The 55645-nt window shown below is 63.3% G+C and carries 56 protein-coding genes, 1 tRNA gene and 2 other RNA genes (2 of these 59 running past the window's edge); 32 read left to right on the top strand and 27 right to left on the bottom strand.

The genetic code is table 11. The features are described from left to right. Both A9D13_RS01055 and A9D13_RS01050 read left to right on the top strand, forming a co-directional pair. Positions 1-511: the final stretch of a M28 family peptidase gene (locus A9D13_RS01055; protein WP_066768859.1), read on the top strand. The gene continues 1118 nt to the left of window position 1, outside the view; only the last 511 of its 1629 coding nucleotides appear in the window; its start codon lies off the left edge, out of view; it ends in the stop codon at positions 509-511. A gap of 80 nt (positions 512-591) precedes the next feature. Further along, positions 592-2544 carry a transglycosylase domain-containing protein gene (locus A9D13_RS01050; RefSeq protein WP_066768858.1) on the top strand — a complete coding sequence of 651 codons (1953 nt, stop codon included), beginning with the start codon at positions 592-594 and terminating at the stop codon, positions 2542-2544. Between the two features lie 6 nt (positions 2545-2550). Here the strand turns inward: A9D13_RS01050 and A9D13_RS01045 are convergent, their stop codons facing one another. From A9D13_RS01045 to fmt, 3 genes are read right to left on the bottom strand one after another with little or no spacing between them, the layout of a single operon-like run. Next, the gene (locus A9D13_RS01045) at positions 2551-3663 is read right to left on the bottom strand and encodes a zinc-binding dehydrogenase (protein WP_066768856.1); all 1113 of its coding nucleotides are present in this window, start codon (positions 3661-3663) and stop codon (positions 2551-2553) included. A gap of 19 nt (positions 3664-3682) precedes the next feature. Continuing rightward, positions 3683-4438 (bottom strand): tRNA pseudouridine(38-40) synthase TruA, encoded by a 756-nt coding sequence (gene truA, locus A9D13_RS01040; protein ID WP_066768854.1) that lies wholly within the window; start codon positions 4436-4438, stop codon positions 3683-3685. Between the two features lie 10 nt (positions 4439-4448). Further along, on the bottom strand, positions 4449-5354 hold the full coding sequence (fmt, locus tag A9D13_RS01035) for a methionyl-tRNA formyltransferase (RefSeq protein ID WP_066768847.1): 906 nt from the start codon (positions 5352-5354) through the stop codon (positions 4449-4451). A gap of 48 nt (positions 5355-5402) precedes the next feature. Between fmt and recR the strand changes: the two genes are divergently transcribed. The 4 genes from recR to A9D13_RS01015 all read left to right on the top strand — a co-directional run bounded on the left by recR (position 5403) and on the right by A9D13_RS01015 (position 9265). Further along, a complete protein-coding gene (gene recR, locus A9D13_RS01030; RefSeq protein ID WP_066768844.1) occupies positions 5403-6023 on the top strand; it encodes a recombination mediator RecR in 621 nt (206 codons plus the stop codon). A 44-nt stretch (positions 6024-6067) separates the two neighbouring features. Continuing rightward, the gene (def, locus tag A9D13_RS01025; RefSeq protein ID WP_066768843.1) at positions 6068-6631 is read left to right on the top strand and encodes a peptide deformylase; all 564 of its coding nucleotides are present in this window, start codon (positions 6068-6070) and stop codon (positions 6629-6631) included. 198 nt (positions 6632-6829) lie between these two features. Further along, positions 6830-8398 (top strand): DNA recombination protein RmuC, encoded by a 1569-nt coding sequence (locus tag A9D13_RS01020; RefSeq protein ID WP_066768842.1) that lies wholly within the window; start codon positions 6830-6832, stop codon positions 8396-8398. A gap of 138 nt (positions 8399-8536) precedes the next feature. Continuing rightward, positions 8537-9265 (top strand): hypothetical protein, encoded by a 729-nt coding sequence (locus tag A9D13_RS01015; RefSeq protein ID WP_156521847.1) that lies wholly within the window; start codon positions 8537-8539, stop codon positions 9263-9265. Positions 9266-9320: 55 nt separating this feature from the next. Here the strand turns inward: A9D13_RS01015 and A9D13_RS01010 are convergent, their stop codons facing one another. The 7 genes from A9D13_RS01010 to A9D13_RS00980 all read right to left on the bottom strand — a co-directional run bounded on the left by A9D13_RS01010 (position 9321) and on the right by A9D13_RS00980 (position 14889). Then, entirely contained in the window at positions 9321-10118 is a 798-nt protein-coding gene (locus A9D13_RS01010; RefSeq protein ID WP_066769177.1) for a TrmH family RNA methyltransferase, read from the bottom strand. A gap of 50 nt (positions 10119-10168) precedes the next feature. Further along, on the bottom strand, positions 10169-10447 hold the full coding sequence (locus A9D13_RS01005) for an HPr family phosphocarrier protein (RefSeq protein WP_066768839.1): 279 nt from the start codon (positions 10445-10447) through the stop codon (positions 10169-10171). Continuing rightward, positions 10444-10848 (bottom strand): PTS sugar transporter subunit IIA, encoded by a 405-nt coding sequence (locus tag A9D13_RS01000; RefSeq protein WP_066768838.1) that lies wholly within the window; start codon positions 10846-10848, stop codon positions 10444-10446. The genes A9D13_RS01005 and A9D13_RS01000 overlap by 4 nt, the downstream gene beginning before the upstream one ends. Before the next feature lie 192 nt (positions 10849-11040). Further along, positions 11041-12048 carry an RNase adapter RapZ gene (gene rapZ, locus A9D13_RS00995; protein ID WP_066768837.1) on the bottom strand — a complete coding sequence of 336 codons (1008 nt, stop codon included), beginning with the start codon at positions 12046-12048 and terminating at the stop codon, positions 11041-11043. 51 nt (positions 12049-12099) lie between these two features. After that, positions 12100-12519: an HPr kinase/phosphorylase gene (locus A9D13_RS00990; protein WP_229665532.1), complete on the bottom strand. Its 420-nt coding sequence runs from the start codon at positions 12517-12519 to the stop codon at positions 12100-12102. A gap of 26 nt (positions 12520-12545) precedes the next feature. Then, entirely contained in the window at positions 12546-14210 is a 1665-nt protein-coding gene (locus A9D13_RS00985) for a HAMP domain-containing sensor histidine kinase (protein ID WP_082922009.1), read from the bottom strand. Beyond that, positions 14179-14889, bottom strand: coding sequence for a response regulator transcription factor (locus A9D13_RS00980; RefSeq protein ID WP_066768823.1), 711 nt, complete (start codon positions 14887-14889; stop codon positions 14179-14181). Before A9D13_RS00980 ends, A9D13_RS00985 begins: the two co-directional genes overlap by 32 nt. 443 nt (positions 14890-15332) lie before the next feature. Here A9D13_RS00980 and A9D13_RS00975 point away from each other — a divergent pair, with 443 nt between their 5' ends. The 3 genes from A9D13_RS00975 (at position 15333) to A9D13_RS00965 (ending at position 17710) form a co-directional block, all read left to right on the top strand. Beyond that, positions 15333-16916: a phosphoenolpyruvate carboxykinase gene (locus A9D13_RS00975; RefSeq protein WP_066768820.1), complete on the top strand. Its 1584-nt coding sequence runs from the start codon at positions 15333-15335 to the stop codon at positions 16914-16916. Positions 16917-17082: 166 nt separating this feature from the next. Then, positions 17083-17445 carry a hypothetical protein gene (locus tag A9D13_RS00970; protein ID WP_066769176.1) on the top strand — a complete coding sequence of 121 codons (363 nt, stop codon included), beginning with the start codon at positions 17083-17085 and terminating at the stop codon, positions 17443-17445. A 40-nt stretch (positions 17446-17485) separates the two neighbouring features. After that, positions 17486-17710, top strand: coding sequence for a hypothetical protein (locus tag A9D13_RS00965; protein ID WP_066768812.1), 225 nt, complete (start codon positions 17486-17488; stop codon positions 17708-17710). Here A9D13_RS00965 and A9D13_RS00960 read toward each other — a convergent pair. Further along, the gene (locus tag A9D13_RS00960) at positions 17707-18942 is read right to left on the bottom strand and encodes a dihydroorotase (RefSeq protein ID WP_066768810.1); all 1236 of its coding nucleotides are present in this window, start codon (positions 18940-18942) and stop codon (positions 17707-17709) included. The two genes, A9D13_RS00965 and A9D13_RS00960, sit on opposite strands and share 4 nt — an antisense overlap. Further along, a complete protein-coding gene (locus tag A9D13_RS00955; RefSeq protein ID WP_066768805.1) occupies positions 18939-19967 on the bottom strand; it encodes an aspartate carbamoyltransferase catalytic subunit in 1029 nt (342 codons plus the stop codon). Before A9D13_RS00955 ends, A9D13_RS00960 begins: the two co-directional genes overlap by 4 nt. A 163-nt stretch (positions 19968-20130) precedes the next feature. On the opposite strand from A9D13_RS00955, the gene sppA reads away from it, so the two are divergent. Beyond that, positions 20131-22008, top strand: a complete 1878-nt coding sequence (gene sppA, locus A9D13_RS00950) for a signal peptide peptidase SppA (protein WP_066768802.1) — start codon at positions 20131-20133, stop codon at positions 22006-22008. A 20-nt stretch (positions 22009-22028) separates the two neighbouring features. Here sppA and A9D13_RS00945 read toward each other — a convergent pair whose 3' ends face one another. After that, positions 22029-22274 (bottom strand): hypothetical protein, encoded by a 246-nt coding sequence (locus A9D13_RS00945; RefSeq protein WP_373288769.1) that lies wholly within the window; start codon positions 22272-22274, stop codon positions 22029-22031. Between the two features lie 112 nt (positions 22275-22386). On the opposite strand from A9D13_RS00945, the gene A9D13_RS00940 reads away from it, so the two are divergent. Continuing rightward, positions 22387-22471: transfer RNA gene (locus A9D13_RS00940), tRNA-Leu, on the top strand. A gap of 83 nt (positions 22472-22554) precedes the next feature. After that, complete coding sequence (tig, locus tag A9D13_RS00935) at positions 22555-24159, top strand: trigger factor (RefSeq protein WP_066768794.1); 1605 nt, start codon at positions 22555-22557, stop codon at positions 24157-24159. A gap of 65 nt (positions 24160-24224) precedes the next feature. Here tig and A9D13_RS00930 read toward each other — a convergent pair whose 3' ends face one another. Then, complete coding sequence (locus A9D13_RS00930; protein WP_066768791.1) at positions 24225-25790, bottom strand: amidase; 1566 nt, start codon at positions 25788-25790, stop codon at positions 24225-24227. Between the two features lie 326 nt (positions 25791-26116). Here A9D13_RS00930 and A9D13_RS00925 point away from each other — a divergent pair, with 326 nt between their 5' ends. From A9D13_RS00925 to A9D13_RS00910, 4 genes are all read left to right on the top strand, one after another. Beyond that, entirely contained in the window at positions 26117-27013 is an 897-nt protein-coding gene (locus A9D13_RS00925) for a dioxygenase family protein (protein ID WP_066768786.1), read from the top strand. A gap of 307 nt (positions 27014-27320) precedes the next feature. Next, positions 27321-27962 carry an ATP-dependent Clp endopeptidase proteolytic subunit ClpP gene (gene clpP, locus A9D13_RS00920; RefSeq protein WP_066768783.1) on the top strand — a complete coding sequence of 214 codons (642 nt, stop codon included), beginning with the start codon at positions 27321-27323 and terminating at the stop codon, positions 27960-27962. 240 nt (positions 27963-28202) lie between these two features. Next, on the top strand, positions 28203-29459 hold the full coding sequence (clpX, locus tag A9D13_RS00915; protein WP_066768781.1) for an ATP-dependent Clp protease ATP-binding subunit ClpX: 1257 nt from the start codon (positions 28203-28205) through the stop codon (positions 29457-29459). A 26-nt stretch (positions 29460-29485) separates the two neighbouring features. Continuing rightward, on the top strand, positions 29486-29830 hold the full coding sequence (locus A9D13_RS00910) for a low molecular weight protein tyrosine phosphatase family protein (RefSeq protein WP_066769171.1): 345 nt from the start codon (positions 29486-29488) through the stop codon (positions 29828-29830). Positions 29831-29833: 3 nt separating this feature from the next. Here the strand turns inward: A9D13_RS00910 and A9D13_RS00905 are convergent, their stop codons facing one another. Next, on the bottom strand, positions 29834-30757 hold the full coding sequence (locus A9D13_RS00905; RefSeq protein WP_066768779.1) for a cation diffusion facilitator family transporter: 924 nt from the start codon (positions 30755-30757) through the stop codon (positions 29834-29836). A gap of 309 nt (positions 30758-31066) precedes the next feature. Here A9D13_RS00905 and A9D13_RS00900 point away from each other — a divergent pair, with 309 nt between their 5' ends. Then, complete coding sequence (locus A9D13_RS00900) at positions 31067-33505, top strand: TonB-dependent receptor (RefSeq protein ID WP_066768776.1); 2439 nt, start codon at positions 31067-31069, stop codon at positions 33503-33505. 85 nt (positions 33506-33590) lie between these two features. Here the strand turns inward: A9D13_RS00900 and mtgA are convergent, their stop codons facing one another. The 3 genes from mtgA to A9D13_RS00885 all read right to left on the bottom strand — a co-directional run bounded on the left by mtgA (position 33591) and on the right by A9D13_RS00885 (position 36431). Beyond that, entirely contained in the window at positions 33591-34301 is a 711-nt protein-coding gene (gene mtgA / locus A9D13_RS00895) for a monofunctional biosynthetic peptidoglycan transglycosylase (protein WP_066768769.1), read from the bottom strand. A gap of 106 nt (positions 34302-34407) precedes the next feature. Next, on the bottom strand, positions 34408-35310 hold the full coding sequence (gene rpoH / locus A9D13_RS00890; protein WP_268235852.1) for an RNA polymerase sigma factor RpoH: 903 nt from the start codon (positions 35308-35310) through the stop codon (positions 34408-34410). A gap of 116 nt (positions 35311-35426) precedes the next feature. After that, the gene (locus A9D13_RS00885; RefSeq protein ID WP_066768764.1) at positions 35427-36431 is read right to left on the bottom strand and encodes an RluA family pseudouridine synthase; all 1005 of its coding nucleotides are present in this window, start codon (positions 36429-36431) and stop codon (positions 35427-35429) included. A gap of 14 nt (positions 36432-36445) precedes the next feature. Here A9D13_RS00885 and A9D13_RS00880 point away from each other — a divergent pair, with 14 nt between their 5' ends. The 5 genes from A9D13_RS00880 (at position 36446) to A9D13_RS00860 (ending at position 39686) form a co-directional block, all read left to right on the top strand. Then, positions 36446-36853: a M67 family metallopeptidase gene (locus A9D13_RS00880; RefSeq protein WP_229665533.1), complete on the top strand. Its 408-nt coding sequence runs from the start codon at positions 36446-36448 to the stop codon at positions 36851-36853. A gap of 77 nt (positions 36854-36930) precedes the next feature. After that, entirely contained in the window at positions 36931-37572 is a 642-nt protein-coding gene (locus A9D13_RS00875) for a histidine phosphotransferase family protein (protein WP_066769167.1), read from the top strand. Continuing rightward, entirely contained in the window at positions 37565-38305 is a 741-nt protein-coding gene (locus A9D13_RS00870; protein ID WP_082922007.1) for an N-acetylmuramoyl-L-alanine amidase, read from the top strand. Before A9D13_RS00875 ends, A9D13_RS00870 begins: the two co-directional genes overlap by 8 nt. A gap of 43 nt (positions 38306-38348) precedes the next feature. Then, positions 38349-38809: RNase P RNA component class A (gene rnpB, locus A9D13_RS00865), an RNA gene on the top strand. 130 nt (positions 38810-38939) lie between these two features. Further along, the gene (locus tag A9D13_RS00860; protein ID WP_216635473.1) at positions 38940-39686 is read left to right on the top strand and encodes a sulfite exporter TauE/SafE family protein; all 747 of its coding nucleotides are present in this window, start codon (positions 38940-38942) and stop codon (positions 39684-39686) included. A 27-nt stretch (positions 39687-39713) separates the two neighbouring features. Here the strand turns inward: A9D13_RS00860 and A9D13_RS00855 are convergent, their stop codons facing one another. From A9D13_RS00855 to A9D13_RS00825, 7 genes are all read right to left on the bottom strand, one after another. Next, a complete protein-coding gene (locus tag A9D13_RS00855) occupies positions 39714-41219 on the bottom strand; it encodes a succinyl-CoA:acetate CoA-transferase ScpC (protein ID WP_066768761.1) in 1506 nt (501 codons plus the stop codon). 117 nt (positions 41220-41336) lie between these two features. Then, positions 41337-41600, bottom strand: a complete 264-nt coding sequence (locus tag A9D13_RS00850; protein ID WP_172808063.1) for a hypothetical protein — start codon at positions 41598-41600, stop codon at positions 41337-41339. Between the two features lie 234 nt (positions 41601-41834). Beyond that, on the bottom strand, positions 41835-42389 hold the full coding sequence (locus tag A9D13_RS00845; protein WP_066768748.1) for an NUDIX hydrolase: 555 nt from the start codon (positions 42387-42389) through the stop codon (positions 41835-41837). A 23-nt stretch (positions 42390-42412) separates the two neighbouring features. Then, positions 42413-43096, bottom strand: a complete 684-nt coding sequence (locus tag A9D13_RS00840) for a TPM domain-containing protein (RefSeq protein WP_066768746.1) — start codon at positions 43094-43096, stop codon at positions 42413-42415. A 12-nt stretch (positions 43097-43108) separates the two neighbouring features. Then, positions 43109-43915, bottom strand: a complete 807-nt coding sequence (locus tag A9D13_RS00835) for a TPM domain-containing protein (protein ID WP_229665534.1) — start codon at positions 43913-43915, stop codon at positions 43109-43111. Continuing rightward, positions 43912-44505, bottom strand: coding sequence for a TPM domain-containing protein (locus A9D13_RS00830; RefSeq protein WP_066768741.1), 594 nt, complete (start codon positions 44503-44505; stop codon positions 43912-43914). Before A9D13_RS00830 ends, A9D13_RS00835 begins: the two co-directional genes overlap by 4 nt. 26 nt (positions 44506-44531) lie before the next feature. Then, complete coding sequence (locus tag A9D13_RS00825) at positions 44532-45131, bottom strand: LemA family protein (RefSeq protein WP_066768740.1); 600 nt, start codon at positions 45129-45131, stop codon at positions 44532-44534. A gap of 251 nt (positions 45132-45382) precedes the next feature. On the opposite strand from A9D13_RS00825, the gene mscL reads away from it, so the two are divergent. Then, the gene (gene mscL, locus A9D13_RS00820) at positions 45383-45862 is read left to right on the top strand and encodes a large conductance mechanosensitive channel protein MscL (protein WP_066768738.1); all 480 of its coding nucleotides are present in this window, start codon (positions 45383-45385) and stop codon (positions 45860-45862) included. 35 nt (positions 45863-45897) lie between these two features. Further along, positions 45898-46241, top strand: a transfer-messenger RNA (tmRNA) gene (gene ssrA / locus A9D13_RS00815). 119 nt (positions 46242-46360) lie between these two features. Here ssrA and A9D13_RS00810 read toward each other — a convergent pair. Then, positions 46361-46903, bottom strand: a complete 543-nt coding sequence (locus tag A9D13_RS00810; RefSeq protein ID WP_066768736.1) for a hypothetical protein — start codon at positions 46901-46903, stop codon at positions 46361-46363. A gap of 28 nt (positions 46904-46931) precedes the next feature. Beyond that, positions 46932-48350 (bottom strand): helix-turn-helix domain-containing protein, encoded by a 1419-nt coding sequence (locus tag A9D13_RS00805; protein WP_066768733.1) that lies wholly within the window; start codon positions 48348-48350, stop codon positions 46932-46934. A gap of 163 nt (positions 48351-48513) precedes the next feature. Between A9D13_RS00805 and A9D13_RS00800 the strand changes: the two genes are divergently transcribed. The 8 genes from A9D13_RS00800 to bioB form a co-directional block, all read left to right on the top strand. Beyond that, complete coding sequence (locus A9D13_RS00800) at positions 48514-50046, top strand: acyl-CoA carboxylase subunit beta (protein ID WP_066768729.1); 1533 nt, start codon at positions 48514-48516, stop codon at positions 50044-50046. An 88-nt stretch (positions 50047-50134) separates the two neighbouring features. Continuing rightward, positions 50135-50608: an OsmC family protein gene (locus A9D13_RS00795; protein ID WP_066768727.1), complete on the top strand. Its 474-nt coding sequence runs from the start codon at positions 50135-50137 to the stop codon at positions 50606-50608. 4 nt (positions 50609-50612) lie between these two features. Beyond that, positions 50613-51050, top strand: a complete 438-nt coding sequence (mce, locus tag A9D13_RS00790; RefSeq protein ID WP_066768726.1) for a methylmalonyl-CoA epimerase — start codon at positions 50613-50615, stop codon at positions 51048-51050. Continuing rightward, positions 51050-51838 carry an enoyl-CoA hydratase-related protein gene (locus tag A9D13_RS00785; protein WP_066768724.1) on the top strand — a complete coding sequence of 263 codons (789 nt, stop codon included), beginning with the start codon at positions 51050-51052 and terminating at the stop codon, positions 51836-51838. Before mce ends, A9D13_RS00785 begins: the two co-directional genes overlap by 1 nt. 21 nt (positions 51839-51859) lie before the next feature. Beyond that, positions 51860-54010, top strand: a complete 2151-nt coding sequence (gene scpA / locus A9D13_RS00780) for a methylmalonyl-CoA mutase (protein WP_066768722.1) — start codon at positions 51860-51862, stop codon at positions 54008-54010. Then, entirely contained in the window at positions 54007-54249 is a 243-nt protein-coding gene (locus A9D13_RS00775; RefSeq protein ID WP_066768720.1) for a hypothetical protein, read from the top strand. Before scpA ends, A9D13_RS00775 begins: the two co-directional genes overlap by 4 nt. Further along, positions 54246-55058: a heme-dependent oxidative N-demethylase subunit alpha family protein gene (locus A9D13_RS00770; protein WP_066768713.1), complete on the top strand. Its 813-nt coding sequence runs from the start codon at positions 54246-54248 to the stop codon at positions 55056-55058. Before A9D13_RS00775 ends, A9D13_RS00770 begins: the two co-directional genes overlap by 4 nt. Beyond that, on the top strand, positions 55055-55645 hold the 5' portion of the coding sequence (gene bioB / locus A9D13_RS00765; RefSeq protein WP_066768707.1) for a biotin synthase BioB. Its footprint extends 426 nt past the window's final position; the window shows 591 of its 1017 coding nt (coding positions 1-591); its start codon is at positions 55055-55057; its stop codon lies beyond the right edge, outside the window. The genes A9D13_RS00770 and bioB overlap by 4 nt, the downstream gene beginning before the upstream one ends.

Genomic DNA, 55645 nt, shown 5'->3' with positions numbered 1-55645 from the left:
CGCCGAGGAGAAGGGGCTGGTCGGGTCGAGCTATCTCGCGCATCACCTTGGCAAGCTGCCGGTGCCGGTCGCGGCAAATCTCAATCTCGACATGCCGATCGTCACCTATCCCTTTAGCGACGTGATCGCTTTCGGGGCGGAGCGGTCGAACCTGCAGGGCGCGGTCGAAAAGGCGGTCGGGGATGCCGGGCTGACCCTGAGCCCCGATCCGCAGCCCGAACAGGGGCTGTTCACCCGGTCGGATCAGTACAGCTTCGTCAAGCAGGGCGTGCCTGCGGTCTATCTGAAAACCGGCTTCGCCGGCGAAGGCGAGGAGGCGCAAAACCTGTTCCGCAAGGAGCATTACCACAAGGCTTCTGACGAAGCGGACGGGGTGGATTACGCCCAGCTCGACCGATTCGTCGCTCTCAACGCCGCAATGGCCCGCGCGATTGCCGATATGGCGGAAAGGCCCGCTTGGAACGCGGGCGATTTCTTCGGCACGACCTTTACCGCAAGTCCCGAGAAATAGGGCAGGTTTTCCGCCATGTTTTTATCCCCCACCCCCGTCCGCTCATCGAAGTGCAAGCTGATGGGTGCTAGGCGGCGGCCGTGACTACCGGCGATTTCGTTTCCAGAGCAAAAGACCTCCTCAATCGTTCGCGCGCACGGCGCGGGGCGGAGCCTGCCGATGCGCGCGGGTATGACGAGGAATGGTACCGCACCGCCGCCGATTTCGACCTCGACGGCGATGATGGCGGCTATCTCGATGGCGAGCATCCCGGCGTGCCGGGGATCGAACTGCCGGGAGAACGCGGCCCTTCACCTGCCTCGCGGGTGGCGGGCGGATGCCTCTGGCTGCTCGTGCTGCCATTCCGGCTCATCTATTCTTTCTTCAAGTGGCTGGCGATTGGCACGGGCGTGCTGCTCCTGATCACCATCCTCTGGCTCGCCGCGACCAAGCCGATTGAAAAGACGCTGGAGCCGCATGGCGATCCCTATGTCCTCGTCAGCCAGAACGGCGAGGCGATTGCGCGTGGCGGCGATGTGGTGCTCGCGCCGGTCGAGGCGGAGCTGCTGCCCGACCATGTGAAGAATGCCTTCATCGCGACCGAGGACCGGCGGTTCTATTCGCACTGGGGTATCGACCCCATCGGCATCGCGCGCGCATTCGTGTCGAACCTGTTCACCGGATCGCGGCAGGGCGGTTCGACCATCACCATGCAGCTGGCGAAGGTCACCTATTTCGACTTTGACCAGACGATGGGTCGCAAGCTGCTGGAAGTGCCGACCGCGCTCTGGCTGGAAACCTGGCTGACCAAGGACGAGATTCTCGAACGCTACCTTTCTAAGATCTACTTCGGCGACCGCTCATACGGCCTGCGCGCAGCGTCGCTGCGTTATTTCGACAAGGCGCCCGAGGCGCTGACCCCTGCCGAGGCGATGGTGCTGGCCGGCCTGCCCAAGGCGCCCAGCAATTACGCGCCCAGCTTCCACCCCGAGGCTGCGCTGAAGCGCGCGCGCGTGGTGAAGGGCGCAATGGTCGATGCAGGCTATCTGTCGCAGGCACAGGCCGACGCGATCCCCACCGCGACTTTCCATTTGCAGCGCGAACGCGAATTGCCGCGTTATGCCCATTTCACCAACTGGATCAGGAAAGAGGCGCGGGCGCAGGGTTACGACGCGGATGCGCGCATCATCCCGACCACCCTCGACGTGTCGATCCAGCGCGCGGCAGAGGCTGCGGTGAAGAGCGTGAATGTCGGCAATGCGCAGGTCGCGCTGGTCGCCATGCGGCCCGATGGCGCGGTGCTGGCGATGGTGGGGTCGAAGGATTACAACACCAACCAGTTCAATCATGCGCTGGCCGGGCGCCAGCCGGGCTCCACCTTCAAGATCTTCGTATGGCTGGCCGCGCTCGAAAACGGGATGACACCCGATACGCTGGTGTCGGACACGCCGATGCAGGCGGGGCCGCGCAATGCGGGTGAGAAATATCGCGGCGAGATCACGCTGCAGGAAGCGTTCGCCCATTCAAGCAATGTCGTCGCGACGCGGCTTTACGAAAAGGTGGGCGGCAGCGAGGTCGTCGATCTGGCGAACAAGTTCGGCATCGCGGCCCAGATGGACCCCAACGATACCTCTATCCCGCTGGGCACGGCGGATGTGTCGTTGCTGGAATTGACGGCGGCCTATGCGGGCGTGGCGCGGGGCGAATATCCGGTGGTGCCCTATGCGGTGGGCGATACGCGCGGCGCGCTGGTCGACCATTCGGGCAAGTACCGGATCGATCCCGCCATCCGCGCCGAGATGGAGCAGATGCTGCGCGCCACGGTGAACGAGGGCACGGGGCAGGCTGCGCGGCTTTCGATCCCCAACTTCGGCAAGACCGGGACGAGCCAGCAGAACCGCAACGCGGTATTCGTCGGCTGGGCGGGCGGCATCGTGTGCGGGGTGTGGGTCTATGCCGAAGCGGACGACACCGACCGCACCGGCCTGTCTGGCGGCAAGGCACCGGCGCAGATCTGGAAGTCTTTCATGCAGCGGGCCGTGCCCGGCGCGTGAACGACTCTAGTCGTTTGGCAATACAAGGAATTTCCGGCCCGTGGCTCGGCGGTTATATGCCAGCACCGCATCGCGGCTCAGCATGTCGTCCAGGGTGATGCGGTCGCTGTAATGGCTGGCGAAGGTCGAGGTAAGCTCGTCCATCACGCGGCCGCGCATCCGGGCCACCACGTCCTGCCCTGCCTTTTGCAGGAAGGGAAACAGCAGCCAGCCCGACACGTCCCACGAAAAACCATAACCGCGCGACAGATAGGTCGGCCCGGTATCCAGCGCGCCATAGATGAAGACCTTCTTCATCTCGCTCGACCCATAGCGGTTATAGGGCTGCCCGTCCGAGGCAGAGGCTTCCATCGCTGCCAGCATCGTATCGGCCATCTTGCCCCCGCCGATGGGATCGAATCCCAGCATGATCCCGGTTTCGTCGATGGCTGCTTTCAGCTTTGCGCGGAAATCATCGTCCGTCATGTCGATTACATGGGTCGCGCCGATCTCGCGCAGCAGTTCGGCCTGTTCATCGCTGCGCACGATATTGATGATGGGAATGCCATCTGACAGGCAGATGCGCAGCAGCATCTGGCCAAGGTTCGACGCGGCGGCGGCATGGATGATGCCCTTTGCGCCCTCCGCCTTCATCGTTTCCACGAAGCCCAGAGACGTCATCGGATTGACGAAGCTGGAGGCTGCCTGCTCTGCCGTGATGTCATCGTCCAATGGCATCGCCATGGCCGCATCGCAGGTGGCATAGGTGCCATAGGCGGTACCCGGAACACATGCGACGCGCTTGCCCATCAGCGCCTGTGCGGCCGGATCGTCTCCGGCGGCGACAACGGTGCCAGCCCCTTCGTTACCGGCGGGCATGGCCTTGCCGTGACGCGCAGCCATCGCATTGGTCACCTTTTCAGGCATTTGCGCCACGATGCGGCCTTGCGAATATTCGGCATTCTCGACATCGGCGGCGGCGAACAGCAGGCCAAGGTCGGACGGATTGATCGGCGCCGCTTCCATGCGCACCAGCACGGTACTGCCGGTCGGCGCGTCCCATGTCCTGTCGTCGAGAGAGAGGGTGAGCGTGCCATCCGCATCGAGCCTCGTCGTCAATTGCTGGCCGTCATGCGTCATGTCACTCTCCTGCTCTGCTTTAATCGGGGTAGATGGCTTCCATGAAATAGAGGCCCTGCGGCGGCGCGTTGAAGCCCAGCGCGGCGCGGCTTTTCGCTTCTAGCGCATCGGCCATGTCCTGCTCGCTCCAGCGACCCATGCCGACCAGCGCGAGGCAGCCGACCATGGACCGCACCTGATGATGCAGGAAGCTGCGCGCCGCGGCGTGGATGGCGATTTCGGGTCCCCATGGTCCCTCAACGCTCTCCACGTCCAAACGGTCCAGCGTTTTCACCGGGCTGGCCGCCTGGCAATGGGCGGAGCGGAAGGTGGTGAAATCATGCAGCCCCACCAGATGCTGCGCCGCGCGGTGCATGGCCTTCGGATCGAGATCTTGCGGCACCTGCCACGCGCGGTCCTTCATCAGCGTCAGCGGTGCGCGGCGGTTGACGATGCGATAAAGGTAGCGCCGCCCCGTGCAGGAAAAGCGGGCATGCCAGTCCTTGTCCACTTCCTCGATTGCAGTGACGGCGACAGGATCGGGGCGCAGCTTGGCATTCATCCCCTCCATCAGGCGGAAAGGGGCTATGTCCTTGGCCACCTCGATATGGGCGCGCATGGCGACGGCATGGACGCCGGTGTCGGTGCGTCCGGCGGCATGCATGCGGATATCTTCGCCGGTGATGGCGTGGGCGGCTTCCTCCACCGCCTGCTGCACCGATGGACCGTCGGCCTGACGCTGCAGCCCGAAAAACGCGCTGCCGTCATATTCGAGGGTGAGGGCGTATCTCGTCATTGGGGGCGCGTCACCGGATCTCGGTCCCTGCGGGAATAGGACGGCCACGCAGCATGGCCTCGGTCGCCATGGCAGGCTTGCCGGCGCGCTGCACTAGTGTCGGTCGCAAGGCGCTGTAACCACAGGCGATGGTGAGATCGTCGTCCAATGCCGTGCCTGCCACGCCTTCGCGGGCGATCACTTCGGCCTCCAGCACCCGGATACGCTCGCCCTCCAGTTCGAAGAAAGCACCAGGGCGCGGGGCAAAGGCGCGGACCTGCCTTTCAAGCAGCGCGGCATCGTGGGTGAAATCGAGGCGCGCCTCGGCCTTGTCGATCTTGGCGGCATGGGTCACGCCCAGATTGGGCTGCGGCCTGGCGGTGCGGCGGGGGAGGTCTTCCAGCACCTCGACCATCAGCTGCGCGCCCATCGCGGCCAGCTCATCGGTCAGCTCGCCTGCGTTCTTGCGCTGGATCGGCGTGGTGCGCGTCAGGATCATCGGGCCGGTGTCCAGCCCCTTTTCCATCTGCATGATCGTGACGCCTGTGGTCAAATCGCCCGCCAATATCGCCCGCTGGATCGGCGCCGCCCCGCGCCAGCGCGGCAGGATGGAGGCGTGGACATTGACGCAGCCATGTTCCGGCGCTTCCAGAATGGCGACCGGCAGCAGCAGGCCATAGGCCGCGACCACCGCGACATCGGCTTTCAGCGCCGCAAAGGCGTCCTTCTCCTCCTGCGGCTTCAGGCTGACGGGCGTGCGAACCTCGATCCCCTCAGCCTCGGCGGCGAGGTGAACGGGGGAGGGCTGCAGTTTCTTGCCCCGGCCCGCCCGGCGCGGCGGCTGGGAATAGGCGCACACGACCTCGTGCCCGGCGGCGATGATCGCCTCCATAACCGGCACGGCGAAATCGGGCGTTCCCATGAAGATGATGCGCATGTGTTTGATGGCTTCCTTAGGCTGGCGGCAGTCCCTATCTGTTGCCCCATGGCTTCACAAGATCGACAGCAAGGTTCGGGGAAAGAGATCGACGCGCTGGCGGGCGCATTGGCGCGGCTGCCGGGGCTGGGCCCACGTTCGGCGCGGCGCGCGGTGCTGTGGTTGGTGAAGCGGCGCGAAAGCGACCTGCCGCGCCTGCTGGAAGCATTGGCCACCGTGCAGGAGCGGCTGGTGGAGTGCGAGACCTGCGGCAATGTCGACACGATGAACCCCTGCCACATCTGTGCGGATCCGCGCCGTGACGAACGCTCGCTCTGCGTGGTGGAGGAAGTGTCGGATTTGTGGGCGCTGGACCGCTCGAAGCTGTTTCCGGGCCGCTATCACGTGCTGGGCGGCAGGCTATCGGCGCTGGATGGCGTGGGGCCGGAGGATCTCGCCATCGGTTCGCTGCTGGCGCGCATCGACAAGGGCGGCATCGACGAAATCGTGCTGGCCATGAACGCGACGCTGGAGGGGCAGACCACTGCCCATTACATCGCCGAAAGGCTGGAGGAGCGCCCGGTGCGCGTCACCCAGCTGGCGCATGGCCTGCCGGTCGGCGGAGAGCTGGATTACATGGACGAGGGCACCTTGGCGCAGGCGCTGCGGGCGCGCCGTCCGGTGGGATAAGCACCCATCTTGCCGGAATCGCGCATCGCCCTTAAATAGCCCCCATGGCTATCCGTGAAATCATTGAAGTTCCGAACCCGCTCCTCAAGCGCGTGTCCGATCCGGTCGAGAAGTTCGACGATGAGTTGAAAACGCTCGTCGATGACATGTTCGAGACCATGTATGACGCGCCGGGCATCGGCCTTGCCGCGATCCAGGTCGGCGTGCCGCTGCGCGTGCTGGTGATCGACCTCCAGCCCGAAGACGAGGACGCGGAGCCCGTGCCCTGCGATCACGACGGCCATCACCACCATCACCAGCCGACGAAGAAGGAGCCGCGGCTGTTCATCAACCCGGAAATCCTCGACCCGTCGGACGAGATGAAGGCCTATCAGGAAGGCTGCCTCTCCGTCCCCGACATTTTCGCCGAGGTCGACCGCCCCGCCACCTGCCGCGTGCGCTGGCAGGATCTTGAGGGCAAGACCCACGAAGAGGACATGGACGGGCTGATGGCGGTGTGCATCCAGCACGAGATGGATCACCTGAACGGCATCGTGTTCATCGACCATCTTTCCCGCCTCAAACGCAACATGGCACTGAAAAAGCTGCAAAAACTGCGCGCGGCGTAGTTTGTTTTAGGCCCTCAAACGCCGGGCGGGGCGCATCCGCGCCCCTTGGCTTCCTCGCAATAAGCTCGGGCGCGCGTTCGCGCTTGCGCGTCTTGCTGCGCGGCGCGTTTGGTGGTGCTTTCCGTGAAATTGGGGGACAAGGTCCGGAATGGATCGGGTGTGGCTTGAACGCGGCTGTGTTCAGGCTATGTTCCGAACATGGACATTCTCGCTCTCGTTTTCGTCATCGTCGCGCTGGTGGTCGGTCTCGGCCTCGGCTGGTTCCTTGGATCGCGGCCCACCGCCGAATGGCGTGCGCGCCATGCCGCCCGCGATGCAGAGGCGAAAGAGATCGACGAGAAGTTTCGCCGCGCCATTGGTGAACTTGCGACGATGAGCGAGCGGGCCGAGCAGGTGCCCTCGCTCAACACGCAGCTTGGCGATGCACGGGCAGAGGTGTCGCGGCTGGGTGCGGAGATCGCGGGCCTCAAGAGCGAGGCTGCCGAGCGGCTGAACACCGCCACCGCCCTGCGCGAGGAGATGGAGGCCATGCGCACCCGCCTGACCGCGGCGGAGGAAGCGCGCGGTGCCGCCTTGACCGAACTGGCCGGTTTGAAGAGCACGGCACACGAACGCGATGCCGCGCTCCAGCGCCGCTTTGATGACCAGAAGGCGCATCACGAGCGGGAGATGAAGCGGCTGGCCGAGGCCGAGGAAAAGCTGCAGGCCAAGTTCAACGAGATTGGCGAAAAGCTGCTGACCGGGGCGCAAAAGCGTTTCTTCGAAACCGCGCACACCAGTTTGGAAGGGCTCTCGAAGGAAAGCCTTGCCCAGCTCGACAAGAAGGTCGGCCCGATCGGCGAGACGCTCGAGCGCTATCGCAAGCGGGTCGAGGAACTGGAGCAGACGCGGGTCAAGGATTTCAACCAGCTCCACGGCATCATCGACAGCGTGCGCGCCGGGCAGGACCGCGTGATCGAGGGGGCGAACCGGATCAGCACCACGCTGCGCGGCGCGACCAAGGCGCGCGGCAACTGGGGTGAACTCCAGCTTGAAAACCTGCTCGAAAGCTGCGGCCTGTATGACAAGGCCGATTTCAAGCGCGAGGTCGCGGTCGAAGGCGGGGCGCTGCGCCCCGATGCGGTCATCAATATCCCCGGCGGGCGCAAGCTGGTCGTCGACGTAAAAAACGTCTTCAACACCTATGCCGCCGCGAATGAAGCCGGAAGCGAGGAAGAGCGCCGCGAATTGCTGCGTAGCCACGCGCGCGAACTGCGCACCCATATCGACCAGCTGTCGGCCAAGCGTTACCAGGATCATGTCGAGGGGTCGGCGGATTTCGTCGTGATGTTCGTGCCGGGCGAACACGTGCTCTATGCCGCGATGACCATGGATAGCGGCCTCTTGGATTACGCGCTGCAGCGCCGGATCGTGCTGTCGTCGCCGCTGAATTTCATGTCGATCGCGCTGACGGTGGCGACGATCTGGCGGCAGGCAGGCGCGCAGGCCGATGCTGCCGAAATCGCGAAGCTGGGCAAGGAACTATACGACCGTCTGGCGGTGGTCGCGGGCCATATTTCCAGCCTGCGCCGGGCGCTCAGCTCCACGAATCAGCATTTCGATGCGATGGTCGGATCGTTCGACACCAATCTGCGCCGCACGGGTGAGCGGTTCGAGTCCCTCGCGGTCGACACCAGCGCCAAACAGCTGACCGAGTCGCCTCCGCTTAGCCATACGCCGCGCGCGCTGGTGAACTTCCCGGACGAAGGCGAGACGGCGGCGAACTGACGCAGGTCATCGCGACCCAGCCACTGAATAGCCGACATTCATGTCCGTATGGCGTTGTAACTTGTCTCGCGCGGGCATTACTGCAATGCAGCATTTCCAACCCCCCGATGTTCCACCTTGCTGGGAAATGCCTTCACCATGAAATTGCAGACTGTCGGGCTGTGCGCCCTTACGCTCGCCCTTGCCGCCTGCGGTAGCTCCGCCGAGGAAACCAACCCGACCGACGAAACCGCTGCCGCCCCCGCGCCTGTCGAGGAAGAGCCTTCGCTCGCCGATCTCGCCACCAGTGCCGAGGGGCCCTATGCTCCCGAAGACCAGTGCACGGGTCTCTATGGCTTTGACAGCTTCCGCGGCCAGCTGCGCCGCACCGTGACCTTCCGCGATGCGAAGGGTCTTGCCGCGCTTGCCGATCCTGCCATCAAGCTGGATTTCGGCGGAACCTCCGGCGTCGAGGCGCTGACCAGCAAGGTCGAGGCCGATCCCGAACTGTGGGATGACATGGCCGACGTGCTGGCTCTGGGCTGCGCCAGCGAGAGCGAGACCAGCGCAACCATGCCCGCATTCTTCGCGACCATGCCCAAGGATGTCGATGGCACCAGCGCCTATCTCGTCACCGCCAATGACGCGCCGGTCTATACCGACGCGGAAGGGACGACGCCCGGCGATGCGACGATCAGCTGGGATCTCGTCAAGCTGGTCGGTGACGCGCCCGCAGAGGGCGCTGAATTGGCCGAAGTTGCGACGCTCGACGGCAAGACGACCGGCTATATGAAGCTGTCGCAGCTCCGTAGCGCGATCGATTATCGCATCCTCGCCAACCGCGGCGACGATGGCTGGAAGATCACCGCTTTCGTCGCGGGCGATTGATCGGGCCGGACAGAGTTCAGGGACGCGCCGGGGGCCAGTGCCTCCGGCGCGTTTTTCATGGGCGCAGGGCTGCCAGCGCCTCATAGGCGAGCACTGCTCCTGCCACTGCCGCATTCAGACTGTCGGCGCGGCCCAACATCGGGATCGTGACGCGCAGGTCGCACGCCATCTCATATTCCTCTGGCAAGCCGCGCGATTCATTGCCGACCATCAGGAAGCAGGGCGCGGCATAGGGCGCACCGCGATAATCCACCGCGTCACGCAGCGATGCCGCGACCAGCTGGCCCTCTCCGCCGTGCAGCCAGCTTGCAAACTCGTCCCACCGCGCCTGCGCCAGTGGCACGGTGAAGATCGCCCCCATGCTGGCGCGCACGGCTTCGACCGAAAACGGATCGGCGCAATCGTCGATCAGCACCAGCCCACCTGCGCCGACGGCATCGGCCGTGCGCAGCATCGTGCCCAGATTCCCCGGATCGCGCAGCGCCTGCGCCACGAGGAAAATCGGGCTGGCCGAGCGTTCAAGCCGTTCGACCGACGTGTCGAATTCGCCGAACACGCCGCATACCGCCTGGGGATTGTCCTTGCCCGAGATCTTGGAAAGCGCGGCCTCGCTCATCTCGATGACGTCACCGCCCTCGGCCTCGACCGCAGCGATCAGCGCATCGAGCAGCGGGTGATGGTCGCGCCCCTCCGCCATCGCCAGCATTTGCGGCACGCGCCCGCTTTCGCGCGCATCGGTCAACAGGCGCAGGCCTTCGGCCAGAAATACGCCCTCGCGGCGGCGGTGCTTCTTCTCGCGCAGAGAGCGCAGATATTTGACGGTGGGGTTGGATAGCCCGGTTACGGTTCGCATGGGCTTCGCGATGGCCAGCACGGGGGTGTGCTGTCAATGAAAACCGGCGATCAATCCTCGCCGAAACGATCCTCGACCAGCTTGACGAGCGTGGCGAGAGCGGCTTCCGCCTCCGGCCCGCTGGTCCTGATCTCGATCTCGTCGCCCTTGGCAGCGCCCAGCATCATCAGGCCGAGGATAGAGCCGCCCGCAGCCTCGTTCCCGTCCTTGGCCACGCGCACCACGGTGCCTTCGGGCAGGGCGGCGACGGCGCCGACGAATTTCGCGCTCGCGCGCGCGTGCAGGCCGCGGCGATTGGTGATGGGGACTTTTTGCCCGGCCTCGCTCAAGCGTCCTGCCCCAGGAATTCCGAAGCAACGGTGATATAGTTGCGCCCCGCTTCGCGCGCGGCGGCGACGGCATCGGTCACGCTCATGTCGACGCGTGCGCCTGCCAGCCGGATCAGCATGGGCAGGTTGATCCCGGCGATCACCTCGACCTCTCCTGTCTTGAGCAGCGAGATGGCGAGGTTCGATGGAGTTCCGCCAAACAGATCGGTCAGCACGATCACGCCGCTGCCGTCGTTCACCTTTGCAATCGCGTCGCTGATTTCGGTGCGACGCGCTTCCATGTCGTCATTCGGGCCGATGCAGACGGGTACGACCCGTTCCTGCTCGCCGACCACATGCTCCATCGCGCTGACGAATTCAGCTGCGAGATCGCCGTGGGTCACGAGGATGAGGCCAATCATGTCAGTCCCTTAAAAACCGATTGGGTTTCCTGCCAGCCGTGCCGATGCACGTGCCGCACTGAAACCGTTTCGCGGCGCCCGTAGCGCGCCAAGCCAACCACATCTATGGCCTCACCCATGTTTACCCAGCCTTTCCGGCTGTAAATCGAAACCCTTGCCGCCCTCTGCGGCCAGCGGGTGAAAACGCATTTCTCACCGCGCATTCACCCGAGCCCCGCCTTCGACCAGATCGCTTGCATGGCTGTCAAGGTTGCGATGCAGCAATCCGGGATTGTGTCCCGCTTTGCGCAACTCTGTCGCAAGGGCTTCGGCGCTGAAGACGGAACGGTGTTTCCCGCCGGTACAGCCGAATGCGATATGCAGATAGCTCTTCCCTTGCGCTTCGTACAAAGGGAGCAGGCCCATCACCAGATCGCGAATGCGGGCAAAATTTTCCTGCCATGCCGCGTCTTTCGCGATGTGGTCGGCAACCGGCTGGTCACGGCCCGTTAGCGGTCGCAGCGAATCGACCCAGTGCGGATTGTCGAGAAAGCGCATGTCGAAGACGAGATCGGCCATCGGCGGCATGCCTCGCGAAAAGCCGAAGCTGGACACGGTGACGGTCATCCCCTGCGGTGCGCTGGGCGCGAACAGTTCGCGGATGGTGCGGCCAAGGTCGTTCGTCGAATAATGGGTGGTTTCGACGACGATATCGGCCCAGCGGCGCAGCGGCGCGACCAGTTCGCGTTCGGCTGCGATACCCGCGGCGGCGGGCCAGTCGCCCGCCATCGGATGGCGGCGGCGGGTCTCGTTATAGCGGCGCTCCAGCTCTTCGGCGCCGCAATCGAGGAAGAGCGTGGTGAAATCGATCTCCCCGGTCTCGGCGAGGGCGCGCACTTCTGAAATTACCGAATAGGGATCGAAGCCGCGCGTGCGGGAATCGAACCCGATGGCGAGCGGCTCCGACCCGTCGCTTCCTTGCAGGGACTGGCTGGAATGGCCCGGCCCCGGCGCGGTGGAGACGAGGCGCGGCAAGAGGCGCACCGGGAAATTGTCGACTGGCTCCCACCCCAGATCCTCCAGCGCACGCAGCGCCGTGGTCTTGCCCGCGCCCAGCATGCCGGTGACCAGCAGAACCTTGCTGGGCCGGTGGCTCGCTTGGCCGTCCTCGGCTTCGCTGCCGGGCGCCACGGGGAGGGAATCGGGGGATTCGCTATCCATCAATTGCAGCTATCCCCGATTGCGCGCGGCAGGGGAAGCCCGCACGGTGTTTCATGCACCCCGGCTTTCGCTCGCCCCATGCATCCGCAGCGCCCATTCCACACGCAGGGCGAGGACCGGGCTGTCTGGCCACATGGTAAGGGTGGGCACCGGAATATCGGCGATTTTGCGCACGGCAGGGCCTTCCACATGGCGCGGGGCATCGCGGGTCAGTTCGATGGAAAGGGCGATGGGGGCGGGGACTGCGTCGATATGGACGATGCCGACATTACGGATCTCGATCATGCCCGCGGTATTGGGGTGGGGCCAGGCAAAGGGCGCTCCGTCACGGGCCGCGACCATCACCCCGTCATCGCCGACCAGCTGCGCGCCCCTGTCGATCAGCGCCAGCGCCAGGCTGGTCTTGCCAACGCCCGGCTCACCCGTGATCAGCACGCCGCGCCCGTTCACCGCGACGACCGTGGCCTGCATGGCTTTCGCTTCGCATGGCGCGCCGCTCATCCGGCGGAGCCCGCGTCATGCGCGGGCAAGCGGATGGCGAAGACCGCGCCGCTTTCCCCGTCATCGCGTCCGCGCGCGAACAGCGTGCCGCCATGACCGACGATGATGCCGCGCGCGATGGCAAGGCCAAGGCCCGAATGCTTGCCAAAGCTTTCGGGTTCGGGGCGATGCGAATGGAACCGCTCGAAGATCGCTTCGCGCTCTTCCTCGGCGATGCCGGGGCCATCGTCGGTGACGGTCAGTTCGACCTGATCGCCCAGATCGTCGAAATCGATCGCGACGCAGCCGCCATGGGGCGAGAAACTGGCGGCATTGTCGATCAGGTTTTCGAGCACGCGTTCCAATTGCGCGGCGTCACCCATCACCGTGGTCGCCCGGGTCGGGGCGCTCTTGATCTCGAAACTCAGCTCGCGCTCCTCGCCGATGCGGGTGGCGGCAGTGCGTCCGCCCAGCACGTTCTGGGCGAGGGTCAGGAGATCGACCGGCTCGAACCGCGTGCGTGAGAGTTCGGCGTCCAATCGGCTCGCCTCCGCGATCTCGGTAATCAGGCGGTCGATGCGGCGCACATCGGCCTGCGCGATCTCGGCCAGCTGGCGGCGCAGGTCCGGGTCGTCGACATTTTCCAGCGTGTCCAACGCGCTGCGCAGGGAAGCGAGCGGGTTCTTCAGTTCATGGCTGACATCGGCAGAAAACGCTTCGCCCGCGTCGATCCGGTCGCGCAGCGCCTGCGTCATGTCGGAGAGCGAGCGGGCGAGATTGCCGATCTCGTCCTGCCGTTCGGGCAGGCGGGGGATCACCACCTCACGCTCTCGCCCGGCGGACACGCGCTGCGCCGCGCGCGACAATGTGCGCAGGGGCTGGACGATGGTGCGGGCAAGGAACAGCGACAGCTGCATCGAAAACAGCATCGCCAGCGTGAGCAGAATCAGCAACGTCTGGCGCGCGGTGCGGATGGATGTGGTGATATCGACCGCATTGCGCATCGTCAGCAATGTCTCCCCCTGCGGGCCATAGGGGGCAGCGGCGGTGATGACCGGCGTGCGGTCGGGGGCATGGCGCAGCATCACCGTGCCCGCGCGGGCCTGCTCGGCCACGAATACCTCGGGCCATTGCGACTTGTCGGTCTTGTCCTTGCCATTGGCAGGATCGGCGGCGGGGTCGTATGGCGGCACCGGCGGCGCGCCGACAAGGAAATCGACGGCCCGGTCGGTAGCGCGAGCGACCGATTGCACCCAGTCCTGCTGTTCAGGATCGGCAAAGACAAAGGCCGGTTCGCCCACCACGAAGCTGTCAGTCTGCAGCGCCCCTTGCGAATCGAATGTGCGCAATCGCAGTCGCTGCTGGTCGCCGATGCGGGCGAGCAGGGCGGGGTGCTCGCTGGCGGGGGCCTCCGCCAAGGCGTTGGCAATGATCTCGACCTCGCTGCGGGCAAGGCGCGAACGTTCGATGATCAGCTGCTTGCGATAGGTGTCGAGCACGAACAGACCGCCCAGCACCAGCAGCACGATCAGCGTGTTGACGGCAAGGATGCGGGTGGTGAGCGAAAATCGCCGGGTCCAGAACAGCGGATCGGGCGCACCTTCTGCGCGCGAAGGTTTCGCCTCCGCGCTGTCGGGCGTGCCTGCCGGCTCAGTCGCCTGCAAAGCTGTAGCCCGCGCCATACAGCGTGGAGATGCCCGAGAACGTGCCATCGACCTGCCGGAACTTGCGGCGCAGGCGCTTGATGTGGCTGTCGATGGTGCGATCGTCGACAAACACATCGTCCTGATAGGCCGCGTCCATCAGCTGGTTGCGGGTCTTCACCACGCCGGGCCGCTGGGCCAGTGCCTCCAGGATCAGGAATTCGGTCACGGTCAGCGATACCGGCAGCCCGTCCCATGTCACGCGGTGGCGTTCGGGTTCCATCTGCAGACGCCCGCGCGTGATGATCTCTGCCGGTGGCTGCGTCGTTTCGCCCGACAGGCGGCTCCTGACCATGTCCTCACGCCGCAGCAATGCGCGGATGCGGGCGATGAGGAGGCGCTGAGAAAACGGCTTCGCTATATAGTCGTCCGCTCCCATGGAAAGGCCCAGCGCCTCGTCCTGCTCGTCGGTCTTCGACGTCAGGAAAATGACGGGCAGCGAGGATTTTTCGCGCAGGCGGCGCAGCAATTCCAATCCGTCCATGCGCGGCATCTTGATGTCGCATACGGCAAGGTCTGGCGGGTTCTCGATCAGCGCCTCCAGCGCGGCGCTGCCATCGGAATAGACGCGGGTATCGAAACCTTCGGCCTGAAGGGCGATCGACAGCCCTGTCAGGATATTGCGGTCATCGTCGACGAGGGCGATCACATGCGCCATTGAAATTCCAAGCCTTCCTGTCTGCATCATCTATCGAGATGACGCGCTGGCGTGTTCCCGGTTCCGGCCTCGGTTCTGGTCCGGCCCGATGATGCGACATCATGCCTCATCCGCCTTGCCTGCAGTATCGTCTAGCGAACTGTTGCGCGGCAGCCAAACCCCTACCAAGCCTAAAGTCGCCGATAACTCATAGGGAGCAGTAAATTGCGCAGCTTCCCCAATATTGGTGCAATGCAGCTATTCGAGCCAGACCCTCGCGGAAGATTTGACCGACTCTTCACGCTGGCATATGGCGAAATTGAAAAAAGAAATTCGATGGGGGGACGGTCTGAAATGCTGCATCTCCCTGTCGCGACGTAATTTTATTACGTTTTAAGAAGCCATGCTTGCGCCGCATGGTTGCCCCGTCTGGAGAGGGGCTCTGATAGGAGACCGACGTGTCGATGAATGTTTCCCTTGATTCACAGGGCATTGAAACCAATGCCCGGATCTATTCCAATCTTGGCCGGTCGCAGCTGGTGGAACACGCGCTGAGGAATGGCGAAGGCAAGCTGGCAGCCGATGGCCCGCTGGTCGTCGACACGGGCCGCTTCACCGGTCGCAGCGTCAAGGACAAGTTCGTCGTCAAGGACGCGATGACCGCTGACACGATCAACTGGGGAAAGATCAACCAGCCGATGAGCGAAGAGCATTTCGCCAATCTCAAGGCTGACTTCATGGAAGCGCTTAAAGGTCAGGACGAGCTTTACGTCGCCGACCTGTTCGGCGGTTCGCAGCCCGAATATCGCGTCAACGTGCGCGTCATCAACCAGATGGCCTGGCACAATCTGTTCATACGCACCCTGCTGGTCCGCCCGACCGCGGAAGAGCTGGCGGATTTCGTGCCCGAATACACTATCATCAACCTGCCCAGCTTCAAGGCCGATCCGGCCCGTCACGGCAGCGTTTCGGATACGATGATCGCGGTCAGCTTCACCGAAAAGCTGATCCTGATCGCCAACACCGAATATTCGGGCGAGATGAAGAAGGGCGTGTTCGGCCTTTTGAACTACCTGCTTCCCGAACAGGGCGTTATGCCGATGCATTGCTCCGCCAATGTCGGCGCAGACGGCAAGACCGCGATCTTCTTTGGCCTGTCGGGCACCGGCAAGACGACGCTTTCGGCCGATGCCAGCCGCACGCTGATCGGCGACGATGAACATGGCTGGTCGGACGACGCGGTCTTCAACTTCGAAGGCGGCTGCTATGCGAAGATGATCGACCTCTCCGAAGAGGGTGAGCCGGAAATCTACGCCACGACCAAGATGTTCGGCACGATCCTCGAAAATGTCGCCATGGACGAAGAGACGCGCCAGATCGACTTCACCGACACGTCGAAGACCGAGAACACGCGCGGCGCCTATCCGATCGAGTTCATTCCCAACACGTCGGAAAAGAACCTCGGCCCGGTCCCGTCGAACGTCATCATGCTGACCGCCGACGCATTCGGCGTGCTGCCCCCGATCGCGCGGCTCACGCCCGATCAGGCGATGTATTACTTCCTGTCGGGCTATACCGCGAAGGTTGCCGGCACCGAAATCGGCGTGACCGAGCCGGAAGCCACCTTCTCGACCTGCTTTGGCGCGCCCTTCATGCCGCGTCACCCAAGCGTTTATGGCAATCTTCTGAAGGAACGCATCGCACAGGGCGGCGCGCAGTGCTGGCTGGTCAACACCGGCTGGACCGGCGGGAAGTACGGCACTGGCAGCCGCATGCCGATCAAGGTGACCCGCGCGCTGCTCAACGCCGCGCTCGACGGTTCGCTCAATGATGTCGAATTCCGCAAGGACCCGAACTTCGGCTTTGAAGTTCCGGTCGCGGTTCCGGGCGTCGAAAGCACGATCCTCGACCCGCGCGCGACTTGGGCGGACAAGGACGAATATGACGCGACCGCGCACAAGCTCGTGCAGCTGTTCGTCGACAATTTCGGCCAGTTCGAAAACCATGTCGACGAAGGGGTGCGTCAGGCAGCTCCGACTGCGGCCTGATCGGGCCTAGTCACTTGCTGAAATGACATGGGCACCCCGGGCCGGATCGGCTCGGGGTGCCTTTTGTCCGGTTCATCCCGTCTACAAACTGTCATTGTCATTTGCGATGATGGGGCGGGGCGGTGCACTCTGCCGCGCACTGATCAACCGCACAGGGGACCGCATCTTGGCTTTATTCGATTCTCTTCTCGGCCAGTTGGCCAGCGACTCGCCCGATGTCGACAATCTGGCGCGCAAGGTCGGGTTGGACCCGGCCATGACCGAAAAAGCGATTGCCGCTCTGGGGCAGGCGCATCAGCAGCCCGGCGACACGGTGGAGCTCGCATCGGCCAAGACCGGGCTCGACACCAACATGCTCTCGACCATCGTGCAGCAGATCGGCGGAGAGGGCAGCCTCGCCCATTTCGCGCAAATGTTGCAGGATAATCCGCAGGCTGCGGGCCTGCTTGAAATGCTCGACTTCGACAAGGACGGCAATCCGCTCGACGATATCGCGGGCATGGCGTCGAAGTTCTTCGGCAAGTCATAAGGCGCTTTGCCTCGGCCAGCGCGCACGCTATGCGCGGGGCATGGGTGATCTTGCTTTATCGCTGATGGTGCTTTGCGCCGCCGCCATGCTGGGCGGCGCGTTTTTCGCGTTTCGGCGCGGGGATGCAAAGCGTGCGGTGCTGATGCTGGTGCTCGCCATCGTGATCGCGGCCAATGTCGCGATCTGGACGATACCCGGCCCTGACGGCACCGCGACGCTGGCCGATGTGCCGGGCGACGATCTCACCGCCCAGCCCGAAGGCTAGTCCTCGATCTCCATCCCGCCCTTGAACAGGGCGATGGCGCGGCCCTGCACGGGCTGCTTGTCGAACGGGGTGTTGCCCGCCTGCGCCGCCATGCGGTCGGAATCGACGATCCACGGGCGGTCGGCGTCGATGACGGCGATGTCCGCCTCGTATCCCTCGACCAGTCGTCCCGCTTCCACGCCCAGGATCCTTGCCGGGTTCACGCAGAGCAATTGCGCCATGCGCGCCATGTCGATCACCCCATCGCGCACGAGCGACAGGGTCAGCGGCAGCAGCGTTTCGGCCCCCGCCATGCCGGGCGCGGCATCGGCGAAGGGCAGGCGCTTGTCTTCCGGCCCGCGCGGATCGTGACCCGATGCGACCACGTCGATGGTGCCATCGGCCAGCGCCTCGCGCACCGCCTTGCGGTCGTCCTCGCTGCGCAGCGGAGGCGACAGGCGGGTGAAGGTGAGGAAGCCCGCGGTCGCCACGTCGGACAGCATGAAATGGGCCGGCGTCACGCCGCAGGTCACATTGACCCCGCGTGCCTTCGCCTTGCGGACGAGATCCAGCCCGCCCTTGGTTGTGACCTGCCGGATATGCAGATGCGCCCCGGCAATTTCGGCCAAGGTAAGATCGCGCATGATGGCCAGCGTTTCCGCTTCGGACGGGGCGCTGGGCAGGCCCTGCCGGGTCGCGATCTCGCCCTGCGTGGCGACAGCGTCGCCGGCCAGACCCGCATCTTCGGCGTGGGAGATGAAGGGCAGGCCCAGCATGGCCGCATATTGCAGCACGCGGAACATGGTGCCCGAATCCGCGATCCACTGGCGGCCCGAAGACACGGCGCGCGCGCCTGCTTCCTGCATCAGGGCGAGTTCGGGCAGTTCCTCGCCCTTCAGCCCGCGCGTGGCGGCGGCGATGGGGTGGACCCAGAAATCGGGCTTGCCATAGCTGGCGGCGAACCGGACGCGGGCCGGGTAATCCAGCGGCGGCGGCTGGTCGGGCATCAGCGCGGCACGGGTGATGCCGCCGAAATGAAAAGCGGGCTTGTCGATCTCGAACACGCCAAGGTCGATGATGCCGGGCATGACGATCTTGCCCTTGGCGTCCAGCGTGCGGTCGCCGTCCTGCGCGGAGAGGTCACCGACCGCGACGATACGGTCGCGTTCGCAGCGGATCGCGCCGGGGGCGGGCGGCCCGTCGCCCGACAGGATCTGGCCGCCGGTGATGGTGAGTGGCTGGCGCGGCATCATAGCGGCGCCCCCCATCCTTCGACCCCGCGCACGCGGCGCGTCAGCACGTCGAGGCAGGCCATGCGCAGGGCGACGCCCATCTCTACCTGGCGGGTGATTGCGGATCGCTCCAGCATGTCGGCGACCGAGCTGTCGATCTCAACCCCCCGGTTCATGGGCCCGGGATGCATGACCAGTGCATGGGGCGCGGCCAGTTTCAGCCGCTCTGGGGTCAACCCGAACAAATGGCGATATTCGCGGGCCGAGGGGATGAAGGGGCCGCTCATGCGCTCCATCTGGATGCGGAGCATCATGACCACGTCGACCCCGTCGATCGCCTGATTGAAATCGGTAAAGGGCGTGACGCGCATGCGTTCGATGTCATATGGCATCAGCGCGGGCGGTGCGCAGACGCGCACCTCTGCCCCCAGCGCGGTCAGCAGCAATATGTTCGAACGCGCCACGCGGCTGTGGCGAATATCGCCGCAGATCACGATCTTCAGCCCGACGAATTCTTCCTTCGCCACCGGGCATGCGCCGCTGCGCAGCCAGTCGCGCAGGGTCAGCGCATCGAGCAGCGCCTGTGTCGGATGTTCGTGCTGCCCGTCGCCCGCGTTCAGCACGGGGCAGGCGACCTTGTCCGCGATCAGCTGAGTCGCGCCCGACGATGCATGACGGATCACGATGGCATCGGCGCGCATGGCGTTGAGCGTCGTTGCCGTGTCGATCAGCGTCTCGCCCTTTTTCACGCTGCTGGTCGCGGCGTGCATATTGACGACGTCCGCGCCCAGCCGCTTGCCCGCGATTTCGAACGACAGCAGCGTACGGGTCGAGTTTTCGAAGAAGGCATTGATGATCGTGAGGCCCGCCAGCGCGTCATTGTGCTTGAGCGGACTGCGGTTCAATTTCACCCATTGCTCGGCCTCATCCAGAAGATAGAGGATCTGCCACGGAGCCAGCGGCGCGATGCCGATAAGGTCCTTGTGCGGGAACGCTTCGCCGCCAGCGGGATAGCTGCGGGAAGAAGAGGTGGGCGTTGCTGTCATTGCTGAAGACAGGCCTGTAATTGCACCGCGCGCCCACGGCAAGACCGCGAAGGCCCCGAAATGGCCACAGGCACGAAGTTTCGCATTTGCAGCGCGTGCCTCTCGGGCCTAACCTCTTGGCAATGCAAGGGTGCTATCGGACGCGCCCACGAAAGGAATTTGAATGGCGTTCGCGCGCAAGGTCTGGAAACTGCTCGTCGCGATAAAGGACGGGCTGGTTCTGCTGTTCATGCTGATCTTCTTTGGCGCACTTTACGCCGTGCTCAGCTATCGGCCCCTGCCGGCGACAGTGAACGAAGGGGCGCTGCTGGTAAAGCTGGACGGCGTTGTGGTCGAAGAGCCCGCGCCGGTCGATCCGCTCGCCCTGTTCTTTTCCAGCCGCGCGCCAATACGCGAACATCGCTTGCGCGACGTGGTGCGCGCGATCGAGGGCGCGGCGACAGACGACCGCATCGACGCGGTCGTCATCGACATGGGCTATTTCCTCGGCGCGGGCCAATCCACGATCTCCCGCATTGGCGAGGCGATGGACAAGGTGCGCGCCGCAAAGAAACCGGTGCTGACCCATGCGCTGTTCTATGCCGACGACGGCGTGCAGCTTGCCAGCCACGCCAGCGAGATATGGGTCGACCCCATGGGCGGCGCGATCGCGGCGGGGCCGGGGGGCAGCCAGCTTTATTACAAGGGGCTGATCGACCGGCTGGCGGTCAGTGCGCATGTTTATCGCGTCGGCACCTACAAGAACGCGGTCGAACCCTATCTGCTCAGCGAACCGTCGCCCGCCTCGCGTGAGGCGACGCAGGCGCTCTATTCCGCGCTTTGGGAAAATTGGCGCGACGAGGTGGCCAAGGCGCGGCCCAAGGCGAAAGTCGATGCGCTGATCGGCGATGCCGCAGGCATGGTGCGCGCCAACGGCGGCATGGCCGAAGCGGCACTGGCGTCTGGCCTTGTCGACCATATCGGCACGCGCGAACAATTCGCCGACCACGTGGCCGAAATCGTGGGTGAGGAGGACACCGACGATGGCCTGCCGTTCTATGCCAATACCGAATATGAAAGCTGGCTTGAAGCAGAGCCAATGAAACACGAGGGCGATGCTGTCGGTGTCATCACCGTTTCGGGCGCGATCACCGATGGAGAATCGGGCAGCGGTTCGGCAGGCGCCGACACGATCGCCAACGTGCTGGACAAGGCGCTGAACGATGATCTGGCCGCGCTGGTCGTGCGGGTCGATTCGCCCGGCGGCACGGTGACGGGCGCAGACCGCATCCGGCAGGCGATCCTGCGGCATAAGGAGCGGGGTATCCCGATCATCGTGTCGATGGGCGATCTGGCGGCCAGTGGCGGTTACTGGATCTCGACCACGGGCGACACGATCTTTGCCGAACCCGATACGATCACCGGATCGATCGGCATTTTCCTCGTTCTTCCCAGTTTCGAGGGCACGCTGCAAAAGGTCGGCGTCAATGCCGCGGGATATCAGACGACGCCGCTATCGGGGCAGCCCGACATATTGGGCGGGGTTTCGCCCGAAATGGACGCGCTGCTGCAGGCGCAGGTTGATACGGGATATGAACGCTTCACGAAGCTCGTCTCCGAAAGCCGCGACATCCCGCTGTCGAAAATGGAGACCATTGCCGAGGGCCGGGTCTGGGATGGCGGCACCGCGCGTCAGCTGGGGTTGGTCGACCGGTTCGGTAATCTCGACGACGCCATCGCCTTTGCCGCGAAGCAGGCGGGGCTGGCCGATGGCGACTGGCATGCCGAATATCTGGAGCCCGAACCCGATCCGCTGACCGAATTCTTCAACAGCTGGGCGCATTCGGATGCAGAGCCCGACGCGGGTGAGGCGGACATGCTGGGCCTGATCGCGGCGCGGCGCGATGCGACCGCGGGACGCATGGCGAGCGATCTCGATCGCCTGCTGGGCCGCCCGCGGATCGAGGCTCGCTGCCTCGAATGTCCGGTGCCGATGAACGCGCGCGCTCCGAAAGGGAGCGAATCGCTATGGCAGACGGTCGCCGCGCGTCTCTTTGATTAAGCGCGGCGTGCCCTGCCTGATCAGATAGAAGGCGCTTCCGGGATGCCGGGGTCGGGCTGGTCGAAATCGGGGGCCGGTTCCTCGATCTCACCGGGGCCGCCGGGCTCTCCCGGTCGTTCGGGCGGACTTTCCAGAGGCTCTGGCGTGGCCGGAGTCTCCGGGGGAGAGCCGGGTTCGATGATGTCGGGCCCCGGTATGTTCGGGTCGATGTTCGGGTTGGTCGCCATAATGGTGAAACATAGCACAAACATATTCGATCCGCGCATGTTTTGGCGCTAACCTCAAGCTTTGCGCCCCAATGCGCTTGCTCTTTCACCGATGCTTCGATAGAGGCCCGCGAGCCTTTGAATCCCGCCCGCCATGTCGGCGCGGGGCGACGCGGGCGTGGCGGAACTGGTAGACGCGCCAGATTTAGGTTCTGGTATCGCAAGATGTGGGGGTTCGAGTCCCTTCGCCCGCACCAGGCCCAGCCCACGCGCCACCCGCGGCCCCGTGCAGCCTGGCGACGCAACCCATAACACGTCAGCGACGCCTGAAAGAGATATCATGCAGATTTCAGAGACCAAGAACGACGGGCTTGCCCGCGCTTACACCGTCACCATCCCCGCGGCCGAGATTTCGGGCGCCGTGGACGCCGAGATCAAGAAGATCGCTCCGCAGGTGCGCATGCCCGGCTTCCGCCCCGGCAAGGTTCCGGCCAATCTCGTCAAGAAGATGCACGGCGAGGCGATCCACGCCGACGTGCTGAACAAGACCGTCCGCGAAAGCGTCGACAAGGTGATGGCCGAAAACAAGCTGCGTCCCGCGATGCAGCCCGCCGTCTCGCTGGGCGAGGATTATGAAGAAGGCAAGGACGCCGAAGTTTCGATCGAGCTGGAAATCCTGCCCGAGATCGAAACGCCGAGCATCGATGGCCTGAAGCTCGAAAAGCTGGTCGTTCCGGTCGAGGACAGCGCCGTCGACGAGGCGGTCGAGAATTTCGCTTCGCAGCAGAAGAGCTTTGAAGACGCCAAGAAGACGCACAAGGCCGCCGAAGGCGACCAGCTGATCATCGACTTCGTCGGCAAGCTTGACGGGGAAGAGTTCGAAGGCGGCAAGGCCGAGGACGCGCCGCTGGAAATCGGCTCGGGCCGTTTCATCCCCGGTTTCGAGGAGCAGCTGACCGGCGTGAAGACGGGCGATGAAAAGACCATCACCGTGACCTTCCCCGAAGACTATCCGGCCGAGCATCTCGCCGGCAAGGAAGCCACTTTCGATGTGACCGTGAAGGCCGTGAAGGTCGCCGCCGAAACCAAGATCGACGACGAGTTCGCCAAGTCGCTCGGCCTCGAAGGTCTCGACAAGCTCAAGGAACTGCTGAAGGGCCAGCTCCAGCAGGAAACCGAGGGCCTGACCCGCACGCAGATGAAGCGTCAGCTTCTTGACCAGCTTGCCGCAGGGCACGATTTCGCTGTCCCCGGCCAGATGGTCGAGGCCGAGTTCGGCCAGATCTGGCAGCAGCTCCAGCAGGAAGCCGTTCGCGAGGAAGATCCCGAAGCGGCGCTGAAGGAAATCGAGGACGAGAAGGACGATTACCGCAAGATCGCCGAGCGCCGCGTGCGTCTTGGCCTGCTGCTTTCGGAAATCGGCCAGGCCAATGGCGTGGAAGTCAGCAGCCAGGAAATGAACATGCTCCTGCAGCAGGCAGCGCAGCAGTATCGCCCCGAAGACCGCCAGCGCTTCGTCGAATATGTCCAGTCCGAGCCGATGGCCGCCGCCCAGTTGCGCGCCCCGCTCTATGAGGACAAGGTCGTCGACTTCCTGTTCGACAAGGCCGAGGTTACCGAGCGTGAAGTGACCAAGGAAGAGCTGCAGGCCGCCATCGAAGCCGAGGAAGGCGAAGAGGCGAAGCCGGCTGCGAAGAAGGCTCCGGCCAAGAAGCCCGCTGCGAAGAAGGCCCCGGCCAAGAAGGCTGCGGACAAGGCTGACGAAGCCGAAGGCGAAGAAAAGCCTGCGGCCAAGAAGGCTCCGGCGAAGAAGCCTGCTGCCAAGAAGGCCCCGGCCAAGAAGGCAGAAGGCGAGACCGCCGAGAAGAAGCCTGCTGCGAAGAAGGCTCCTGCCAAGAAGCCTGCCGCCAAGAAGGCACCGGCCAAGAAGGCCGACGCCGAATAAGGCTTCGCTCCAAGCGAATTCAGGGCCGCGGGGGACTATCCTTCCCCGCGGCCCTTTTCGTTGGTTTACAGTTTCGGCGTGGGGACCGTGGCGGTGCGGACCGCTTCGAATGCGGCACCGGCGCGCAGCACGGCGGCATCGTCCCAGCGGTCGCCAAGGATCGAAAGCCCGACCGGCAGGCCCTTTACGCCGCCCATGGGGACGGACAGATGCGGCGTGCCCGAAACGGCGGCCAGAGTGCCGGTGCCGATCGAGCCTTTGAAATTATCGCCAAGGATCGGATCGGTCAGCCACGCAGGACCCGTCGTCGGCGCGATCAGGAAGCGCACGTCATTGTCGGTCAGCAGCTTCTTCAGCCCCTTGTCATAGGCGAGGCGCAGCGATGTTTCGCGCGACTGGGCTAGCATGGCATCGTCGGTCATGGTCTCTGCCATCTCGAAGATCGACTGGTCGAACACGGCCATTTCCTCATCCGCATGCGCCTTGTTGAAGGCGATCGCATCGGCAAGGCTGCGGATCGGAATATCGGCAGGCGATCCGGCGAGATAGGCGCCAAGGTCAGCGCGCAATTCGTGTAGCAGCACCATGAACTCGGCCCCGCCCAGCGCTTCGGGTTCCTCGTAATCGATCTCAACGATTTCGGCGCCTGCCGCTTTCATGTCAGCGACGGCCTGTTCGAACAGGGCGGTCACGTCACGGTTGTCGCCAATCTGGTTTTTCATGACACCGATCCGCACGCCCTGAAGGCTGGCGTCCGGAAGCCCGGCGGTGAAATCGGTGATATGCGCATTGGCCTCTGCCGTGGCGGGATCGGCCGGATCGCTGCCCGCGATGGCGTTCAGCAGCAGCGCCGCATCGGCGACGCTGCGCGCCATGGGGCCAGCGGTATCCTGCGAATGGCTGATCGGCACGACATGGGTGCGGCTGACAAGGCCCACCGTGGGCTTGAAACCGACCACGCCATTGACGCTGGCGGGGCAGGTGATCGATCCGTCGGTCTCGGTCCCGATGGCGGCCCAGGACAGGCTGGCGGCCACGGCCGCGCCGCTTCCCGATGAAGAGCCGCAGGCATTGCGGCCCGTCAAATGCGGGTTTTTCGTAAATCCGCCCACGCCGCTCCACCCGCTGACCGAATAGAAGCTGCGGATATTGGCCCATTCGGACAGGTTGGTCTTGCCCAGCACCACGCCGCCCGCCGCGCGCAGATTGGCGATCAGCGGCGCGTCGCGGCCCGTGGCGTTACCGGCCAGCGCGATGCTGCCGGCGGTGGTGGGCAGTTCGCTGGTCTCGACATTATCCTTCACCAGCACGGTGCGTCCGGCGAGCGGCAGGCCTGCATCGCGGGCGGCCTTTGCCTGCGCCACGGCATCGGGATTGGTGGCGATTACGGCGTTCAGCGTCGGTCCGGCATCGTCATAGGCTGCGATCCGGCCGAGATAGGCGGCAGCGCATGACGGACCTCCAGCGCAGCCATCGGTGCTGGCCAGTGCCTCTGGTGCAGGCGGTGTGGATGCCAACGGCGTGGATGTCATCGGCGGCTGGGCCGTGGCGCAGGCGGAAAGTGCCGCAGCTAGGGGGAGGGTGAGGGCGGCGTGGCGCGGGCGGCGGCGCGCGGTCGTTCTGATGTCCATGGCGGCGCAGATTGGCGAGCGTTCAGACGCTGTGCAAGCGCGAAGACGTCATGCTGCAAGTTGCGGGTGATTCGCATGTAGGGCGGTGAAAATCGCTCATGGCCCGACCGAACAGCACCGGCAAAAATCGTCGCAACTGCGTCACCGGCGTAACGTGAAGGGCCCGGCTGTAACCTTGCAATCGCAGTTTGTCGCATCGTGTCGCATCTGCGGGGCTGCTTATTGCCAAGGGGCGGTGCGGTGATTCAACACCGTCTCACGCAGCGGGCCGCCGGCTCCAATTGTTGCAAATTCTGGCACTACCCAAGCTTAAAGGGACAATCGCAATGAGCGCACATCACGGTAGCGGCCTTGCCGAAGACCTTGAACGGATCGAGCGCATCCGCCTTGGCCGCAGGCGCGCGCTGGGCCTGATCGGCGCAGGCGGCGGCGCGCTGGTGCTGGCAGGCTGCGGCGGGGGCGAGACCTCGTCTTCTTCCAGCAGCTCGGTCACGGTAGGCACGGGCTCCTCCTCCTCGTCATCGTCGTCGAGCGGGTCGAGCAGCTCGTCCTCTTCGTCATCGGGCAGCACCTGCACCGCCTATGCGACCGAAACGCGCGGCCCCTATCCCGGCGACGGCACCAACCAGTCGAGCGGCGAAACATCCAACGTGCTGACCGAAAGCGGCATCGTGCGTTCGGACATTCGTTCGAGCTTCCTCAGCTCGACCACGACGGCAGCGGGGATCGCGGTCACCTTCACCATCACGCTGGCTGACGTGAATGACAGCTGCAACGCGCTGGAAGGCTATGCCATTTATCTTTGGCACTGCGACGCGGACGGCAATTACTCGCTCTACAGCGAACCAGGCGAGAGCTATTTGCGCGGCGTGCAGGTGACCGACGAGAACGGGCAGGTCACTTTCACCACGATCTTCCCGGGCTGCTATGACGGGCGCTATCCGCACATGCATTTCGAGGTCTACTCCTCGATCGACAAGGCCACCAACGGGTCATACGCGCTGCTCGTTTCGCAGTTCGCGATGGAAGCCGATGCCTGCGACGATGTCTATGCGACCAGCACCTATTCGACCAGCAAGAGCAATTTCGCCAAGATCACCACGGCCAGCGACAATGTCTTTGGCGACAATAGCGACGCCCAGATCGAGGCGATGACCGTGCTGTTCGATGGCAATACCACCGACGGCTATACCGCGACGGCCACCGTCGGCATCGCGACCTGAGAATACCGAGACGGTCGGCATCGCGGGCGGAGCGAAGCCACACTCACGTACGGTCGTGATGCCGGCCCAACACATAAGCCCCCGTCAGAGGGGCTCCCTGCCCCCCGGTATCTACCGAATGAGGGCGGCGCCCCGGCGGTCAGTCCCCCGCCGGGGCGCTTGGCGTCAGCCGTGCAGGCCTGCGCGCTGGCGATTTTTGTCCCGCTGCGCGCCGCTTATCCCCGGTGTCCACGCTTGCGTGATTAACGGGGTTGAACATGCGCCGGGTAGGCCCGACATAGGCCTTTCCAGTCATTCAGAGGATTTCATGAACCAGATCGGGAACATGCGGGTCGACCCCGAAACCGGCGCACTCGTGCCCGTCGTCGTCGAGCAGACCAGCCGCGGCGAACGCAGCTTCGACATCTTCTCGCGCCTGCTGCGCGAGCGTATCGTCTTCGTCACCGGACAGGTCGAGGACAACATGGCCTCGCTCATCGTGGCGCAGCTGCTTTTCCTTGAATCGGAAGACAGCACCAAGGACATCTCGATGTACATCAACTCGCCGGGCGGTGTCGTCACGGCGGGCATGGCGATCCATGACACCATGCAGTACATCAAGCCGCGCGTTTCGACCGTGTGCATCGGTCAGGCCGCATCCATGGGCAGCTTCCTGCTGGCCGCGGGCGAACCGGGCATGCGCATCGCGCTTCCCAATGCGCGCATCATGATCCACCAGCCTTCGGGCGGTGCACAGGGCATGGCCTCGGACATCGAGATCCAGGCCCGCGAGATCCTGCGCATCCGCCGCCGCATGAACGACCTGTACGTGAAGTACACCGGCAAGGCGCTCGACGATATCGAGAAGGCGATGGACCGCGACACCTTCCTCGAAGCCGAGGAAGCCAGGGAATTCGGCCTTGTCGACAAGGTCTTCGCCACGCGCGCCGATACGGCGGCCGAGGGCTGATTATCGGGAAGAAGGAGGGGACGGGATCGCCCGTTCCCTCTGCCCGAATGATCCGCATGGGCTATGGCGCAATGCGGATCGCACGGTCATGATCCGTGAAGCATAGGCTTTAAGCCAACATACAGGGCGTGTCATTTATGCACTGTATGAACGAAACCCGTGCCCGATACGGTTGATTCTCGATAATCGACGCGTAAATTCAAGAATGGCCCGAATCTTCGGGCGCTTTATGAGACAGATATGACCAAAGTGAGCGGATCGGACAGCAAGAGCACCCTTTACTGCAGCTTCTGCGGGAAGTCGCAGCACGAGGTGCGCAAGCTGATTGCCGGACCCACCGTCTTCATTTGCGACGAATGTGTCGAACTGTGCAACGACATCATCCGCGAAGAGACGAAGGCCGGCATCGCAGGCAAGAAGGACGCAGGGGTTCCCCCGCCGATCGAGATCTTCGAGACTCTCAACGATTACGTGATCGGCCAGGACCGGGCGAAGCGCGTGCTTTCTGTCGCCGTCCACAACCATTACAAGCGCCTGCGCCACTCGGGCAAATCGACCGATGTGGAACTGGCGAAGTCGAACATCCTGCTGGTGGGGCCCACCGGTTCGGGCAAGACGCTGCTGGCCCAGACGCTGGCGCGCACTTTCGACGTGCCCTTCACCATGGCCGACGCCACCACGCTGACCGAAGCGGGCTACGTGGGCGAGGACGTGGAGAACATCATCCTCAAGCTGCTGCAGGCCTCCGACTATAATGTCGAAAAGGCGCAGCATGGCATCGTCTACATCGACGAGATCGACAAGATCACGCGCAAGGCCGAAAATCCCTCGATCACCCGCGACGTTTCGGGTGAGGGCGTGCAGCAGGCGCTGCTAAAGCTGATGGAAGGCACCACCGCTTCCGTCCCGCCGCAGGGTGGGCGCAAGCATCCGCAGCAGGAATTCCTGCAGGTCGACACGACGAACATCCTGTTCATTTGTGGCGGTGCGTTTGCGGGTCTTGAAAAGCTGATTTCGGATCGCCTGCAAAAGCGTTCGATCGGTTTCGGCGCGCATGTCGCCGACCCGGAAAAGCGCCAAATCGGCGAGCTGCTGTCCAAGGCAGAGCCGGAAGATCTGTTGAAGTTCGGCCTGATCCCCGAATTTGTCGGCCGTCTGCCCGTCATCGCGACGCTGGAAGACCTCGACGTCGAGGCGCTGGTCAAGATCCTCAAGGAGCCCAAGAACGCGCTGGTCAAGCAGTACCAGAAGCTGTTCGAGCTCGAGGACGTGCAGCTGACCTTCACCGACGAGGCGCTGGAAGCGGTCGCTGGCAAGGCGATCAAGCGCAAGACCGGCGCGCGCGGCCTGCGTTCGATTGTTGAGGCGATCCTGCTCGACACCATGTTCGACCTGCCGACGCTGGAAGGCGTGACCGAGGTCGTGGTGGACAAGGAAGTGGTCGAGGGCCGCAAGGAACCGATCCAGGTCCACAAGGGCAAGGAAGCCGCGGCCTGATCCGCGCTTACGGCAAGGAAAACATGATGGCGGGGACGAGCGATCGTCCCCGCCATTTTCTTTTCGTCTGCGGGCGCAACCGCTGGCGCAGCCCCACGGCGGAGGCGATCTTCGCGGGACGGGGCGGATTGCTGACGATGTCGGCGGGGCTGTCACCTGATGCAGAGGTGCCGATCGACGCCGATCTTGTAAGCTGGGCTGACCGCATTTTCGTGATGGAACGAAGCCAGCTGCGAAAGTTGAAGCGTCAATTCGGCGCGCTGCTTGCCGAACGGCGCGTCGTCAGCCTCGACATCCCCGACCGCTACCGCTTCATGGAACCGGCACTGGTCGATCAGCTAGAGCGCAAGATGCGGCCTTTCCTGCGCTAGCGACTAAACCGTCGCCGCATCTTCCAGCGCGCAACCGTTTTCCGCCGCCATCTCCACCTGAAATGTCGCGTGGTGAATGCTGAAATCATGGTCGAGCCGGTGGGCGAGGCCGTGGAGGAATGCATCGCCCGGATGCCCGCCGGGCATCACCAGATGCGCGGTCAGCGCGGTTTCGGTCGTGCTCATTGGCCAGATATGCAGGTCATGAACCGCCGCCACGCCCTCGGCGCTTTCCAGCGTCGCGCGCACTTTTGCCACGTCGATCCCGTCGGGCACGGCCAGCAGGCCCATCTTCACCGAATCCTTCAAAAGCCCCCATGTGCCGACCGCAATGATCGCGACGATGACCAGCCCGGCGACGGGGTCGATCCAGTTCAGTCCCGTCAGCGCGATCAGCAGCCCGGCGACCACCACGCCCGCCGAAACCGCGGCATCGGCAGCCATGTGCAGATAGGCCCCGCGGATGTTGAGATCGTCATCCTTGCCGCGCATGAACAATAGCGCGGTCGCGGTATTGATGATGATGCCGATCCCGGCCACGATCATCACCGCGCCCGGCTCCACGGGCGCGGGGTCGAACAGGCGGCGCAAAGTCTCGATCGCGATCGCACCCAGCGCCACCAGCAGCAGCGCGGCATTGGCCATGGCGGCGAGGATCGAGCTGGATTTCAGCCCATAGGTGAATTTTTCCGAAGGCGGCCTGCGCGCGGCCGCACTCGCCCCCCAGGCAATGAGCAGGGAGAGCACGTCCGACAGATTGTGCCCGGCATCGGCGACAAGCGCCATGGAGCCGAACACGAAGCCTGCGCCTGCCTCGACCACGACGAACCCGGTATTGAGCACGACACCGATGGCAAAGGCGCGGTCGAAACTGGCCGGAGCGTGATTATGCCCGTGCCCATGATCGTGTGAATGTCCGTGACCCATGGGCGCGACTCTAGCGGCTTTGCAGCATGAAGAAAGGGGCTGCGCACGTGCGTTGCAAAAATGCCGCAATGGCGAAAAAAGGGGCATCTTTGCGGCATGTGCGAACGGTCGCGAATGATCGCAAATTTTCACGCAATGTAAGGAAAACTGCGGAGTCGCGCCATTTGTATCAGTGTGTCGCAGGTGAATCCGGTTTCGATTGTCACTTGCTCGTCACAAATGACGTCTTATGGCGCATTGCAACAAGGCCGTGATTTACAGGGGCGGCCTTGGGGATCGTCGAAATCAATTTTCAGGGACAAATCACCCATGAAGAAATTCCTTCTGTGCAGCTCTGCGATCGCCGCGATCGCGCTGCCGGCAACTGCCCACGCGCAGTCGACTGGCTCGCTTGACTTTGAAGACAGCGAAATCGTTGTCACCGGGACCGTCGCATCCGACGTCGCTGGCGTCGAAATTCCCGACAGCCCGAAGGCCAAGGTCGAGATCAGCTCGGAAATCATCCAGCGCCAGATTCCCGGCCAGACCATCAACGACACGCTGAACCTGGTTCCGGGCGTCAGCTTCACCAACAACGACCCGTTCGGTTCGTTGGGCGGCAGCTTCACTGTCCGTGGCTTTGGCGCAGACCGTATTTCGCAGACGCTCGACGGCATTCCGCTGAACGACTCGGGTGGCTATGCACTCTATACCAACCAGATGCTCGACCCCGAGATCATCGAGGCGGCGACCGTCAGCCTCGGTTCTACCGACGTCGACAGCCCGACCGCTTCGGCAGCCGGCGGCACGATCAACATCCGTTCGAAGATGCCCGATAATGATTTCGGCGTCACCACCGTCCTGACCTATGGCGACATCATTGCACGCGGCAATGACGTCAGCCGCATGATGTATCGCGGCTTTATCAAGGTCGAGACCGGCGAAATCACCCCGGGTGGCCTTAAGGCCTATTTCACGGCTTCGACCACGCAGAATGATTCGACCTTCTCGAACTACGGCGGCGTGAAGAAGCAGCAGTACAACGGTAAGATCTACCAGCCGCTGGGCGACAATGGCGACTTCATCGCGGTTGCAGGCCACTACAACCAGAACCGCAACAACTTCAACGGTTCGCCGGCGCGCTATTCCGATCCCGACACCTACGGCATCCAGGACCCGGCCGATCGTTTCTACGATCTGTACGATGGCACTCCCTGCAGCACCGACGAGCCTGAAGCGGGCGTCGCCGATAGCCCCAACAGCTGCGGTTCGCCGTTCGAGCGTCGTTTCAACCCGTCGAACACCGGCAACATCCGTGCAAATGCACGTTTCACGCTGAGCGACAAGCTCGTCCTGACCGTCGACCCGAGCTACCAGTACGTGAAGGCCAATGGCGGCGGCACCTCGTCGGGCGGTTATGAATATGCCGATCCGACGACTGGCCTGCTAGGCCAGATCGATGGCAGCTATTACGCCGGTGTCGATCTCAATGGCGATGGTGACACGCTTGATCGCGTTCGCATCCTGACCCCGAGCCAGACGCAGACCGACCGTTTCGTGGTCATCGCGAACCTTGCTTACGAGCTGAACGACTTCAATCGTTTCCGTCTGTCGTACACGTTCGACCACGCCGACCACCGCCAGACCGGCCAGGCTGGCCTGCTGCAGCGGAACGGTGTTCCCTATGACGTGTTCCCGGTCAACGATCCGATCGTCGCGGCCAACGGGCTGGTCCTGAACAAGCGTGACCGCAAGTCGGTTGCGATGCTGAACCAGGTAGCTGGTGAATATCGCGGCGAGTTCGGTGACCTGACAGTCCTTGTCGGTGCGCGCATGCCGTTCTTCGAGCGCAAGCTCGACCAGCGCTGCTACAACCTTGGCCCGGACGACGGCTACGGCGATTGCATCGCTGCGGCTGACGCGGCGATCTATGAAGCTGCATATCCCGACAGCGCGCTTCCGGAAAAGCGTACCCGCAAGTACGACAAGTTCCTGCCGAGCGCTGGCCTGACTTATAACTTCACGCCTGAAGCCAGCGTCTTCGTCAGCTATGCCAAGAACCTCTCGGTTCCGGGCACTGACACGCTCTACGGTTCGCTCTATTACGACGAAACCGATCCGCGTGCGAACCCGACGCCGGAAACCTCGGATGCATTCGATGTCGGCCTTCGCTTCCAGTCGAACAAAATTCAGGCGCAGATCGCTGGTTGGTACTCCAAGTACAACAACCGCCTGATCTCGGTCTATTATGCAGAGTGTGACTGCTCGGTAAGCTACAACCTCGGCACCGTCGACAAGTACGGTATCGATGGCTCGATCGCCTACAAGCCCATCGATGCGCTGACTGTCTATGCCTTCGGTTCGTGGCAGAAGTCGGAAATCAAGGATGACGTTGTCACCTCGACCGAGACTTATGCGACCGCTGGCAAGCGCGAAGCAGGTGCTCCGAAGTATATGATCGGTGGCCGTATCCAGGGCGATCTGGGTCCGGTGCAACTGGGCGCGCAGGCAAAGCGTACCGGTATGCGTTACCTGAACGACATCAACACCGTGACCCTGCCGGGTTATACCACGGTCGATGCAGACATCCGCGTGAACCTGGGCTATTTCGAGGAAAATCTCGACAAGGCCTACCTGCAGTTCAACGTCACCAACATCTTCGACGAGGTTTACATCGGTTCCGCTTCGGGCGGTCTGACCACCCCGTCGAGCTATGTGAACATCGGCGCTCCGCGCGCGTTCACGGCGTCGCTGATCTGGGGCTTCTGATAGCTTCAGACCTACAGACAGACAAAAAGGGCGGCGGCATCCGAAAGGGTGCCGCCGCCTTTTTTACGTTCCGTGATTGCCACCGTTACTCATAAACGCAGGCATCCAGCCCGTCGCGGCCCACGACCCCGATCCGGGCAGAGATCGTATTGCCATGACGGCGCAGCCAGCCCGACGGGTTCACCACGGACCGTTTCTTCGGCAAGGGAAGGGCAGCTGCCATGCGCGCAGCCTCGATGCGGGAAAGATTATCGGCGGAATGCTTGAAATAGCGCTGCGCCCCGGCCTCGGCGCCATAGGTGCCGATCCCGGTTTCCGCGACATTGAGATAGACCTCCATGATCCGCCGCTTGCCCCAGATCTGTTCGATCAGCACGGTGAACCAGGCCTCCATCCCCTTTCGGAAATAGCCGCCGTTCTGCCACAGGAAGACATTCTTCGCGGTCTGCTGGCTGATCGTCGACCCGCCGCGGATACGCCCGCCTTGCGCGTTCTGGACCATTGCCTTGGCGATGGCGGTGCGGTCGAAACCGTCATGTTCGCAGAACTTTGAATCCTCGGACGCGATCACCGCACGCACCAGATTGCGGTCGATATTGTCCAGCGGCTCCCAATCCTTCGTGATACCCTTGTCGTCGGCCAGCATGGTGATGGTCACCGGCACCGGCACCACGGCGTAGATCGCGACCCAGCCGATTGAGACGACAAGGAAGATGAGCAGCGCCTTCAGCGCCCAGATGGTGAGGCGTCGGGGGAGGGGACGTTTCGCGCCTGCGCGGGTCTTTCGTTTGGCCATGTCCGTGATTTAGGTACGAACCGACCCCTTCGGCAAGCGGCTCACGAAAAAGGGCGGCAGACCTAAAGCCTGCCGCCCTTATCATTTTCCGTGACCTGTCGGGCGCTTACGCCATTGCCGGGCTCATCCGGTCCTCGACAATGCGGTTCATCGCCTTCTGGATCTTCTCGAACGCGCGCACCTCGATCTGGCGGATGCGTTCGCGGCTGACGTCGTAAACCTGCGAAAGCTCTTCCAGCGTCTGCGGGTCGTCGGTCAGGCGGCGTTCGGTCAGGATGTGCTTTTCGCGGTCGTTCAGCACGTCCATCGCCTCGACCAGCATGTCGTGGCGAACCTGCTTTTCTTCGGCGTCGGCCACCGTTTCGTCCTGCAGCGGGCGATCATCGGTCAGCCAATCCTGCCACTGGCCCGAACCTTCCTCGTCCGAACGCATGGAAACGTTCAGCGAAGCATCGCCGCCCATCATCATGCGGCGGTTCATGTTGATGACTTCCTGCTCGGGCACGCCCAGATCGGTCGCGATCTTGGTCACGTCCTCGACGCTGAGGTCGGTGTCTTCATAGGCCTCGAGCTGCTTCTTCATCCGGCGCAGGTTGAAGAACAGCTTCTTCTGCGCGGCGGTCGTGCCCATCTTTACCAGGCTCCACGAACGCAGGATGAATTCCTGGATCGAAGCCTTGATCCACCACATCGCATAGGTGGCGAGGCGGAAGCCGCGATCGGGCTCGAACTTCTTCACGCCCTGCATCAGGCCGACATTGCCTTCGGAGATGAGATCGGAAACCGGCAGGCCATAGCCGCGGTAACCCATGGCGATTTTCGCCACGAGTCGCAGGTGGCTCGTCACCATCTGGGCGGCTGCCTCGGGATCGTCATGCTCGGCATAGCGCTTGGCGAGCATATATTCCTGCTCAGCCGTAAGCACCGGGAATTTCTTGATTTCCGACAAATAGCGATTGAGGCTCTGCTCACCGCCGAGGGCCGGAACTGTGGGTCTTGCGTTGGTCACGTCTCTTGAACCTTTCTGTCTGTCGGCCCATGTAAGCAGACCCCTGCTGGGCATCTGCCGCTTAAGGCCACAATGGTCTTATAGGCGGATATTTCCCGTTTTGTCCTTTGATTCTCTCAATCAGAACGAGAGAGTGTTTCGATCAGTTCCAGCATGTCATGCGGAATATCGCTGGAAAAATGCACCCGGTCGCCAGTCACGGGATGAATGAAGCCCAGCACGGCGGCGTGAAGCGCCTGACGCTGAAAGGATAATCGGCCAAGGATCGGCCTGAATCGGGAATCGGATCGCCCATATATCGGATCCCCTAATAGCGCATGGCCGATTGACGACATGTGAACGCGGATCTGGTGGGTTCTGCCTGTTTCCAGCGTGCATTCGATCAACGCCGCGCCTTTCAGATCCTGCAGCGTGCGATAATGGGTGACGGCGTGCTTGCCGCGCGTTTCATCATCGCCCAGCACCGCCATTTTCTTGCGGTCCTTGTTGCTCCTGCCGATGCGGCCCTGGATCGTGCCGGATGCCGGGTCCGGGTGACCCTTGACCACGGCGCGATAGGCGCGCTCGATCGAGTGGTCCGCGAATTGCCTTGCCAGCCCCTCATGCGCGGCATCGCTTTTGGCGGCGACCAACAGGCCCGAGGTGTCCTTGTCGATCCGGTGCACGATGCCCGGCCGCGCCACGCCGCCGATGCCCGACAATTGACCTCCGCTATTATGGGCACAATGCCACAGCAGCGCATTGACCAGAGTGCCATCGGGATTGCCCGCGGCGGGGTGCACGACCATGCCTGCGGGCTTGTCGATCACGATCAGGTGCTCGTCCTCGAACACCACCTTCAGCGGGATGTCCTGTGGGATCGCCTCTGCCGGGGCGGGGGAGGGGACTTCGATGGTGAATTCGGCTTGGGTCGCCAATTTGGCGGAGCCGGATTTGACCGGCTTGCCGCCGACCAGCACCGCGCCATCGCCGATCAACGCCTTCACCCGCTCACGCGAAAGGCCGCTCGCCGCGCTCAAAGCCTTGTCGAGCCGTTCGCCAGCCGGAATGGTGCCCGTGATCGTTTCCCCGCCATCGTCGGCGGACAGATCATCGTCGCTATCGTCAACTGGACCCCCCATGCTAGGCAAGATGGGTGCTTGAACTCACCCTGACAAGCGGCGTCACGGGCGTCATCGCGAAAGCGGCGGAAAAAGCCGCGCCACAAGAGGCTTGCGGCCTGCTGCTGGGCCGCGGCGCCTGCATTTCGGAGGTGCGCGAGACCGTCAATGTGGCCGATGAGCCGGAGCGGCATTTCGAGATCGACCCCGTCGCCCTGATCGCTGCGCACAAGGATGCGCGGGCAGGCGGGCCTCAGATCATCGGCTATTTCCATTCGCACCCGAAAGGCCCGGCCCTGCCATCGGCAACGGACAGCGCCATGGCCGCGCCCGATGGCCGGGTCTGGGCCATCGTGGGAGAAAGCGGCGATATCGGCTGGTTCATCAGCGGCAGTGACGGTTTCACCGCAATCAGCCCCCGGATCGACGCATCAAGCGGCTGAAATCCGCGAATTGCCGGTGGATGGCGCCAATGGGCGCTTTACCGGGGGAATCATCTGCGGTTATGCCCGCAGCCGTCATGACAGACCAATCCATACAGCTCGCCAGCCTGATCGCATCGCGCCTGTGCCACGATCTGCTGTCCCCCGTCGGCGGCATGACCAATGGCATCGAATTGCTGCAGGACGAAACCGATCCTGCCATGCGCGAACAGTGCATCGACCTCCTTGCGCAGGGTGCACGGCGCACCGCCACGCGGCTGCGCTATTTCCGACTGGCGTTCGGCGCGGCAGGCGGGTTTGACGATCTGCTGCCGGTGGCAGAGATCAAGGAGCTGGTGCTGGCGCAGGCGGCAGAGGGCCGCGACATCAAGGTCGAGTGGGTCGCCAATGCGGAAGGGTTCTCAAAGCCTGCGGCCAAGATCCTGCTGAACTTTGCGCTGATGGGGATCGAGGCGCTGCCGCGCGGCGGCACGCTGTCGGTCGCAGTGGAACAGCGCGGCGGCGAATATGAAATCGCCATCCGGGCCGAGGGGATGCGCATCGCCTTTGGCGAAGATGTCGGCAAGGCATTGGACGGCACCATCCCGACTGAAGAGCTTTCGGCGCATACCGTGCCCGCCGGGCTGTGCCGCATGATCGCGCAGCAGACCGGCGGCGGTATCCAGCATGCCAAGACGGAGGGCGCGCTGGTACTGGGCGCGGTTCTTCCCAATGGCTGACAAGGGCACTGGCAGCAATAAGCGCCCCGGGGACGAGCTTCCCCATGTGCGCGATTGCCCTTCGCCCAATTTCAACGACCGCGCGCTGCCCATCAGCATGGTCGTGCTCCACTACACCGATATGCCCGATGTGGAGGAAGCCATCGCCAAGATGTGCGACCCCGAAAGCAAGGTATCGGCCCATTACTGCATCACCCGCACCGGCGAGCTGGTGCGCCTGGTGGACGAGGACAAGCGCGCCTGGCACGCGGGGCGCTCGTTCTGGCGCGGCCATACCGATGTGAATTCGGCCAGCATCGGGATCGAGCTGGATAATCCCGGCCATACCTGGGGTTACGAGCCCTTTACCGAGCCACAGATGGAAACGCTGCTCATCCTGCTGGCCGATATCGTCAACCGCCACGATATCCCGCGCGCCAATGTCGTCGGTCATTCCGATGTCGCGCCGCAGAGGAAGGACGATCCGGGCGAACTCTTCAACTGGGCGCGTCTGGCCAAGCACCGCCTTGCCCTGCCGCGCCCGAATGTCGCGCTGGGCGACCCGTTCGAGAATGACGGGGCCTTCTTCCTTGCCATGGAGCGGTTCGGTTATGACATTTCCGATGGGCATGCGGCGGTAAAGGCGTTCCAGCGCCGTTTCCGCCCCGAATGCATCGACGGCGAAGTCGATGGTGAGATCCGCGCCCAGCTTTTCGCCCTGCTGCTTGACCGCGATAGGGGCGTTACCCGCTGATCCTCCTTGCACCGCCCCGGTTTCGCGCTAGATAGCGCGAGCGCCGGGGAGCCGGGCAGCCGCGTGGAGGGGTAACCCGAAGCGAGGAAAGTCCGGGCTCCACGAAACAAGGGTGGCGGGTAACGCCCGCCCGGCGAGGATACGATTCGCATCTGCGGGCGCGTCCGAAGCCGAGGGAAAGTGCCACAGAGAGCAAACCGCCGATGGAGGGTTCGCCCTCACAGGCAAGGGTGAAAGGGTGCGGTAAAAGCGCACCGGGGACGTGGCAACACGGACCGACTTGGCAAACCCCACCCGGAGCAAGACCGAATAGGGGCGGCGCGCCCGGCCGCAAGGCGCAGGGCAGGGGTGTTTCGCCCCGTGACCGCCCGGGTTGGTTGCTAGAGCCGTGCAGCAATGTGCGGCGCAGATGAATGGCTGCCCTTGCGGGGCTGGTGTTCGGGGCCTTGTGCCGCACGCATACCGCTCGCATGACAGAACCCGGCTTACAGGCTCCCCGGCGCAACTGCCTGCCCCGATTGTTACCTTGCGATACATCAGTTTTCGGGCACTCATGCTGCGCCGCAGCGTTGCATGACATGCAAGGCCAGTTGGCCTGTATCCGGACCATCCCCCGATCTGAATTGAGCAGCTTTTGTCCATCGAACATTTCTGGCCGCTATTGATCGCAGCCATCGTCGTCGGCCTGTCGAAAGGGGGCCTCGCCTCCATGGCGGCGATTGCCGTCCCCATGCTGGCGCTGGTGATGAACCCGGTGGAGGCGGCTGCGATCCTGCTGCCCGTCTTCATCGCGACCGACTGGATCGCGGTGTGGACCTATCGGCGCGAATTTTCGCTGACCAATATCAAGATACTGGTCCCCGGCATGATCGTGGGCACGATCACGGCGACGATCATAACCCCCTATACGCCCGAAAGCGCGCTGCTGATCTTCACCGGGGCGATCGGGCTTTGGTATTGCTGGCGCAGCTGGTTCACGAAAGGCGGCAAGAAAAAGCGTGAGCCCAAGGTGGGGCCGGGCCTGTTCTGGGGCTGGCTGACCGGGATCGCCAGCTTTATCACCCATTCCGGCGCGCCCCCGTCGCAGGCGTTTCTGCTGCCGCAAAAGATGAAGCGGCTGGAGTTTTCGGGCACCGTGGCCATCGCCTTTGCCATCGGCAATCTGGTCAAGCTGCCGGGCTATTACGTGCTGGGCCAACTCGACGATCTGCACTGGTCGACGACCGCGATCCTGATCGTGGCGGGCGCGGCCGGCGCGCTGGTGGGGCGCAAGCTGGTGAAGGCGCTGGACGAGGCCCTTTTCCGACGGATCGTAGAAGGGTTGCTGCTGATCCTGTCGGTGATCCTCGTCTTCAAGGGCGTGCGGATGGTCATGGGCTAACGCTGCCTGCACGACCGGCGCACGCGATCAGGGCATCATCGTCCCGGTCTTCACAAAGCGGTCGTGCCATGACAGCGCCTCGCTCAGAATAGAGGGTGACTGAAGGCCGAAGGATTCGGTCTGGGCGCGGGCGTAATAATCCTCCAGCATCGGTCGGTAGGTCGGATGCGCGCAATTGGCGATAATCGTCTGCGCCTTTTCTCGCGGGCTTAATCCGCGCAGATCGGCCAGCCCCTGTTCGGTGACGATGACCTGCACGTCCTGGCTGATATGGTCGACATGGCTAGCCTGCGGCACGATGGCGGAGATCGCGCCGTTCTTCGCCGTCGATGGCGTCATGAAGATCGAGATATAGGCATTGCGCGCGAAATCGCCCGAACCGCCGATGCCGTTCTGGATCCGCGATCCCATCACATGGGTCGAATTGACCGCGCCATAGATATCGGCCTCGATCAGCCCGTTCATCGCGATGCAGCCCAGCCGTCGGACGATCTCGGGATGGTTGCTGATCTCCTGCGGGCGCAGGATCATCTTGCCGCGATAGCGGTGCATCTCGGCATTGATCCGCTCGGCCGCTTCGGGGCTCAGCGAAAAGGCGGTCGCGCTCGCCATGGTCAGCTTCCCCTCATCGAGGAGGTCGAGCATGCCGTCCTGAATGACCTCGGTGTAGGAGGTCAGCCGCTCGAACGGGCTGTCGACCAGCCCTGACAGTACGGCATTGGCAATGTTGCCCACGCCCGACTGGATCGGCAGCAGCGAGGCGGGCAGGCGGCCCATCCTGACCTCATGGCCAAGGAACTCGAGGATGTGACCCGCAATCGCGCTTGCCGTCGCGTCGGGCGGAGAGAAGGGGGCGTTGCGATCGGGCTTGTCGGTCTCGACGATGGCGACGATCTTGTCCGGGTCGCAGCGCAGCGTGTCCTGCCCGATGCGGTCGTCGGGGCGGACCAGCGGGATCGGCACGCGTTCGGGCGGCAGGGCGGTGCCGTAATAGATGTCGTGCATCCCCTCCAGCGCCTCGCTCTGCCAGCCATTGACCTCGAGGATCACCTTCTTCGCGCGGTCGAGCCATGTCTTGTTGTTGCCAACGGAAGAGGAGGGGATGAGCGATCCGTCCTCGCGGATGCCGACGATTTCGACCACCGCGACATCAAGATCGCCAAGAAACCCCTGCCACGCCATCGGCGCGACCTGGGACAGGTGCATGTCGAAATATTTCATCTCGCCCCGGTTGATGCGGTCGCGGGCGATAGGGTCGGAGTTGTAGGGGAGGCGAAAGTCGATGCCGTCGGCCTTGGCCAAAGCGCCATCGAGTTCGGGGCCGGTCGAGGCTCCGGTCCACATACGGACCTTGAAGGGATTGCCGGCGCCGTGCTCCGCCACGATCCGGTCGGCCAGCGCCAACGGTACGGCCTTGGGGTAGCCGGAGCCGGTAAAGCCGCTCATCCCGACGGTGTCGCCGTTCCGGATGATGGCGGCGGCGTCTTCGGCGCTGGTGACGCGCGAACGCAGCCCGGCATGACGGATACGCATTTCAGGACTCCCTTTTTTGCTTGTGCGCATGCGTTCGCGCCGCAGCGGGGTTTGGGCCAGTGAAAAGACCTCATCCCCTGTTGCGTTTCGCGCAAAAGGCTTGCGAGCGTGTGTGCCTCAAGGTCGGGCGGCGGGTGTCTCAGCCTCATCCATGGCGCGCTTCAGTTCATGCGCGATTACCTCGGCTGGAAAAGCGAACATGTCAGGGAGCGACCCGTCAAAGCCGCCCATGATCCAGTCCGGGCTATTGCCGGGCTGTTTCAAACTCCAGACCACATTACCGAGATGGCGTGTATCGTGGACCCAGATGTCTTCGATGTCTGACCAGCGGACATGTTTTCGGCGCATCCATGGTCCATGGTCGCCGAAAGCTGAAGCCATCGGACCCGATCCACAGGCGGTCAGGCCGCACCAGCATGGCGAGAAAGGCAAGGCCAAGCGGAATGCCGGCAATGACCGCGATCCATCCGCCGAACGGGCCACGAGGCGACGGATCGGAGATGATGAGCATTCCAATGGCAATGGCCGCGCAGCAGGTCGCCAGGCCTGCCAGCGCCTTCCAGCGTGAGCCTGTGAAGTGAATCTCACCCGCCGATACCGGACCGGTTTCGATTTTCAGGCCGCCCGCGACAGCATGCCCGAGCCAAGCAGCAGCAGCAGCTTTACATCCATTGCCAGCCCATCGGCGCGGCGGTCGGCGATATATTGCTCGATCCCCTCAACAGGTACGCGGTGGACGATGATGTCCTCGCCCTCGACCCCGCCGCCATCGCCGGTTTTCGTCAGGTCGCTGGCGATGACCATGGTGAAACTTTCGCTGACCATGCCGGGGGAGGAGAAGAATTCCCCCGCATCCTCAAGCGTGCCGGCGCGAAAGCCGGTCTCTTCCTCCAGCTCACGCCCGGCGGCGGCCAGCGGGCCTTCGTCGGCAGAGCCGTGATCGTCGCCCACCAGCCCTGCGGGCAGTTCGAGGCAGCGGCGCCCCAGCGGCACGCGATATTGCTCGACCAGCAGCACATGGCCGTCATCCACCGCCAGGATCACCGCCGCGCGGATCGAACGGGCGCGGCTCACATATTCCCAGCGGCCCCGCGTCTTGGCGACGATCCAGTCACCCTGCCAGGCGATCTGTTCGGGGGCGTCGTGATCGGGCGTCGTAATTTTATTCATGGGGGGTGGTCAGGTCCGTCAGTTCAAAGTTCGATCAGGCGGTCGGGCAGCTCGTTCTGGTCATCCTCGGCCCGCGGGAAATGTTCAGCCAGCACGGTGCCGACGCTGTCGACCGCGGCGATCATGGCATCGGCGATGCGGCCTTCCTTAAGCTCGCCCAGCATGTTGACCATGGCATCGCCCCAGACCTCGTCCGATACCTTGCCCGCGATCGCCTCGTCGGCGACGATCTCCGCGCGGTGTTCCTGCATGGATAGGTAGATGAGGATGCCGGTGCGCCCATGGGTGCGCCGTTCGGCCCCGACCTTGAAGCAGGATACCGCGCGGCCATGCACGCGTTTCGTCTTTACGATGCCGGGCACCAGCAGCATGCGGAACGGGGTCCATTGCTGCACGATCATCAGCCCAGCGAACTGCACCGCGCCGAACAGGGCGGCAAGCCAGATGACTTCGGCCGGGGTATGCTCGGCCATCCATGCGCCAGTGATCCATTCGTAGAAGGCGAGATAGAAATCGGCATTCAAGGCAAAGGCGATCAGCCCCAGGAACGCCGCCGCCGCCGCCCAGCACAGGGCGACATCGACATAGCCGTCCGATCTGTCGGTAAGGATCGTGACGATCTCACCCGATGTGGACAGTTCGGCCTGAGCCACGGCGTCGCTGACGCGGACGTGGTCGGCTTCGGAAATATAGACGGGTCTTGCCATGGTCCGTGCCTCCTACCAGCTGCCGCTCGCGCCGCCACCGCCGAAGCTGCCGCCGCCGCCCGAGAAGCCGCCGCCGCCGCCGAAGCCACCGCCGCCGAAACCGCCCCCGCCATGGCCGCCGCCCCAGCCGCCACCGCCCCAGATGATGACCGGCACGCCGCCGCGGCGATAACGCCGCGATCCGGTAAGCCCGCGCAGGATCGGCAGAACGAAGAAGACGAGGAAGAACAGGAGAAAGATGATCTCGAACACCCCAATCCCGTCGCCGCTGCGCGCTTCGCGTGCCTGCGTATCGGCGGCAGCCGCGATCTTCTGTGCTTCTTCGGGGGGCAATTGCAGCTGGTCGATCAGCGACTGCGTGCCCGCGATAATGCCGCCCGCCATGTCGCCCTGCTTGAACCGGGGCAGGATCTGCTGGTTGATGATCAGGAAGGAAAGCCCGTCGGTGATGATCGGTTCGAGGCCATAGCCGACCTCGATCCTGACCTTCCGTTCATTGGGCGCGACGATCAGCAGCACGCCATTGTTCTCTTCCGACTGGCCGATGCCCCATGTGCGGCCCAGCTGATAGCCGTAATCCTCGATATTATAGCCCTGTAAGCTCGGGACCGTGGCAACGACCAGCTGCCGGTTCGACTGCGTCTCCAGCGCCGCCAGCTTCTGCGTCAACGCCTGCTCCTGCGTCGGGGAGAGAAGACCCGCATCATCGACGACGCGGCCGGTCAGCTCCGGAAAATCCTGCGCATGGGCAGCGGCTGGCAGCAAAATGGCCAGCATCGCCAGCATGGCGGCGGCAAGCATCTGTACGGTTCTGGTCATGTCTCTTCCGGGGCCGGGCGGGCCAGCCTCGCTTCCATCTGTTCTATCGCCATCATCGCCGCGGCTTCGAAATTGCCGCGGCTGGCGGGGTGCTTCATTGCATTCACCAGCCGTGCGCGAAAGGGGGCGATCGCATCGTCCAGGCTTTTGGAGTTGGAAATGCCCAGCGAACGATCGGCAGGGGAGAACAGCACGATCACCGAAGCCCTTTCATCGCCGCTGTTCCACCAGCCATTGTGATAGCGATTGGTGAAGTCCTTCACCGTCTCGCCGCGCAGGCCCCTTGTGGTGATGACCGCGAAACGCACGCCCGTTTCCGCTTCCGCGTGTTCAAGCCTTTGCCTCAGCCGACGGTCCTCTTCGGCATCGAAAAGCCCCGCCGGATCGATCAGCCCCGCCGGCGCGAGGGTGCTTTTCTCGACATTGGCGGGCGGCAGCGCCCCGCCGACATAGCGGAAAGCGCCGCCGCTCCACGGCATCATCGCGCCTGCGGTCAGCACGAAGGCGGCCGCGAACATGCGCTTGTGCCGGAGGATGAAGTCCGGCCGGTCGTCAGGCTCAGCCGCTTCGCCCCGCCCGGCATCGTTCATGACGGCACACGGGCGGGGTTCCAGGTTCAGAGCACGCTGCCCAGATCTGGCGCCTGCTCGGCATTGGGGGTCACGGCGGTGAAGGTCGCCATCGGCTCGGCCCCGTGGATCAGCTTTGCGCCGATGATGTCGGGGAAGGTGCGGATGGTGGTGTTATATTCGCGCACCGCCTCGTTGTAGTCCTTGATGGCGATATTGATGCGGTTCTCGCTGCCTTCGACCTGGCTTTGCAGCATCTGGAAATTGATCACCGACTGAAGCTGCGGATAGGCTTCCACGCTGGCGAGCAGGCGGCCAAGCCCGGCCGAGAGCTGGCCCTGCGCGGCGGCATATTGCTGCAGCTTCGCAGGGTCTGACAGGTCGGCGTCGGAAACCTGGATGCTGGTGGCTTTCGCCCGCGCCTCGATCACGTCGGTCAGGATCTGGCCCTCGCGCTCGCTCGCGCTCTTGGCGACTTCGGCCAGATTGGGCAGTGCCTGCGCGCGGCGGTCATAGGCGTTCTGCACATCGGCCCAGCGGGCTTTCGCATTTTCCTCTGCCGTGGGCACGGAATTGATGCCGCAGGCCGACAGCAGCAGTGCGGCAAGGCCGACGGCGGCAATGCGCAGGCGATTGATTTTCGACATTTCGGTGTGTTTCCCCGTCTGATCCGTCGGGGCGCCTGATCCGGCACCCCCTCCTGCCAAGCAATATAGGCAGGAGCGCACGCGGGGCCAAGGGCGGCAATCCGCGCGAGGTGGCAAGAGCCATGACAATTGCGGTCAGCAATCGCGGATGCGGGCCGGGCTGGGGACGCGGGCCGTGTCGCGATTGTTTTTGCGCGCTGCGGCGGTAAGGATTTGTCGCAGGGATCAATCGCAAGGGAACCGCGCAGCCCATGTTCAAGGAATTCAAGAAATTCATCGCCCGTGGCAATGTGCTCGACCTTGCCGTCGGCGTGATCATCGGCGCCGCTTTCGGCAAGATCACGACTTCGCTGACGCAGAGCATCATCATGCCGCTGCTTGGCTGGATCTTCGGCACCATGGACTGGTCGAACCATTTCATCCTGCTGGGCGAGATTCCCGAAGGGTATGAAGGCGACATCACCAATTACGCCGCGCTGAAAGAGGCTGGCGTGCCCATGATCGGCTATGGCGATCTTGTCACGCAGATCATCAATTTCCTGCTGATCGCCTTTGCCCTGTTCCTGATTGTGCGCAGCGCGAACAAGGTGATCGAGGAAGTGGAAGAGCAGATGAAGGAAGCCCCCGCCACGAGCGAGGAGCCCGCTGTTCCCACCGATCCCACGCTGGACGTGCTGAAAGAGATCCGCGACGAGCTGAAAGCGGCCAAGAGCGCACCGCCTGCGGCATAGGCTTTTGAGGGCAGGGCGATATTTCGTCGCCCTGCTCACTTCACATTAAGATCAGGATCGCTATATGGAGCGTGCCGGTTTCGGTCGGCTATGGCGATAAATTGCGGTGTGCAATAGGCACAGCGGACCCGGGGGCAGTACCCGGCGGCTCCACCATATACGCCCGTTGTCGGGGGTTGGATCATGGGGCCGAACCAGGATCGACGTGTGTTGAAAGGCACTGTTTTCGCCCGGGCTGAGTAACCCGCATAAGGCTCAAAACACACAAGTGCCAACGACAACGAAGCACTCGCTCTCGCAGCGTAATTTTACGGCCTAACGGCCCGAATTTACAAAGCTAAAGCGCGGTTGGACCCACCGGGCAACAGAAGCGGATTCCGGGGCTCCGGGGGTAGCTAGCAACAGAAACCCCCACCTTCTAATATGAGAGCGCGATGGCTGGATCAGCCAGATCGGCATGTCTCTACCGATCGAATGCGGACTTCGTGTTGCCATACCTCACGAGCGTTCATGACCTATTTCCAGAGCGCAACGGCGAGCGCGATTAAGCTTTTCTGCTAACTCGTCCATGGTGCCGTCGAAAGCCCATATTGTTGGAATCGATACAGAAAACCGATATCGTATATCGTCAACTGACCCATTATCAGATGTAATCGGCTGATATGGGAAGCTTATCGTCTTAAATGTTTTCAGACGCGGGACTTCGAGAATGTCCTTCACCCTGAAGGCATCGGTTAGTTCCCAAATGAACGTTTGGCTGCGTTTGATGCCCCCGCTTATTGCAAAAGCATTCATGTCCGACTGAACCTTGATAGGGCGAATGGTCATCGCGAAGTAGATGGCGCAGGTCAGGAAAAAGGCGAAGACCACTGGAGCAAGCAAAATCATGGCCGCCCAACCTATCACGGCTGTTGGCATATGCAGCTGCATCCCGATCAAAAAGCCGCCAAGTCCTGTAAGGAGCATGGCTGCGAAGCTTTTGCGCCTTGAAGTTACAATAACAAGTTTCCGATCCATCATGGCAATGTGCTGCAATTGCATTTCACAATCCACACCAAACCCGGCCCCATCACCCAATCCTGTACGGTACCACCCCGCGCTGCGCCGGGTCGACCACGATAGTCCGGTCGCCGGGCGGAAAGGCGCGCTGGTCGCAGTTTTCGCGCGGGCACAGGCGGCAGGATATGCCGATGGGGGTGGCAGCGCCCTTTGCCCCTACGTCAAGGCCATCGGCATAGATGAAATCGCCCGCATATTGCGCCTCGCACCCCAGCGCCACGGCATAACGGCGCGGGGGGCGGGTGTAGCTGCCCGATGGCTTCACCAGCCCCTTGGCCATGGAGATATAGCGCACGCCGTCGGGCGTTTCGGCAAGCTGGGTCAGTATGCGGTCGGGGATCGCCACCGCCTCGTGCACGATCCACAGCGGGCACGCGCCGCCAAAGCGGGCGAATTGCAGCGCGGTCGCGGAATGGCGTTTTGTAATGTTCCCCGCCATGTCGACCCGGCAGAAGAAAAACGGAATGCCCCGCGCCCCTTCGCGCTGGAGCGTCGAAAGACGGTGGCAGGCCTGCTCGAAACTGACGGAGAAGCGCTGGCACAATCGGTCGATGTCATGCCGTTCGGAAAGCGCGGCTAGGCGGAACGCTTCATAAGGCATCAGCAGGGAGCCTGCCGCGTAATTGCCAAGCCCGATGCGCAGCAGGTCGCGCGCGGCCTGACTGGCAAGGCCGGAACTGGCGGTGACCTGCGCGATCTCTCCGGCCAATGCGATTCCCGCCAATTGCCACGCCAGCTGGAACCGGCGCGTTTCGGCGGGCTGCGATGCGTCGATGGTCAGCGTGGCGGTCGCATCGTCATATTCGCGCATGCCCGCGCCGCCATTGGCGACCGTCACGCCCAAAGTCGCGGCCAGGGTCAAAAGCGCGGCTTCTGACGGAGAGGCGAGGTCGGGGGCGATGCCCGCGGCAACGGTTTCGGCCCTGCGGTCGAGGATGTCGATGTAATTGCCCTGCTCGTGGAACCAGTCGCGCACCTCCTCCCACGGCAGGCGGTTGGGGGAGGCACCTTCGCCTGCTTCCAGCGCCTCGTCCAGCATTTGCAGCCGTTCGCCCGCATGGCGATAGGCGCCGTGCAGCGCCACGAAGCGTTCGGCCAGATGCGGCTGCTGGCGCACGGCGCGAGTGGCGGTGGCCTCGTCGATGGCATGGGGGAACAGCGGATCGGACGCGGCGCGGCGCAGCGCCTCGGCGCGCAGGTCGATGCTGTCCCACGACCCTTCAGCGCCAGCCTCGTCCAGCTTGAGGTCATAGCGGCGCGACAGCGCGGCGATCAGGCGCGGGGTCAGCGGGCGATCGTCACTCTCAAGCTGTGAGAGATAGGAGACCGAGATGCCCAACGTCTCGGCCATCTCAGCCTGTTTCAGCGATTGCCCATCGCGCAGGGCGCGCAAGGTCTTGCCGGCAAAGATCCGTTGGGGGCGTGTCATGGCAAGGACTTAGCGCGTTTGAGCGGTTTTGCAAAACCGGCGAACAATATTTTGCAAATTCGCATTGGACTTGGCGCAGAGGTGCCGCAATAGCGAGGTCGAGAGGCTACCCGACAAAGGTGGCCCTTAAGGTTTTTCAGCTGGAGAGGGGCTCTCGTCCATAATGTCAGCCAATATCGCAGAACTCGAACGTCGCCGCGAAGCCGCTCGCCTCGGTGGCGGTCAAAAGCGCATCGATGCCCAGCATTCGAAGGGCAAGCTCACCGCACGTGAGCGGCTCGACGTGTTGCTCGATGCGGGGTCGTTCGAAGAAATCGACATGTATGTCGAACATAACTGCGTCGATTTCGGCATGGACGAGAGCCACATCCCCGGCGATGGCGTCGTCACCGGATCGGGGACCATCAACGGTCGCCTCGTTTACGTGTTCAGTCAGGATTTCACCGTCTTCGGCGGCTCGCTCTCCGAACGCCATGCGCAGAAGATCTGCAAGGTGATGGACGCGGCCATGAAGATGGGTGCGCCGATCATCGGTCTCAACGATTCGGGCGGCGCGCGCATTCAGGAAGGCGTGGCGTCGCTGGGCGGCTATGCCGATGTGTTCCAGAAGAACATTCTCGCCTCGGGCGTGATCCCGCAGCTGTCGCTGATCATGGGGCCGTGCGCGGGCGGTGCGGTTTATTCGCCTGCGATGACCGACTTTATCTTCATGGTCGAAGACAGCTCCTACATGTTCGTCACCGGCCCCGAAGTGGTGAAGACCGTGACAAACGAGGTCGTGACGCAGGAAGAGCTGGGCGGCGCATCGACGCATACGACCAAGACCAGCGTTGCCGACCTTGCGTGCGAAAACGACATCACCGCCCTGCTGCAGGCGCGCGACTTCATCGACTTCCTGCCGGGTTCCAACCGCGACGAGGTGCCCGAACGTCCGACCAGCGATCCGTGGGACCGTCTGGAGGACAGCCTCGACACCATCATCCCGGCATCGGCGAACCAGCCCTATGACATGCATGAGGTCATCCGGAAGACCGTCGACGAGGGCGATTTCTTCGAGGTCCAGCCCAGGCATGCCGCGAACATCATCTGCGGTTTCGGCCGCGTCGAAGGCCGCACTGTCGGCATCGTCGCGAACCAGCCGATGGTGCTGGCAGGCGTGCTCGACATCAATTCATCAAAGAAGGCCGCGCGTTTCGTGCGCTTCTGCGATGCGTTCGGTATTCCGATCATCACTTTCGTCGACGTGCCGGGCTTCCTTCCCGGCACCGACCAGGAACACAACGGCATCATCAAGCACGGCGCAAAGCTGCTTTTCGCCTATGGTGAGGCGACCGTGCCCAAGATCACCGTCATCACCCGCAAGGCCTATGGCGGCGCCTATGACGTCATGGCGTCCAAGCATCTGCGCGGCGATCTCAACTACGCATGGCCGACCGCCGAAATCGCGGTGATGGGCGCAAAGGGCGCGGTGGAGATTATCTTCCGACAGGACCGTGACGATCCCGAAAAGATCGCGGCCAAGACCAAGGAATACGAAGACCGCTTCGCCAATCCCTTCGTCGCCGCGTCCAAGGGCTTCATCGACGAGGTCATCATGCCCCACTCCACCCGCCGCCGCATCGCGCTGGGCCTGAGGAAACTCAGGAACAAGGAGCTGGAGAACCCCTGGAAGAAGCACGACAACATCCCGCTGTAAGCGCGCGAATTGATGCATGTCATTGAGGCAGGTGGTGGCCGGGTCCCACCACTTTCCCATCTGAAACATGTAACAAGGGAATATCGCCATGGGTGACTACACCGCCAAGGTTCGCTGGGACATTTCGGAAGGGGAGGTCTTTCCGACCAACAAATACAGCCGCGCCCACACGTGGAGCTTTGACGGCGGTCTTTCCGTTCCCGGCAGCGCCGCGCCCGGTTACCTGCCCGCCGCGTTGATCGACGAAAGCGCGGTCGACCCGGAAGAGGCGCTGCTCGCTTCGGCGGCGAGCTGCCACATGCTATATTTCCTCGCCTATGCCGCGAAAGCAGGGTTCTCGATCCAGAGCTACGAGGACAATCCGCAAGGCCACGTCGAGAAGAACGAGGCGGGCGATCCGTGGGTTTCGACCGTGGTCATGCGCCCCAATGCCGTATTCACGGGTGAGAAAAGGCCGACGATGGAGGAATTGGAAGCCATCCATCACAAGGCGCACAAGAGCTGCATCATCGCCAACAGCCTGAAAAGCGCGATGACGATTGAGCCGATATTGGAGAGTTGAGGCCATGAAACTGGGTAGGATGAACCACCTCGGCTATGCGGTGCCCGACATCGATGCCGCGATCACGCATTATAAGGAGGTGATGGGCGCGAGCGTCGTCACCGAGCCTTTCGACATGCCCGAACAGGGCGTGAAAGTGTGCTTCGTCCATACCCCCGGCGAAAACGGGACCGAGGGGACGCAGGTCGAACTGCTGTCCCCCCTGTCCGAAGCCAGCCCGGTGACCGGCTTCCTTGCGAAGAACCCGCTGGGCGGGCAGCACCATGTCTGTTTCGAAGTGCCTGACATTGCCGAGGCGCGCGAATATTTCGAAGGGGTGGGCAAGCGCATCCTTGGCCCCACACGCATCGGTGCGCATGGCACGCCGATCTTCTTCGTCCATCCCAAGGACATGATGGGCATGCTGACCGAGATCATGGAAACCCCGAAAGGGGCGCATTGATGGCTAGTAAATTCGTCACATCCGAACGGGACGGCGCAGTCCTCACCGTATCCATCGCGCGGCCCGACCGGCTGAACGCGCTGACCCCTGCCGTGTTCGAGCAGCTGACCGCCGCCATCGACGAAGGGCTGGCCGCCGGCGTTCGCGCGCTGGTGCTGTCGGGCGAGGGGCGCTTCTTCTGCTCGGGCGCCGATATACGGTCCGATGGCGAAGGCTATTTCGGCCTGCCGCAGGATCTGGGTGAGCTGATCGACGCGCATTACAATCCCTTCACGCGCAAGCTGATGGACCTGCCGATACCGGTGATCACCGCCATCAATGGCCCGGCAGTGGGCGCGGGGCTTTCGATCGCGTTGGCGGGCGATGTCTCGATCATGGCGAAATCGGGTTTTGCGCTGCTTGCTTTCGTCAATATCGGGCTGGTGCCCGATGCCGGGGCGACATGGCTGGCCGCCCGCGCCGTGGGCCGCACCCGCGCCATGGAACTGGCGCTGCTGGGCGAACAGATGAGCGCGGAGGAGGCCGTGCGCATCGGTCTCGTCACCCGCGTGGCGGAAGATGACAAGGTGCTGGAAGAGGCGCAGGCCATCGCGCATCGTTTGGCCAAGGGCCCGGCCCGCGCCATCGGCATGATCCGCAAGCAGGTCAATGAAGCGCTCGACATGGATTTCGACGAGGTGCTGGACCGCGAGCGCGACAACCAGCGCATCCTTGGCCGCACGGAAGATTTCCGCGAGGCGTTGACCGCATTCGGCCAGAAGCGCCGACCGAATTTCAAGGGGCGCTGAAAAGCGCGCGAGAGGACCGACATGAGCGACCAGAAACCCACGCTGAGCGATTGGCAGGCGACCGCCGACAAGGAAGTCAAAGGTCGCGACCTGACCTGGCACACGCCCGAAGGCATCGACGTGAAGCCGCTTTATACCGAGGCGGATATCACTGACTGGGACCCGGGCCTGCCCGGTTTCGCCCCGTTCACGCGCGGGGTGAAGGCATCGATGTATGCAGGCCGTCCGTGGACGATCCGCCAGTATGCCGGTTTCTCGACCGCGGAGGAATCGAACGCTTTCTATCGCCGCAATCTCGCCGCCGGGCAAAAGGGTCTGTCGGTCGCTTTCGACCTTGCGACCCATCGCGGCTATGACTCCGACCATCCGCGCGTCGTCGGCGATGTCGGCAAGGCGGGCGTTGCCATCGACAGTGTCGAGGACATGAAGATCCTCTTCGACCAGATCCCGCTCGACCAGATGAGCGTGTCGATGACGATGAACGGCGCGGTGATCCCGTGCCTTGCGTTCTATATCATCGCGGCGGAAGAGCAGGGGGTTAGCCCCGACCAGCTGACCGGGACCATTCAGAACGACATTCTGAAGGAGTTCATGGTCCGCAACACCTATATCTATCCGCCCGAACCCAGCATGCGGATCATTTCGGACATCTTCGCCTATACGGCGGACCACATGCCGAAGTTCAACTCGATCTCGATCTCCGGCTATCACATGCAGGAAGCCGGCGCGACGCAGGTGCAGGAGTTGGCCTTCACCATCGCCGATGGCATGGAATATGTGAAATATGGCGTGGCCAGCGGCCTCGACATCGACAAGTTCGCAGGGCGCCTCTCGTTCTTCTTCGCCATCGGCATGAACTTCTTCATGGAAGTGGCGAAACTGCGCGCTGCCCGCACTTTGTGGCACCGCGCGATGACGCAACTGGGCGCGCAATCCGAACGTTCCAAAATGCTGCGCACCCACTGCCAGACCAGCGGCGTGTCTCTGACAGAGCAGGACCCATATAACAACGTCATCCGCACTACGGTCGAGGCAATGGCCGCGATGCTGGGCGGCACGCAGTCGCTCCACACCAATGCGCTGGATGAAGCCATCGCGCTGCCCACCGATTTCAGCGCCCGCATCGCCCGCAACACGCAGATCGTGCTGCAGGAAGAAACGGGGATGACCAATGTGGTCGATCCGCTGGGCGGTTCCTATTACGTCGAGGCGCTGACCAAGAGCCTTGTCGACGAGGCATGGGCCATCATCGAGAAGGTCGAGGCCGAAGGCGGCATGGCGAAAGCCGTGGCAGCCGGCTGGCCCAAGGGCATGATCGAAGAGGCGGCAGCAGGCCGCCAGGCACGCGTCGATAAGGGCGAGGACGTCATCGTTGGCGTCAACAAGTTCCGGCTTCCGCAGGAAGAGCCGATCGAAACGCTCGACATCGACAACACCGCCGTGCGCGAGGCGCAGATCAGGCGGCTGGAGAAGATGCGCAGCACGCGCGACGAGGCGAAGTGCCAGGCTGCGCTGACCGCGCTGCGCGAAGGGGCGAAGGGCGATGGCAACCTGCTGGCCCTTGCGGTGGACGCGGCCCGCGAACGCGCGAGCCTTGGCGAGATTTCGGATGCCATGGAGGCGGCCTTTGGCCGCTACGACACCATGCCCAAGCCCGTAAAGGGCGTGTATGGCGCGGCCTATGCCGATGACAATCGCTATCAGGCGGTGGTCGATGGCGTGGCGGCGGTCGAACGCCGCATGGGCCGCAAGCCCCGCGTGATGATCGCGAAGATGGGGCAGGACGGCCATGACCGCGGCGCGAATGTGATCGCCAGCGCCTTTGGCGACATGGGTTTCGACGTCACCACCGGCCCGCTGTTCCAGACCCCGCAGGAAACGCTGGAGATGGCATTGGACCGGGATGTCGATCTGATCGGCGCATCGAGCCTTGCGGCGGGGCACAAGACGCTGATCCCCGAACTGATCCGCCTGCTGAAGGACAATGGCCGCAGCGACATCAAGGTGACCGCTGGCGGCGTTATCCCGTCGACCGACTATGAATTCCTGCGCAATGCAGGTGTGCAGGGCATCTATGGCCCCGGCACCAATGTGGTCGAGGCGGCGGCGGATGTGCTGCGCCTGTTGGGCCACAACATGCCGCCAGCGGATATGGACGAGGCGGCTGAGTGAAGCGTATCGTTCGCCTTTCAGTTATCGGATTTGCTGTCTGTTCGACGCTGTTCTGGATGACAGTGTTCACGCTCCGGGACATGGTGTTCGGCGTCCGTGCCATGGCTTATGGCGCTGAGCCGACCATGGCGCAGCACTGGCTGTTTGGAACGCTTCCGGCGGTGCTTTACGGCGTGATCTGCTGGGTCTTCCTTAACTGGTTCGCAAAGCGGATTTTCAAGCTGGCGAGGGCGCAATGATCCCTAAGCCCGCCCTCGGATTCTCGGTCGAAACGCTGCTGCCTGATGCACGGGTCTCCGGCCCGCTGCGCATGGGGCTGGTGCGTCTGGCCGAGAGTGAGTGGCTGGCGCCAGACCCCAATCTCGCCTGCCGCAATGCCGCGTTCGACGCGCACCCGGAGGCGGTGCATGTCCTCCCCGAAGCGCGCGCTGCCGAAACCGAGCTGTGCGAAATGCTGGGTGTCTCGGGCGGGATCGAACAGGCCGCCCGCGCGCATTGGGAGGATTTTTGCATCCTCACGCAGGATGCGCCCGGCAGCGAATACCGGTTGACCGGAGCTGCCGTCGCCTTCCCGACCGACTGGCACCTTTCCGAGAAAATGGGCCGCGCCATCGTCAAGGTACACGAACCCATCGACGGCTATGCCGAGCAACTTTCTGCCGGGGTCGACCGCTTTCTTGCCGGGCTTCGTGCGCCGCATGTGTTCGGGCGCACCAACGCATTCGTCATGGCGAATGGCATGTATCGTTATCTGCCGACCGACGATCCGGCGACGCGGTTCTCTCACGTCACGCCCGAAAACGCGGGCACAACCCTGTTCGTCCGGTGCGAACGCGAAACGCTGCGCCGCCTGCCGAAAACGCAGGCCATCGTCTTCACCATCGGCGTGCATGTGACTGCGCTGGGATCGCTTGGCGATGCGGCGGTGCAAAGGGTGGCTGAAACTTTGGACGGATTCGGGCATGGAGAGGGTGACCGACGCGCCGCGCCGCATTATGCCGCAGCGCTTCAGGCCTATGCCGATGCGCGCAAGAGGAAAGCAGCATGACCATCCCCCGTTCCGAAACCCGCCATGACTGGACGCGCGAGGAAATCGCCGCCCTGTTCGACCTGCCCTTCACCGAGCTGGTGTTCCGCGCCGCTGAAACGCACCGCGCCCACCACCGTCCGAACGAGGTGCAGCGTTCGACCCTGCTCTCGATCAAGACCGGCGGCTGCCCCGAAGACTGCGGCTATTGCAGCCAGTCCGCGCATAATGACGCAGGCGTAAAAGCGACCAAGCTGATGGAAGTGCAGCAGGTGTTGCAGGCCGCCGCGCAGGCGAAGGACATGGGCTCGACGCGTTTCTGCATGGGTGCCGCCTTCCGCAACCCCAAGGCGCGCGAGATGCCGATGCTGACCGATATGGTCCGGCAGGTGAAGGCGATGGGCATGGAGACCTGCATGACCGCGGGCATGCTGACCGGCGAACAGGCCGCGCAGCTGGCTGACGCAGGCCTCGATTATTACAACCACAACATCGACACCGGCCCTGAATATTACGAACGCGTGGCCAGCACGCGCAGCCTTGGCGATCGTCTGCTGACGCTGGAGCATGTTCGCGCAGCCGGTATCAACGTGTGCTGCGGCGGCATT

The sequence above is a fragment of the Croceicoccus mobilis genome, assembly GCF_001661965.1.
GTDB classification, from domain to species: Bacteria; Pseudomonadota; Alphaproteobacteria; order Sphingomonadales; family Sphingomonadaceae; genus Croceicoccus; species Croceicoccus mobilis.
The sequence above is the reverse complement of the archived record's forward strand: the minus strand, read 5'-3'. Positions and strand labels throughout refer to the sequence as shown.

Excerpts from the sequence above, each read along its gene's own strand:
- A9D13_RS00980 (WP_066768823.1), bottom strand. The coding sequence starts at position 14,889 with ATGGCGCATGTGATCGCCCTCGTCGACGATGACCGCAATATCCTGACA.
- A9D13_RS00955 (WP_066768805.1), bottom strand. The coding sequence starts at position 19,967 with ATGACAGCAACGCCCACCTCTTCTTCCCGCAGCTATCCCGCTGGCGGC.
- A9D13_RS00875 (WP_066769167.1), top strand. The coding sequence starts at position 36,931 with ATGACAGACCAATCCATACAGCTCGCCAGCCTGATCGCATCGCGCCTG.
- A9D13_RS00965 (WP_066768812.1), top strand. The coding sequence starts at position 17,486 with ATGGGTGATCTTGCTTTATCGCTGATGGTGCTTTGCGCCGCCGCCATG.
- A9D13_RS00805 (WP_066768733.1), bottom strand. The coding sequence starts at position 48,350 with ATGACACGCCCCCAACGGATCTTTGCCGGCAAGACCTTGCGCGCCCTG.
- A9D13_RS01020 (WP_066768842.1), top strand. The coding sequence starts at position 6,830 with ATGGACATTCTCGCTCTCGTTTTCGTCATCGTCGCGCTGGTGGTCGGT.
- A9D13_RS00945 (WP_373288769.1), bottom strand. The coding sequence starts at position 22,274 with ATGCGCGGATCGAATATGTTTGTGCTATGTTTCACCATTATGGCGACC.
- A9D13_RS00870 (WP_082922007.1), top strand. The coding sequence starts at position 37,565 with ATGGCTGACAAGGGCACTGGCAGCAATAAGCGCCCCGGGGACGAGCTT.
- A9D13_RS00925 (WP_066768786.1), top strand. The coding sequence starts at position 26,117 with ATGAGCGCACATCACGGTAGCGGCCTTGCCGAAGACCTTGAACGGATC.
- clpP (WP_066768783.1), top strand. The coding sequence starts at position 27,321 with ATGAACCAGATCGGGAACATGCGGGTCGACCCCGAAACCGGCGCACTC.
- A9D13_RS01015 (WP_156521847.1), top strand. The coding sequence starts at position 8,537 with ATGAAATTGCAGACTGTCGGGCTGTGCGCCCTTACGCTCGCCCTTGCC.
- A9D13_RS00770 (WP_066768713.1), top strand. The coding sequence starts at position 54,246 with ATGATCCCTAAGCCCGCCCTCGGATTCTCGGTCGAAACGCTGCTGCCT.
- sppA (WP_066768802.1), top strand. The coding sequence starts at position 20,131 with ATGGCGTTCGCGCGCAAGGTCTGGAAACTGCTCGTCGCGATAAAGGAC.
- truA (WP_066768854.1), bottom strand. The coding sequence starts at position 4,438 with ATGACGAGATACGCCCTCACCCTCGAATATGACGGCAGCGCGTTTTTC.
- A9D13_RS00845 (WP_066768748.1), bottom strand. The coding sequence starts at position 42,389 with ATGAATAAAATTACGACGCCCGATCACGACGCCCCCGAACAGATCGCC.
- mtgA (WP_066768769.1), bottom strand. The coding sequence starts at position 34,301 with ATGGCCAAACGAAAGACCCGCGCAGGCGCGAAACGTCCCCTCCCCCGA.
- A9D13_RS00840 (WP_066768746.1), bottom strand. The coding sequence starts at position 43,096 with ATGGCAAGACCCGTCTATATTTCCGAAGCCGACCACGTCCGCGTCAGC.
- tig (WP_066768794.1), top strand. The coding sequence starts at position 22,555 with ATGCAGATTTCAGAGACCAAGAACGACGGGCTTGCCCGCGCTTACACC.
- A9D13_RS00990 (WP_229665532.1), bottom strand. The coding sequence starts at position 12,519 with ATGCAGGCCACGGTCGTCGCGGTGAACGGGCGCGGCGTGCTGATCACG.
- A9D13_RS00835 (WP_229665534.1), bottom strand. The coding sequence starts at position 43,915 with ATGACCAGAACCGTACAGATGCTTGCCGCCGCCATGCTGGCGATGCTG.
- A9D13_RS00830 (WP_066768741.1), bottom strand. The coding sequence starts at position 44,505 with ATGAACGATGCCGGGCGGGGCGAAGCGGCTGAGCCTGACGACCGGCCG.
- A9D13_RS00960 (WP_066768810.1), bottom strand. The coding sequence starts at position 18,942 with ATGATGCCGCGCCAGCCACTCACCATCACCGGCGGCCAGATCCTGTCG.
- A9D13_RS00985 (WP_082922009.1), bottom strand. The coding sequence starts at position 14,210 with ATGGCGCGGGCTACAGCTTTGCAGGCGACTGAGCCGGCAGGCACGCCC.
- A9D13_RS01000 (WP_066768838.1), bottom strand. The coding sequence starts at position 10,848 with ATGATTGGCCTCATCCTCGTGACCCACGGCGATCTCGCAGCTGAATTC.
- A9D13_RS00855 (WP_066768761.1), bottom strand. The coding sequence starts at position 41,219 with ATGCGTATCCGTCATGCCGGGCTGCGTTCGCGCGTCACCAGCGCCGAA.
- fmt (WP_066768847.1), bottom strand. The coding sequence starts at position 5,354 with ATGCGCATCATCTTCATGGGAACGCCCGATTTCGCCGTGCCGGTTATG.
- A9D13_RS00825 (WP_066768740.1), bottom strand. The coding sequence starts at position 45,131 with ATGTCGAAAATCAATCGCCTGCGCATTGCCGCCGTCGGCCTTGCCGCA.
- A9D13_RS00910 (WP_066769171.1), top strand. The coding sequence starts at position 29,486 with ATGGCGGGGACGAGCGATCGTCCCCGCCATTTTCTTTTCGTCTGCGGG.
- A9D13_RS00850 (WP_172808063.1), bottom strand. The coding sequence starts at position 41,600 with ATGGCTTCAGCTTTCGGCGACCATGGACCATGGATGCGCCGAAAACAT.
- A9D13_RS00800 (WP_066768729.1), top strand. The coding sequence starts at position 48,514 with ATGTCAGCCAATATCGCAGAACTCGAACGTCGCCGCGAAGCCGCTCGC.
- A9D13_RS00905 (WP_066768779.1), bottom strand. The coding sequence starts at position 30,757 with ATGGGTCACGGACATTCACACGATCATGGGCACGGGCATAATCACGCT.
- rapZ (WP_066768837.1), bottom strand. The coding sequence starts at position 12,048 with ATGGATAGCGAATCCCCCGATTCCCTCCCCGTGGCGCCCGGCAGCGAA.
- def (WP_066768843.1), top strand. The coding sequence starts at position 6,068 with ATGGCTATCCGTGAAATCATTGAAGTTCCGAACCCGCTCCTCAAGCGC.
- recR (WP_066768844.1), top strand. The coding sequence starts at position 5,403 with ATGGCTTCACAAGATCGACAGCAAGGTTCGGGGAAAGAGATCGACGCG.
- scpA (WP_066768722.1), top strand. The coding sequence starts at position 51,860 with ATGAGCGACCAGAAACCCACGCTGAGCGATTGGCAGGCGACCGCCGAC.
- mscL (WP_066768738.1), top strand. The coding sequence starts at position 45,383 with ATGTTCAAGGAATTCAAGAAATTCATCGCCCGTGGCAATGTGCTCGAC.
- A9D13_RS00885 (WP_066768764.1), bottom strand. The coding sequence starts at position 36,431 with ATGGGGGGTCCAGTTGACGATAGCGACGATGATCTGTCCGCCGACGAT.
- clpX (WP_066768781.1), top strand. The coding sequence starts at position 28,203 with ATGACCAAAGTGAGCGGATCGGACAGCAAGAGCACCCTTTACTGCAGC.
- A9D13_RS00975 (WP_066768820.1), top strand. The coding sequence starts at position 15,333 with ATGAATGTTTCCCTTGATTCACAGGGCATTGAAACCAATGCCCGGATC.
- A9D13_RS01045 (WP_066768856.1), bottom strand. The coding sequence starts at position 3,663 with ATGACGCATGACGGCCAGCAATTGACGACGAGGCTCGATGCGGATGGC.
- A9D13_RS00810 (WP_066768736.1), bottom strand. The coding sequence starts at position 46,903 with ATGCAATTGCAGCACATTGCCATGATGGATCGGAAACTTGTTATTGTA.
- A9D13_RS00785 (WP_066768724.1), top strand. The coding sequence starts at position 51,050 with ATGGCTAGTAAATTCGTCACATCCGAACGGGACGGCGCAGTCCTCACC.
- mce (WP_066768726.1), top strand. The coding sequence starts at position 50,613 with ATGAAACTGGGTAGGATGAACCACCTCGGCTATGCGGTGCCCGACATC.
- A9D13_RS00795 (WP_066768727.1), top strand. The coding sequence starts at position 50,135 with ATGGGTGACTACACCGCCAAGGTTCGCTGGGACATTTCGGAAGGGGAG.
- A9D13_RS01010 (WP_066769177.1), bottom strand. The coding sequence starts at position 10,118 with ATGCGAACCGTAACCGGGCTATCCAACCCCACCGTCAAATATCTGCGC.
- A9D13_RS00930 (WP_066768791.1), bottom strand. The coding sequence starts at position 25,790 with ATGGACATCAGAACGACCGCGCGCCGCCGCCCGCGCCACGCCGCCCTC.
- A9D13_RS00900 (WP_066768776.1), top strand. The coding sequence starts at position 31,067 with ATGAAGAAATTCCTTCTGTGCAGCTCTGCGATCGCCGCGATCGCGCTG.